At 39.7% G+C, this 57671-nt stretch carries 60 protein-coding genes, 1 pseudogene and 1 riboswitch (2 of these 62 running past the window's edge); of the genes and pseudogenes, 46 read left to right on the top strand and 15 right to left on the bottom strand.

The window, feature by feature from the left end; all coding sequences use genetic code 11:
- From AC2YHV_RS07760 to AC2YHV_RS07730, 7 genes are all read left to right on the top strand, one after another.
- Positions 1-207 carry the 3' portion of an immunity 22 family protein gene (locus AC2YHV_RS07760; RefSeq protein ID WP_487372963.1) on the top strand. The gene continues 168 nt to the left of window position 1, outside the view, so only the last 207 of its 375 coding nucleotides appear in the window; its start codon lies off the left edge, out of view; its stop codon occupies positions 205-207.
- 39 nt (positions 208-246) lie between these two features.
- Positions 247-723 carry a DUF4274 domain-containing protein gene (locus AC2YHV_RS07755; RefSeq protein WP_487372962.1) on the top strand — a complete coding sequence of 159 codons (477 nt, stop codon included), beginning with the start codon at positions 247-249 and terminating at the stop codon, positions 721-723.
- Between the two features lie 15 nt (positions 724-738).
- Positions 739-951 (top strand): bacteriocin immunity protein, encoded by a 213-nt coding sequence (locus AC2YHV_RS07750; protein WP_487372961.1) that lies wholly within the window; start codon positions 739-741, stop codon positions 949-951.
- A 124-nt stretch (positions 952-1075) separates the two neighbouring features.
- On the top strand, positions 1076-1531 hold the full coding sequence (locus AC2YHV_RS07745; RefSeq protein WP_487372960.1) for an SMI1/KNR4 family protein: 456 nt from the start codon (positions 1076-1078) through the stop codon (positions 1529-1531).
- A gap of 303 nt (positions 1532-1834) precedes the next feature.
- On the top strand, positions 1835-2284 hold the full coding sequence (locus tag AC2YHV_RS07740; RefSeq protein WP_487372959.1) for an SMI1/KNR4 family protein: 450 nt from the start codon (positions 1835-1837) through the stop codon (positions 2282-2284).
- Positions 2285-2434: 150 nt separating this feature from the next.
- Positions 2435-2989: a hypothetical protein gene (locus tag AC2YHV_RS07735; RefSeq protein WP_487372958.1), complete on the top strand. Its 555-nt coding sequence runs from the start codon at positions 2435-2437 to the stop codon at positions 2987-2989.
- 260 nt (positions 2990-3249) lie between these two features.
- Positions 3250-6060, top strand: coding sequence for a DEAD/DEAH box helicase (locus tag AC2YHV_RS07730; RefSeq protein WP_487372957.1), 2811 nt, complete (start codon positions 3250-3252; stop codon positions 6058-6060).
- Between the two features lie 5 nt (positions 6061-6065).
- On the opposite strand, the gene AC2YHV_RS07725 is transcribed toward AC2YHV_RS07730, so the two are convergent.
- On the bottom strand, positions 6066-6479 hold the full coding sequence (locus AC2YHV_RS07725) for a (deoxy)nucleoside triphosphate pyrophosphohydrolase (protein WP_487372956.1): 414 nt from the start codon (positions 6477-6479) through the stop codon (positions 6066-6068).
- 120 nt (positions 6480-6599) lie between these two features.
- Here AC2YHV_RS07725 and AC2YHV_RS07720 point away from each other — a divergent pair, with 120 nt between their 5' ends.
- On the top strand, positions 6600-6926 hold the full coding sequence (locus AC2YHV_RS07720; protein WP_098937319.1) for a nucleoside triphosphate pyrophosphohydrolase: 327 nt from the start codon (positions 6600-6602) through the stop codon (positions 6924-6926).
- Complete coding sequence (locus AC2YHV_RS07715; protein WP_487372955.1) at positions 6919-9336, top strand: DEAD/DEAH box helicase family protein; 2418 nt, start codon at positions 6919-6921, stop codon at positions 9334-9336. Before AC2YHV_RS07720 ends, AC2YHV_RS07715 begins: the two co-directional genes overlap by 8 nt.
- Before the next feature lie 49 nt (positions 9337-9385).
- On the opposite strand, the gene AC2YHV_RS07710 is transcribed toward AC2YHV_RS07715, so the two are convergent.
- Complete coding sequence (locus tag AC2YHV_RS07710) at positions 9386-11344, bottom strand: oxidoreductase (protein ID WP_487372954.1); 1959 nt, start codon at positions 11342-11344, stop codon at positions 9386-9388.
- Positions 11345-11683: 339 nt separating this feature from the next.
- On the opposite strand from AC2YHV_RS07710, the gene AC2YHV_RS07705 reads away from it, so the two are divergent.
- The 3 genes from AC2YHV_RS07705 (at position 11684) to AC2YHV_RS07695 (ending at position 15285) form a co-directional block, all read left to right on the top strand.
- Positions 11684-13441, top strand: a complete 1758-nt coding sequence (locus AC2YHV_RS07705; protein WP_487372953.1) for a sigma-54 interaction domain-containing protein — start codon at positions 11684-11686, stop codon at positions 13439-13441.
- Positions 13442-13542: 101 nt separating this feature from the next.
- Positions 13543-13683 (top strand): hypothetical protein, encoded by a 141-nt coding sequence (locus AC2YHV_RS07700; protein ID WP_153246165.1) that lies wholly within the window; start codon positions 13543-13545, stop codon positions 13681-13683.
- The gene (locus AC2YHV_RS07695; RefSeq protein ID WP_487372952.1) at positions 13684-15285 is read left to right on the top strand and encodes a sodium:solute symporter family protein; all 1602 of its coding nucleotides are present in this window, start codon (positions 13684-13686) and stop codon (positions 15283-15285) included. It abuts the gene before it with no gap.
- An 85-nt stretch (positions 15286-15370) separates the two neighbouring features.
- Here AC2YHV_RS07695 and AC2YHV_RS07690 read toward each other — a convergent pair whose 3' ends face one another.
- On the bottom strand, positions 15371-15865 hold the full coding sequence (locus AC2YHV_RS07690) for a L,D-transpeptidase family protein (protein ID WP_487372988.1): 495 nt from the start codon (positions 15863-15865) through the stop codon (positions 15371-15373).
- Between the two features lie 198 nt (positions 15866-16063).
- On the opposite strand from AC2YHV_RS07690, the gene AC2YHV_RS07685 reads away from it, so the two are divergent.
- The 3 genes from AC2YHV_RS07685 (at position 16064) to AC2YHV_RS07675 (ending at position 17830) form a co-directional block, all read left to right on the top strand.
- Positions 16064-16402, top strand: coding sequence for a hypothetical protein (locus AC2YHV_RS07685; RefSeq protein WP_057276953.1), 339 nt, complete (start codon positions 16064-16066; stop codon positions 16400-16402).
- Between the two features lie 164 nt (positions 16403-16566).
- Positions 16567-17292, top strand: coding sequence for a ZIP family metal transporter (locus AC2YHV_RS07680; protein WP_487372951.1), 726 nt, complete (start codon positions 16567-16569; stop codon positions 17290-17292).
- A 166-nt stretch (positions 17293-17458) separates the two neighbouring features.
- Positions 17459-17830 (top strand): hypothetical protein, encoded by a 372-nt coding sequence (locus tag AC2YHV_RS07675; RefSeq protein WP_487372950.1) that lies wholly within the window; start codon positions 17459-17461, stop codon positions 17828-17830.
- Between the two features lie 110 nt (positions 17831-17940).
- On the opposite strand, the gene AC2YHV_RS07670 is transcribed toward AC2YHV_RS07675, so the two are convergent.
- From AC2YHV_RS07670 to AC2YHV_RS07660, 3 genes are all read right to left on the bottom strand, one after another.
- Positions 17941-18810, bottom strand: coding sequence for a 5'-methylthioadenosine/S-adenosylhomocysteine nucleosidase (locus AC2YHV_RS07670; protein WP_487372949.1), 870 nt, complete (start codon positions 18808-18810; stop codon positions 17941-17943).
- Between the two features lie 177 nt (positions 18811-18987).
- A riboswitch (purine riboswitch) is annotated at positions 18988-19091 on the bottom strand.
- Between the two features lie 356 nt (positions 19092-19447).
- A complete protein-coding gene (locus tag AC2YHV_RS07665; RefSeq protein ID WP_487372948.1) occupies positions 19448-19663 on the bottom strand; it encodes a hypothetical protein in 216 nt (71 codons plus the stop codon).
- 723 nt (positions 19664-20386) lie between these two features.
- Positions 20387-21313, bottom strand: a complete 927-nt coding sequence (locus AC2YHV_RS07660) for an NAD(P)-dependent alcohol dehydrogenase (protein WP_487372947.1) — start codon at positions 21311-21313, stop codon at positions 20387-20389.
- Positions 21314-21503: 190 nt separating this feature from the next.
- Between AC2YHV_RS07660 and AC2YHV_RS07655 the strand changes: the two genes are divergently transcribed.
- The 4 genes from AC2YHV_RS07655 (at position 21504) to AC2YHV_RS07640 (ending at position 23439) form a co-directional block, all read left to right on the top strand.
- Positions 21504-22073: a dihydrofolate reductase family protein gene (locus AC2YHV_RS07655; protein ID WP_487372946.1), complete on the top strand. Its 570-nt coding sequence runs from the start codon at positions 21504-21506 to the stop codon at positions 22071-22073.
- A 286-nt stretch (positions 22074-22359) separates the two neighbouring features.
- Entirely contained in the window at positions 22360-22851 is a 492-nt protein-coding gene (locus AC2YHV_RS07650; protein WP_487372945.1) for a DUF6773 family protein, read from the top strand.
- 28 nt (positions 22852-22879) lie between these two features.
- Positions 22880-23077 carry a helix-turn-helix transcriptional regulator gene (locus tag AC2YHV_RS07645; RefSeq protein WP_034309784.1) on the top strand — a complete coding sequence of 66 codons (198 nt, stop codon included), beginning with the start codon at positions 22880-22882 and terminating at the stop codon, positions 23075-23077.
- A 107-nt stretch (positions 23078-23184) separates the two neighbouring features.
- Entirely contained in the window at positions 23185-23439 is a 255-nt protein-coding gene (locus AC2YHV_RS07640; RefSeq protein WP_034309781.1) for a sigma-G-dependent sporulation-specific acid-soluble spore protein CsgA, read from the top strand.
- A gap of 43 nt (positions 23440-23482) precedes the next feature.
- On the opposite strand, the gene AC2YHV_RS07635 is transcribed toward AC2YHV_RS07640, so the two are convergent.
- Complete coding sequence (locus tag AC2YHV_RS07635) at positions 23483-24142, bottom strand: hypothetical protein (RefSeq protein WP_328118343.1); 660 nt, start codon at positions 24140-24142, stop codon at positions 23483-23485.
- 146 nt (positions 24143-24288) lie between these two features.
- Positions 24289-25152 carry a LysR family transcriptional regulator gene (locus AC2YHV_RS07630; RefSeq protein WP_487372944.1) on the bottom strand — a complete coding sequence of 288 codons (864 nt, stop codon included), beginning with the start codon at positions 25150-25152 and terminating at the stop codon, positions 24289-24291.
- A 129-nt stretch (positions 25153-25281) separates the two neighbouring features.
- On the opposite strand from AC2YHV_RS07630, the gene AC2YHV_RS07625 reads away from it, so the two are divergent.
- From AC2YHV_RS07625 to AC2YHV_RS07595, 7 genes and pseudogenes are all read left to right on the top strand, one after another.
- Positions 25282-25563 (top strand): DUF2798 domain-containing protein, encoded by a 282-nt coding sequence (locus tag AC2YHV_RS07625; RefSeq protein WP_063575294.1) that lies wholly within the window; start codon positions 25282-25284, stop codon positions 25561-25563.
- Between the two features lie 145 nt (positions 25564-25708).
- Positions 25709-25927 (top strand): DUF1659 domain-containing protein, encoded by a 219-nt coding sequence (locus AC2YHV_RS07620; RefSeq protein ID WP_053536156.1) that lies wholly within the window; start codon positions 25709-25711, stop codon positions 25925-25927.
- Between the two features lie 43 nt (positions 25928-25970).
- Positions 25971-26189 (top strand): DUF2922 domain-containing protein, encoded by a 219-nt coding sequence (locus tag AC2YHV_RS07615; protein WP_053536155.1) that lies wholly within the window; start codon positions 25971-25973, stop codon positions 26187-26189.
- A gap of 40 nt (positions 26190-26229) precedes the next feature.
- Positions 26230-26385 carry a YvrJ family protein gene (locus AC2YHV_RS07610; RefSeq protein ID WP_034309764.1) on the top strand — a complete coding sequence of 52 codons (156 nt, stop codon included), beginning with the start codon at positions 26230-26232 and terminating at the stop codon, positions 26383-26385.
- Positions 26386-26541: 156 nt separating this feature from the next.
- Positions 26542-26745: pseudogene (locus AC2YHV_RS07605) on the top strand (KGG domain-containing protein); the annotation flags it as partial.
- Between the two features lie 170 nt (positions 26746-26915).
- Positions 26916-27362, top strand: coding sequence for a glucose starvation-inducible protein GsiB (gene gsiB / locus AC2YHV_RS07600; protein ID WP_063575296.1), 447 nt, complete (start codon positions 26916-26918; stop codon positions 27360-27362).
- Between the two features lie 135 nt (positions 27363-27497).
- The gene (locus AC2YHV_RS07595) at positions 27498-28844 is read left to right on the top strand and encodes a DUF3238 domain-containing protein (RefSeq protein ID WP_487372943.1); all 1347 of its coding nucleotides are present in this window, start codon (positions 27498-27500) and stop codon (positions 28842-28844) included.
- A gap of 75 nt (positions 28845-28919) precedes the next feature.
- Here AC2YHV_RS07595 and AC2YHV_RS07590 read toward each other — a convergent pair whose 3' ends face one another.
- On the bottom strand, positions 28920-29312 hold the full coding sequence (locus tag AC2YHV_RS07590) for a thiol-disulfide oxidoreductase DCC family protein (protein WP_487372942.1): 393 nt from the start codon (positions 29310-29312) through the stop codon (positions 28920-28922).
- 366 nt (positions 29313-29678) lie between these two features.
- Between AC2YHV_RS07590 and AC2YHV_RS07585 the strand changes: the two genes are divergently transcribed.
- From AC2YHV_RS07585 to AC2YHV_RS07575, 3 genes are all read left to right on the top strand, one after another.
- Complete coding sequence (locus AC2YHV_RS07585) at positions 29679-30650, top strand: acyltransferase family protein (RefSeq protein WP_487372941.1); 972 nt, start codon at positions 29679-29681, stop codon at positions 30648-30650.
- A 984-nt stretch (positions 30651-31634) separates the two neighbouring features.
- Positions 31635-32744 (top strand): D-alanyl-D-alanine carboxypeptidase family protein, encoded by a 1110-nt coding sequence (locus AC2YHV_RS07580; RefSeq protein ID WP_057276938.1) that lies wholly within the window; start codon positions 31635-31637, stop codon positions 32742-32744.
- A gap of 195 nt (positions 32745-32939) precedes the next feature.
- On the top strand, positions 32940-33452 hold the full coding sequence (locus AC2YHV_RS07575) for a DUF3189 family protein (RefSeq protein ID WP_063575302.1): 513 nt from the start codon (positions 32940-32942) through the stop codon (positions 33450-33452).
- A gap of 206 nt (positions 33453-33658) precedes the next feature.
- On the opposite strand, the gene AC2YHV_RS07570 is transcribed toward AC2YHV_RS07575, so the two are convergent.
- Entirely contained in the window at positions 33659-33838 is a 180-nt protein-coding gene (locus AC2YHV_RS07570) for a small acid-soluble spore protein H (protein WP_054399815.1), read from the bottom strand.
- 221 nt (positions 33839-34059) lie between these two features.
- Here AC2YHV_RS07570 and AC2YHV_RS07565 point away from each other — a divergent pair, with 221 nt between their 5' ends.
- From AC2YHV_RS07565 to AC2YHV_RS07555, 3 genes are all read left to right on the top strand, one after another.
- Complete coding sequence (locus AC2YHV_RS07565) at positions 34060-34512, top strand: GNAT family N-acetyltransferase (protein WP_063575303.1); 453 nt, start codon at positions 34060-34062, stop codon at positions 34510-34512.
- Between the two features lie 103 nt (positions 34513-34615).
- Positions 34616-35488 (top strand): AraC family transcriptional regulator, encoded by an 873-nt coding sequence (locus tag AC2YHV_RS07560; protein ID WP_487372940.1) that lies wholly within the window; start codon positions 34616-34618, stop codon positions 35486-35488.
- A gap of 154 nt (positions 35489-35642) precedes the next feature.
- Positions 35643-36095, top strand: coding sequence for an SRPBCC family protein (locus AC2YHV_RS07555; protein WP_336058219.1), 453 nt, complete (start codon positions 35643-35645; stop codon positions 36093-36095).
- 573 nt (positions 36096-36668) lie between these two features.
- Here AC2YHV_RS07555 and AC2YHV_RS07550 read toward each other — a convergent pair.
- Positions 36669-37415 (bottom strand): hypothetical protein, encoded by a 747-nt coding sequence (locus tag AC2YHV_RS07550; protein ID WP_487372939.1) that lies wholly within the window; start codon positions 37413-37415, stop codon positions 36669-36671.
- Between the two features lie 188 nt (positions 37416-37603).
- Complete coding sequence (locus AC2YHV_RS07545) at positions 37604-38368, bottom strand: hypothetical protein (protein ID WP_487372938.1); 765 nt, start codon at positions 38366-38368, stop codon at positions 37604-37606.
- An 807-nt stretch (positions 38369-39175) separates the two neighbouring features.
- On the opposite strand from AC2YHV_RS07545, the gene AC2YHV_RS07540 reads away from it, so the two are divergent.
- Positions 39176-39316: a DUF4083 family protein gene (locus AC2YHV_RS07540; RefSeq protein WP_487372937.1), complete on the top strand. Its 141-nt coding sequence runs from the start codon at positions 39176-39178 to the stop codon at positions 39314-39316.
- 569 nt (positions 39317-39885) lie between these two features.
- Positions 39886-40068, top strand: a complete 183-nt coding sequence (locus AC2YHV_RS07535; RefSeq protein ID WP_283929153.1) for a YjcZ family sporulation protein — start codon at positions 39886-39888, stop codon at positions 40066-40068.
- A gap of 61 nt (positions 40069-40129) precedes the next feature.
- Here the strand turns inward: AC2YHV_RS07535 and mleCBF are convergent, their stop codons facing one another.
- Together mleCBF and AC2YHV_RS07525 are read right to left on the bottom strand one after the other, a co-directional pair.
- Positions 40130-40972 (bottom strand): CBF family alpha/beta fold macrolide esterase, encoded by an 843-nt coding sequence (mleCBF, locus tag AC2YHV_RS07530; RefSeq protein ID WP_487372936.1) that lies wholly within the window; start codon positions 40970-40972, stop codon positions 40130-40132.
- Between the two features lie 289 nt (positions 40973-41261).
- Positions 41262-42038 carry a 3-hydroxybutyrate dehydrogenase gene (locus AC2YHV_RS07525; protein WP_487372935.1) on the bottom strand — a complete coding sequence of 259 codons (777 nt, stop codon included), beginning with the start codon at positions 42036-42038 and terminating at the stop codon, positions 41262-41264.
- A 247-nt stretch (positions 42039-42285) separates the two neighbouring features.
- On the opposite strand from AC2YHV_RS07525, the gene AC2YHV_RS07520 reads away from it, so the two are divergent.
- From AC2YHV_RS07520 to AC2YHV_RS07475, 10 genes are all read left to right on the top strand, one after another.
- Positions 42286-43233: a 3-hydroxyacyl-CoA dehydrogenase family protein gene (locus AC2YHV_RS07520; RefSeq protein WP_487372934.1), complete on the top strand. Its 948-nt coding sequence runs from the start codon at positions 42286-42288 to the stop codon at positions 43231-43233.
- Entirely contained in the window at positions 43230-44405 is a 1176-nt protein-coding gene (locus tag AC2YHV_RS07515; protein WP_487372933.1) for an acetyl-CoA C-acetyltransferase, read from the top strand. Before AC2YHV_RS07520 ends, AC2YHV_RS07515 begins: the two co-directional genes overlap by 4 nt.
- A gap of 64 nt (positions 44406-44469) precedes the next feature.
- Positions 44470-46140, top strand: a complete 1671-nt coding sequence (locus AC2YHV_RS07510; protein ID WP_487372932.1) for a sigma-54 interaction domain-containing protein — start codon at positions 44470-44472, stop codon at positions 46138-46140.
- A 619-nt stretch (positions 46141-46759) separates the two neighbouring features.
- Complete coding sequence (locus AC2YHV_RS07505) at positions 46760-48145, top strand: GntP family permease (RefSeq protein WP_063575314.1); 1386 nt, start codon at positions 46760-46762, stop codon at positions 48143-48145.
- Positions 48146-48177: 32 nt separating this feature from the next.
- The gene (locus AC2YHV_RS07500) at positions 48178-48873 is read left to right on the top strand and encodes a CoA transferase subunit A (protein WP_487372931.1); all 696 of its coding nucleotides are present in this window, start codon (positions 48178-48180) and stop codon (positions 48871-48873) included.
- A gap of 16 nt (positions 48874-48889) precedes the next feature.
- Positions 48890-49537 carry a 3-oxoacid CoA-transferase subunit B gene (locus AC2YHV_RS07495; protein ID WP_487372930.1) on the top strand — a complete coding sequence of 216 codons (648 nt, stop codon included), beginning with the start codon at positions 48890-48892 and terminating at the stop codon, positions 49535-49537.
- Between the two features lie 962 nt (positions 49538-50499).
- Positions 50500-51405, top strand: coding sequence for a M15 family metallopeptidase (locus AC2YHV_RS07490; RefSeq protein ID WP_487372929.1), 906 nt, complete (start codon positions 50500-50502; stop codon positions 51403-51405).
- 702 nt (positions 51406-52107) lie between these two features.
- On the top strand, positions 52108-53049 hold the full coding sequence (locus AC2YHV_RS07485; RefSeq protein WP_487372928.1) for a S8 family peptidase: 942 nt from the start codon (positions 52108-52110) through the stop codon (positions 53047-53049).
- Between the two features lie 11 nt (positions 53050-53060).
- Positions 53061-53927, top strand: a complete 867-nt coding sequence (locus AC2YHV_RS07480) for an SAR2788 family putative toxin (RefSeq protein WP_317778875.1) — start codon at positions 53061-53063, stop codon at positions 53925-53927.
- A gap of 16 nt (positions 53928-53943) precedes the next feature.
- Positions 53944-54501, top strand: coding sequence for a hypothetical protein (locus AC2YHV_RS07475; RefSeq protein ID WP_057276915.1), 558 nt, complete (start codon positions 53944-53946; stop codon positions 54499-54501).
- Positions 54502-54769: 268 nt separating this feature from the next.
- Here AC2YHV_RS07475 and AC2YHV_RS07470 read toward each other — a convergent pair whose 3' ends face one another.
- On the bottom strand, positions 54770-55237 hold the full coding sequence (locus tag AC2YHV_RS07470; protein ID WP_487372927.1) for a GNAT family N-acetyltransferase: 468 nt from the start codon (positions 55235-55237) through the stop codon (positions 54770-54772).
- Positions 55238-55424: 187 nt separating this feature from the next.
- Here AC2YHV_RS07470 and AC2YHV_RS07465 point away from each other — a divergent pair, with 187 nt between their 5' ends.
- Together AC2YHV_RS07465 and kamA are read left to right on the top strand one after the other, a co-directional pair.
- Positions 55425-56906, top strand: a complete 1482-nt coding sequence (locus AC2YHV_RS07465) for a sigma-54 interaction domain-containing protein (RefSeq protein WP_231892168.1) — start codon at positions 55425-55427, stop codon at positions 56904-56906.
- A gap of 491 nt (positions 56907-57397) precedes the next feature.
- Positions 57398-57671, top strand: the 5' portion of a protein-coding gene (gene kamA, locus AC2YHV_RS07460) for a lysine 2,3-aminomutase (protein WP_063577638.1). 1157 nt of this gene lie beyond the right edge of the window; 274 of the gene's 1431 nt are visible here — the first part of the coding sequence; the start codon lies at positions 57398-57400; its stop codon lies beyond the right edge, outside the window.

Here is a 57671-nt window from a genome sequence, read left to right as displayed (position 1 = left end):
AAAGCAGTATTAAAGGAGAATAGTAATAACATTTCAGTAATGTTAGAAGGCTGTTCATATGAAGAAATTATGATCCCTAAAATTAATAAACATTTTAATTTAACGAAGTCATATAATGCCGTAGTTCTAATATATAACTTTGAATATGATAATAAAATTAATTCAATAGGTGAGTTTGATTTTATCACTTCTATTAGTTATGTATAATAGATTTTGAAAATTATTGAAATAATGGGGAGTTATAATGTGGATAAGAAAGATATTAGTTTCCTTGAACAGCTACTTTATGATACAGATAAAGAAATAATAATCAATAAGATAACGAATATAGATAACCCTTTATTTCTTCATTTTTTTGCTGCAAATTATAATTGGAATAGTGGATTTGATGTACCAAGTGTTATCTTAGAAAACGAGGCTTGTGATTTAGGAACCGGTTTACTAATGTTTCATTATGCAGACGGCTATCGTATGTTAGAAGATTCATATGAAGTTTCAAGTTCTTCGTTAGAGGAATGGAAAGGTTTTTTGAATAAGATTCACAATAAACTTATAAACTTTGAATTTAAATCTCAGAATATTTCCTTTGACCCTGAATTAACTAAAATTCAAAAGTATAAGTTGAAAAAGAATAACCCAAACATTCCTGATATTCTTATTAATAAATCACCAGGCGAAGTGGTTGATATTCCGGTTTATCATTTTGGAAAGGGCTGTAATTAAGGAGAGGAGGAAAAAATGAGTAAATGGTTTTCTAAAGAGGAATTAGTTGAACTAGTAAATAAAATATGTAATCCTATGCTGTCTGATGAAGAAGTAAGTGAATATTTAGAAGTTTTAGAAGACAATGTTCCTCATCCTGCCCTTAGTGACTTAATTTTTTGGAATGATGAGGATTTAACACCAGAGGAAGTAGTAGAGATTTCCTTAGCATATGAGGAAGAAAAATAATGAATTTAGAACAGAACACGTATTAGTAAAACCTTGAATGCCATTTACCATTCAAGGTTTATTTTTTCGTGGGGCTACCCTTAATTAAAAGGAGTTTTTAAATCAAGATTAGTAGGTGATTTTGGTGAAATATTCAGCTTTACAGGAATTTATTAAGCAGTATGGCGAAGATGATGATTTTACAGGTGGAGTAAGTGAAGACAAAGTAAAAGAAACTGAACAAAAATTACAGGTTTCATTACCGGAAAGTTACAAGTGGTTTTTAAGAAATTATGGTTACGGTGGACTTTTTGGAGTGAGAATAATTGGATATGGTTTTACGGGTCCAGCAGTAGTAGATTCTACCAAAGATCATCAAAAGTATTATGGTTTAATCGATGGAATTGTGGTTATAGAAGATATTGATGAATTTGCCTATTGCCTCGATACTAATAAAATGATAAATGGAGAATGTCCAGTTATAATGTGGGATAATCAGGAAGGCTATGGTCGAACGCTTACCGATAATTTTTTAGACTATTTAATCGAACGTCTTGAATTGGCAAAAGAAGAATGGGGAGAAGGTGAAGAAGCTTGGTAAAAGCTGAGGGGAATAGTTATTTATCTTGTTTTGTTATAAAATAAGAATTGTTTTTATATAAGAAGAAGTGGATAGAGCCTTTCGAAAAAGGGGCTATCCATTTTTTTATTCAAAAAAGGAACAAAACTATTCATATAGGTAAGGAGTTTGTGGATTTTGGGACTCTGTCACAAACTCCTGTGGTAACCACTCTAAAAGCAGCTGTAGTAAAAGGCGTTATGAAGGCAAAAGAATTAGTCTCAACTCCTAAGCTATTGCCTTACAATCCTAAAAACAAACTATTGTTGGCAGGGGGAGTACTGAATGAATAAAGAGGAATTAACAAATTTTATTAATGAATATAAGGAGTCAGATGACTACACAGGTGGAGTAGATGAAAGTCAAATCAATATTGTCCAAAATGTGCTAGGGGTGGAATTACCAGAAAGCTATAAGTGGTTTTTAACTACCTATGGTTCTGGTGGGTCATTTGGTGTTGATATTTTAGGAGTGGCTAAGTCAAATAGAGCTCCTGTTGTTGTTAACACGAAGAGTTATAGAGATTTAGGGTTGGATAAGGATTTAGTAGTTATTGAAGATGCTGGAGAATATGTCTATTGTTTATATACAAGCAAAGTGGAGAATAATGAGTGCCCAGTAATAGCGTGGAATAGACAAGGGGGACTTGATAACTACAATACAGCAAAGAATTTTTATGAGTTTTTATCACAAAGGTTATTGGATGCAAAAGAAGCATGGGAAGAAGATTTTTAAAATTGATAACAAGAAGCAAAATATAAAAGGGATCTCGTTATCCAATGGGATAAGTTTTTTAGGTTTATATGAAACTTAATTGGGAAGATAAAATGTATTGGGAAACGTTGGTAGTTTACCTGAAATGTGCATAAAAGGATGTGGTTATAAATGAATAATGATAAACATCTTAAATCAGAAACTCCAATATTAGGAACAGACCATACTATTTTAGATTTCTGGAAATGGGGATTTTCAAATATTCTAACAAACAACCTAAGGGGAATTTTTGCTGAGTTTTTAATTGGAACTGCTCTTGGCTGTTTAAATCAATTACGAGTTGAATGGGATTCTTATGATTTAGTTTATAAAGGCATGAAAATTGAGGTCAAATCTTCTGCGTATATCCAAGCATGGCATAAGGAAAAATATTCAAACATCAGTTTTAGTATTGGGGCAAAAAAAGAATATGATTATTCTACAAATAAATATAACCCTACGGTAAAACGGAATGCTGATATATATGTATTTTGTTTACTAAAAGAAAAAAATCATGAAATAATTGAACCATTAAATGTGAAACAATGGGATTTTTACGTTGCATTAACTAAAGACTTAGATATATATTTTCCTAATCAAAAAACAATATCTTTAAATTCACTAAAAAAAATAGCTCAACCAAGTACATATGAAGAATTAAAACAGATAATAGATGGTCTATTGTAAGAGTTTTTTACGATTCTTGGTGTTTTGGAATAATAACAATTAAGAATAATTACGATAAATATTTAATAATATAAAAGCAAAAATGGTCTTTTAAGAAATATGCAATATAAAAAAGATAAAGACTTACTAAAACTACTTAATGAAGTCAGAATAGAATATATTTTCCTATAGAAACAGGCCAGAGTATGTATTATTGTTTTACGAGTTATTGAAATACATCTGATAATCCCTTATATATTAACCACAGTCAGGAGCAAATCATGGACATCGAGAAAAAACTAATTGTCAATTCAGACAAGGGTAATTTATTAAATGAATTAATTTCTTCTATAAATGAATGTGAAAAGTTTTATTTCAGCGTGGCCTTTATTAATTATAGTGGTCTTCAGCTGTTGTTGGATACTTTCAAGAACGCGGAAAAAAGGGGCGTAAAGGGGAAGATTATTACTTCTACTTATCTGAATTTTACTGAAGCGAAGGCTTTAAAGAAAATAAATGAGTTTAGTAATATTCATTTGAAGATTTTTGAGACAGATAAGGCGATTGGTTTTCATACGAAAGCGTATATTTTTGAATTTAAGGATAGTTATAAGGTGATTATTGGTTCTTCTAATATTACTCAAAGTGCCCTTAAGAGTAATATTGAGTGGAATGTTGAGATTATTGCTAAAGAGAATGCTCAATTTCTGAAAGATGTTTTAAAGGAATATGATGGCTTATGGAATAGTAGTGTCGTAGCAGATGACAATTTCATAAGTAAGTATGAAGAGTTTCTGAGTAAATTAAAGGGCTATACGAATACACAGCAATTTATTTATGAAAGCTCTGAATATATTATTCCCAATAACATGCAAAAACGTGCGGTAGAAAACCTTGAAAGAATTAGATCGTTTGGGGAAAAGAAGGCTTTGGTTATAGCAGCAACAGGGACGGGTAAAACGTATATGTCTGCTTTTGACGTAAAGGGATTCAAGCCTAAAAGATTACTGTTCATTGTACATAGAGAAGAAATATTAAAAAAAGCAAAAGAGACCTTTGAAAAGCTCCTTCCTAATGAAAAACTGACATTTGGATTACTGACTGGGAATCAAAAGCAAAAAAATGCCGATTATATTTTTTCTACCATACAAACTTTGTCTAAATGCTACGAGGAATTTAAACGAGACGAATTTGATTATATTATTTTTGACGAGGCTCATCATGCAACAAGCCCAAGCTATCAAGCAGTGCTAGAATATTTCGACCCACAGTTCACATTAGGGATGACAGCTACTCCAGAGAGAAGCGATCAACAAAATGTCTTTGACCTATTTGATAATAATGTTGCATTAGAAGTTCGTTTACATGAAGCTTTAGAGGATGAACTTGTTATTCCCTTTCATTATTTTGGTATTACCGATATTGAGGGAATTGATTTAAGTGATGTAGATATTGACGATGTAGCGGAGATAACGAAGAGATTAAAGGTTAATGAGAGAGTCGACTTTATTATTAAGAATATGAATTTCTATGGTCATGACGGTGAAAAAAGAAAAGGTCTAGGGTTTTGTGTAGCCGTTGAACATGCACAATATATGGCACAAGAATTCAATAGTAGGGGTATTCAAAGTATCTGTTTATCTGGAAATGACTCAGTCGAGCAGAGATCGTATTATATAAATAGATTAGAAGATGATCATGATGATTTAGAATTTATTTTCACCGTTGATATTTTTAATGAAGGTGTTGATATTCCTTCAGTAAATACCGTATTAATGTTAAGACCTACTAATTCTCCAATAGTTTTTATTCAACAGCTAGGACGAGGACTTCGCAAACATAAAGACAAGACTTTCCTAACAGTACTTGATTTTATCGGGAATCATAGTAAAACGTTCTTAATTGCCATCGCCTTAAATGGAAGCCGTTATTATGATAAAGAAAGCTTGAAGGTAGCTATTGCAACTGGCTTTGCAAATATTCCAGGGTGTACGCATATTCAAATGGATAAAATTTCTGAAGAACGGATATTAGCGCAGATTGATAAGGAAAACTTTAATTCTTTGAAGTATTTGAAGGAAGAGTACTTTGAATTTAAGAAAATGAATCAAGGTAAAATTCCATTATTATTAATGGATTATATGAAATTTGATGGAGCTCCAGATCCGATTAAGTTTATTAATCGCGAAAAAACATATTTGCAATTTGTAGCAAAAGTAGAAAAAGAAGATTCCTTGAAAAGGCTATTACTAGACGAAGCTTTTGAAGGAGTATTAAAGGAATTATCGAGCAAGTTACCTTTAAAGCGAGTGTATGAATTTGCTATTGCTAAATATCTATTGGACCATGATGATATTTCTTTAGAAACCGCGAAACATGAGATATTGAAGTTGATTAAAGAGGTAGATGAAGATAGCGTATTACATGCCTTGCAGTGTCTAAATCAGGATTTTTATGATCCTGGTCAGAAAAAGAGGAACTTTAAGTTATTTGCTCTTGAAAATGGTCATTTAACTAAGACAGCTTCTTATCAAAAGGTTTTACAGAATGAAGAATATAGAAGATATGTAGAAGATCTTATTATTTATGGAATCTTTAGATATGAAAAGGAATTTAAAGAAGACTACTATGGTGTTCCACATTTGAAGCTGTATGAACAATATCAAATGGGTGATGCTGCATTACTTTCAAATTATCGCAAAAGCCACAGTGCTTTTAGGGGTTCTGGTCTACTTTCAAATGGAAATGACTACTTCTTATTTATTGATTTGCACAAGGAAGAAGATATTAAAGAGAGCATTAATTACCACGATGAATTTATAAACGAACGCATTTTTCAATGGCAGACTCCAAATAGTACTGCCCCAAGTTCTGAGAGAGGAAAGAATATTGTTTTCAATCAGGATAGAGGGATACATTTACATTTATTTATTAGAAAGTATAAAGAAATAGACGGAAAGACAGAACCGTATATTTATATCGGGAAGGGTAACACCGTGGAATATGAAGGGGAAAAGCCAATTACTGTTACAATGGAATTAGAGAATGAAGTTCCTGCTAGTTTATATACGGAGTTCACTAAAAGAGTATAGTCTTCTCATTTGAGAAGACTATTTTTTTCATTTATCAATTGTTCCACAGCTGGAATGTCAGCAGGAGCCCATTTTAGAGAGCTCAGATTCTCGCGCTTTAACCATATCAGTTTAGAATGCTCATTGACTGTTGGGGTACCTCCAATGATTCTACATTTTATAGACAGTAGGTTAATGATGAAGGTTTCATATTCATGCGTATTATCATTAAAGATTGAAGCCTCTGTTTCAACCTGACATTGTAATTCCTCATCAATCTCTCTTTTTAAAGCAGTAAAAATATCTTCTCCCTTTTCTACTTTTCCACCTGGAAACTCCCACATGTTCGGGATGCTCATTTCTGGAGAGCGTAACGCACATAGTATTTCATCATTTTCATTTTCAATAATGGCTGCAACTACTTTAACTTGCTTTTTCATGTTATCCTCCTATAGGTTTTGCTATGATTAAATAATATCATGATTAAGTGAGGTTTGTGTTAAATACAAAATTTGGGTAAGTGATATAATTGTAAGATAAACTTTGAAGGAGGCTACTTTATGCCAGTCCACAATAAATTAGTCCGTGATCGGATTCCAGAAGTGATTGAAGCTACAGGTAAGAAGTTTACAACAAAAGTGTTAAATGAGAAGGAATACATAGAAGAATTGAAAAAGAAGAGCTTTGAAGAGTTACAGGAATATGTAGAGACAGAAAGTAAAGAGGAAGCGATTGAAGAGTTGGCGGATGTGTTAGAAATCCTTCATGCTTTGGCTGAGTATCATGGAGCTTCTATTGAGGAAGTGGAGAAAGTAAGGAAGAACAAAGCAGATAAACGCGGGGGGTTTAAGGAGAAGATTTATCTAATTGAGGTTGAAGATGAGTAAGGTCCAATTAATTGCCGGTCAATTAGGGTCACACTTATTGAAGCAGATTGATTCTGCTTCTTCTATTTGTATTTTGACCTCTTTTGTTATGAAATCTGGTGTTCAATATTTGAGAGAAGCATTAAGAGCGGCTGCTGAACGTGGAGCGGAAATTAAAGTGTGTACTGGCGATTATTTGTTTGTGACCCAGCCAGAAGCATTAAGGATATTGTTAGAGATTGATTCAAGGATTGAGGTCAGATTATGGAAGAGTAATGGAGTGTCCTTTCATCCTAAAGCTTATCTATTTCAAAAAGAAAACCAAGATAGCCTGTTTGTTGGATCGTCCAATCTTTCTCGTTCTGCTTTAAGTAATGGAGTGGAATGGAGTCTTTCTGTTAGTGATGATGAAGAAGTATTTTCTCAAGGTCTGCATCTATTTTTAGAAACGTTTTATAGTGACCATACGATTTCTTTAAATCAAGAAACGTTGAAGAATTATGAAGAAAGCTATGAGAAGTTTCATATAACTAATCCAAATCTTCTTCAAAAGTGGACAGAGACAGAGGAAATGGATTTAATGCTTCCAAGTGAAGTTGATGAGTCTATTCCAACAACGGAGATCATTCATGAATCATCTGCATCATATGGGGAAATTTATCCTCGCTTTGCACAAATTGAGGCATTAGAGGAATTAAATAAAACAATGGAAGAAGATTATGATAAGGCGTTAGTCGTGATGGCCACCGGATTAGGAAAGACATATTTAGCCGGGTTCTTTGCGCGCAATTTTAAACGGGTGCTGTTTATTGCACATCTTGAAGAAATTCTATATCAGGCTAAGAAGTCATTCCAAACGGTTATGCCGGAAGCGAGCTTTTCTATTTATAATGGCAAGGTGAAGGAAAGGCATGGACATAGCATTTTTGCTTCGATTTACACGTTAAGCATGCAGCGTCATCTTCAAGCTTTTGATCCCGAAGAATTTGACTTGATTATCGTCGATGAGTTTCATCATGCAGCGGCTGATTCTTATCAACGAGTACTAGATTACTTCAAACCGAAATTTTTGCTTGGAATCACGGCCACACCGGATCGGAATGATAACAAGGATGTATATGCTATCTGCGGTGGAAATGTAGCATTCCGGATGGATTTCCTTGAGGCAATTCGACGGAACTGGTTAGCGCCTTTTAAATATTTTGGTGTGTATGATGATACAGATTATAGTCAGATTACTTGGCTCGGAAATCGATATGATGAAAAGGAGTTACTACAGCTTCAATTACGGGATGAGATGGCTCAAAAAGTATTGAGCGCGTGGAAGGAAAAAAGAAAAACACGTACAATTGGTTTCTGTTCATCCATTAGGCAAGCAGATTTTCTTTCTGACTTTTTTAATCAAAAGGGCTATAGGGCAATTAGTCTACATTCAAGGCAAAAAGACATGAATAGAGATGATGCAATAAGTCAGCTTACAGCTGGAGCCCTCGATATTATCTTTACTGTCAATCTATTCAATGAGGGAGTCGATATCCCGGCTGTTGATACGCTTTTATTTGTTAGACCAACAGAATCTTTAACGGTCTTTACCCAGCAGATTGGCAGAGGGCTAAGACTACATGACTCCAAGGATCATTGCGTTATCATTGATTTAATCGGTAATTATCGAAATGCAGATGTTAAATTAAGTTTGTTTGATACAAATTTGAGCAAGCAGAAGACGAAAACCATTGAACCGGTTGTTCCTGAGTTATGCGATATAGAATTAGATATCCAGGTTATTAATCTCTTAAAGGAAATGGTGAAAAAGAAGCAGCCTAGACGAGATAAATTAGTAAATGATTATCACATATTAAAGCAGAAATTAGGAAGAAGGCCTTCCTATTTAGAATTACATCTAAAAGGGGCCTCTGACTCCCTGCAGTATCGTCAGGAATTCTCTTCATATTATGGATTCTTGGAATATGCTAAAGAGCTTTCAGAAAATGAATCAGAAATCTTTCATCGATATGAACAATGGCTAGTTGAAGTAGAGAAAACAGGTATGGCGAAGAGCTATAAAATGGTCGTTCTGCTAGCGATGCTAGAGCGTGGGGAGTATAGTTGGTTCAAGCCAATCACCTCTGAGGAAGCAGCACCATTCTTTCATAGCTACTTAACAGAAACAGAGTATCGAAAACAAATTGACTTTGCTGACAAATCATCTAAAAAGCTATGGAACTACGATAAAGAAGGGGTGAGCAAGTTGATTGCAACTATGCCTATGTCTAAGTGGAGTGGCAGCTCTAAAGGATTGATTTCTTACGATGAAGATATTTTCAGTCTGAATTTTGATGTCAGACCAGAAGACCAAAGGGTTTTGTTTGATATGACCAAGGATATTTGTGAATATCGACTTCATTATCACTTTGAGCGCAAGGCTAAGTAAAAGTACCCATCCTTAAAAAAGAGACATTCCAAAAGAATGTCTCTTCCCCCTATAAACTAATAACACTCATCATCCCCTCATGCGTAGCTTCCTCTATCGTCCGCGGACCAAGGCAATCCCCAATCTGCTTCACAATAGGTGCATGGCCTTTCATTTCTTCGAATAGTTCTGTGTTGGGTATGCGGCCAAGGGAGAGGACGATGGAGTCCCAGTTTGTTAGTTCTTGTTTTTGTTGGGTGAATAGGTTCCGGATGATGACGTGATTTTCTTTGATTGCCCCGATGTCGTAATGGGGTAGGAGTGTGACGTTTAGGTTGTATAGTTTTTTTAGGTATTCGTTCCTGAGATATTGATGGACGGTTTCGCCGATGTGCAGTCTTGATGATATGAGTGTGACTCCATGGCCTATTTCGGCTAGGTAGATGGCTGCTTCCATGCCGGGCCAGTCGCCGCCAAAGTCGAATACGAGTACGTTGTCCCCGACTTTTTTGGTTGAGCTGAAGAGGTCATCACTCATGATGATCCGTGGGTCATCGATTCCTTCGATGGCTGGTGTATAGGGCCGTGAGCCTGTTGCACAGATGATGGCGTCCGGATTCGATTCGGATATTTCCTGGGCGGTGGCTGTTTTGCCTAATTGCACATTTATATTGCTTCTCATTAGTTTCCTGGAGTAGTTATCGAGCATCGATTCTGCGAGTTCATGCCTCATCGGTGCTTTGCGCATGGTGCGAAGCAGGCCGCCGATTGATTTGCTTTGATCAATCAGTGTCACGGAATGACCTAGGTAGTCAGCAGTTATGGCTGCCTGTAATCCGCCGGGTCCGGCGCCGATGACGAGGACATTCTGTTTGTTTCTCGTTTTCTTTAATTCTGGTAAGATCCATGCTTCTTTACCTGTTGTCGGGTTTTGGACACAGCCAATCGGCAGTCCTTTATGATAGTGACCGATACAGGCTTGTAAACAGCCGATGCATGCATCGATTGCCTGCAGGTCGCCATCTTTTGCTTTGTTGGGCATGTCTGGGTCGACGATTAAGGCCCTGGTCATTCCGACGACATCGGCTTTTCCGGTGGATACGATCTGTTCCGCTTCAACGGGGTCGACGATTCGATTGCCGACAAAGACCGGGACGGCTCCTGCCATCCTGATTTTGAATCCATGTGGAGATAGGTAAGCGTGCTTTATCGGTGATGGCGGCACGATATGGGTTGATCCCTCAAAGGTACTTGAATCTCCGGCTGTGACATTGATGAAATCCAATCGGACTTTCTCAGCGAGATATTCGACGATTTGCACGGAATCCTTCATCGTTGTCCCGTCCATCGTCAGTTCATCTGAACTCATGCGAATGCCGACGGTAAAGTCTTCCCCGACTCTTTCCCATACCTTCTCCAATATTTCCACGATGAATCGCATCCGGTTTTCAAATGATCCTCCATAGTGATCGGTGCGTTTATTTGTATGCTGTGACCAAAACTGGGCAGGAAGATATCCGTGTGAACAGCAAATTTCCACTCCATCAAGTCCGCCTTCCTTTGCCAGCTGTGCTGAATGGGCGAACCCTTCAATCACTCCTTCAATATCCTCCAAACTCATTGGTTTTGGCATCACGCCAAAGCGCAGGCTGGGAACGGCTGAAGGCGCCCATGCCGCATTTCGATAGTCGCTCGATACGACTTCCCTTCCGCCATGAAATAGCTGCGAGAAAACCTTCGTTCCATACTTATGAAGCGTTTCGGAAAGCTCTTTGTAGGCATCGACGATTCTTTGGTCATAGCCTGCGATCGTTTTGGACGTAAGCATGCCGGATGGATGTACGGATGCCGCTTCAAGGATGATTAATCCGACGCCTCCTTTAGCACGGGCTTCATGATAGGCGACCATATCCGAAGTGGGGATTCCGTCCGTGACATGATTTGTTTGATGTGCTGTACTTAAGATCCGGTTTTTTAATTCAGTAGAACCGATCGTTAATTTGGTAAACAGATTCTTGAATTGTGCCATATACATGACCACTCCCTAATGTTAGATAGAATGAGAGTATAGAGGGCATCCATTCGCCCCCTACCTATCCCTATACAGGTTCAATATGCAATAACCATGCCGTTTGGGGAATGTGGTTTCATATTCGTTTTTTTACTTGGATAAAGAGGGTATGGCTCATGGATATAGTATTTTATATATAGATAACTGAACCTTTTTTGGAAAGTGGTGATTCATAAAAGGTTCAGCATTAGATTGGTTGATATAGAGACATTCGTCGCTTATGAATATGACACTTATCTCTTTTCGTATCAAAAAGTGTAACAAAATCGGTTCGAAATCAAAATATGGGGTGATGTGATGGAAGTAAAAAAGGAATCACTAATTGTATTTTCCGATATTTCTATTTTGGATGTGAAAGCATTATTGAAAATTAATTCTTCGCCTTTTATTGTCATGAAAAATCACTTGGAAATCCTCGGCATATTGGATGAAGGTTTCTTTTTGAAGAGATTGGATAGCGATGGTCAAAATCAGGAAATCATGGCTTATCTTAATTCATCGTTTGTCGTCGTTGATGATTTAGATAAGCTAAGTGAAGAGGATATGAGCATCTATGATTTTGTAATTCAACATAATGATAACGAATATAGCTGCCATCCGATCTCTGAAGTCAGGGAAATGCTGCTTAAAAAGAAGATGAAGAGCTTAATCAGTCTAAATGAATCACTGCAGAAAGAGCTGGAGGTGACAAGAAAGAAGGTAAAGGAGCTCACGCAAATTCTGCATTCCAGCTATGATGAAATTTTCGTGACGGATGCGAATGGGGACACGTTATTCGTGAGTGAAGCGTGCAAGAAGCTTACTGGGCTGCCGCCGGAGGCCTTTATTAATAAGAACATTAAAGAGCTGGTCGAAAAGGGACTGATCAATAATTCGGTTACATTAAAAACGATGAAAACGAAAGCGATCCATTCAGCTGAACAAACCTATCCGCATGGAGTGACTGTATTCTGCACAGCAAAGCCGATTTTTGATGAAGAGGGGAACTTATATAGAATCGTTTCGAACTCCAGGGATATCACGGAATTGGTTGAGATGAAAAGTCAATTGAACAGAGTGAAGCTTAGGAACCAGCGGGCCCAGCATGAAAATTCGAGAACCGTTTCATTCAATAACTTCATTACAAATTCGGATAAGATGATAAAGGTTTTGGAATTAGCTGAAAAAGTCGCCCCGATGGATTCCTCGATCTTCATCCATGGAGAAACAGGAGTCGGAAAAGGGGTTTTAGCAAGGGTCATTCATGATCTCAGCAGCAGAAAGGATAAGAATTTCATTCAAGTGAATTGCGGCGCGATTCCATCGGCTTTAATTGAGTCCGAGCTGTTTGGCTACGAAAGCGGTGCATTTACGGGAGCTAATAAGCATGGGAAAAAGGGGCTTGTTGAGAGTGCTGATGGAGGCACGTTGTTTCTTGATGAAATCGGGGAAATGCCGCTCGACATTCAAGTGAAAATCCTCCATTTGGTCCAGGATCGAACATTCATGAAGGTGGGAGGAACGAAGGAGAAAAAGGTGAATATCCGCATCATCTCCGCTACGAATAAAGACTTGAAGCAAATGTTCAAGATTAATCAATTTCGTGAAGATCTATACTATCGGCTGCATGTCGTTCCAATGGAAATACCGCAGCTGCGTGAGCGGAAGGAAGATATCTTATTATTAACCGATTATTTTCTGAAGAAATTCAATGAAAAATACGGTCAATCCATCACGATCGATGATCATTCCAAGTTAATTCTGCAGCTGCAGGATTACCCGGGCAATGTTCGGGAGTTGGAAAATGTAATTGAACAAATCGTCGTGACGGCTAGAAAGCCTATCGTAACGATAGAGGATTTGCCTTCCGATTTAACCTACAAAGATACGGCTCTGGTCAATTTAACAGGAATCATTCCCTTGAAAAAAGCATTAGAGGAAACGGAAAAGCAATTATTGTCACAGGCCCTTTCCACCTATAAATCAACCAGAAAAATGGCCAAGGCCCTGGGGGTCAGCCAAACGACGATCATGCGCAAACTGGGAAAATACCAATTTAGCTATCAGGACGATTAATAATAAATTAACCTCCGTTAAAATCTGAATATTCAAAAACTTGGTATGGATATTGCATATTTAATGATTGATTATTTCTATTTTGATAAGGGGGTCAAGAAATGGGTGAGCTGATTTTCTCTTTAAGCTATGGGGGTTCCTTAATTGTCATGGGGTGGATCACGAAGGTTTTCCTAGTAAGAATGAAAAGAAATCAAGAAGAAATAAAAGCAAAAGATCCGATTGAAAAGGTGGGGATGTAAGTGGCCTTTCTCCTTGGTATTATCATATCCTTTTGTGTGTATGTCTCGATTGGCATCTTTTTATTCAGGAAAGTGAAAAGCTCAGAGGAATACTATGTTTCTGGTCGAAGCGGAAACACATTGATGATAACGGGTACGCTTGTTGCCTCTTTCCTAAGTACGGTATCTTTCATGGGAGAAGCGGGATTTTCCTATGAAGGGTATCCGATCCTGCTGCTTATCCTCGTTATTTTTAATGCAAGCGGCTATATATTCGGAGTGTTCCTGTTTGGCAGGTATTTAAGAAGAAGCAAATCATTGACCGTTCCTGAATTTTTTGGTAACCGCTTTCATTCTAAGAAGGTAAGGCTGGCGGCTGCGATCACGACGATTCTCGGAATCGCTGCATACTTGGTTGCCGTTACTCAAGGGGCAGCCGTGTTATTGGCCGAGGTTTCGGGTGTTTCCTATCCAATGGCTCTGGTGATCATGTGGATCGTGTATTCATCCTTCACCATTCTTTCAGGTGCGAAGGGTGTTATGGTCAATGATACGGTGATGTTCTTTTTATTCTCGATCGCAACGTATCTTAGTTTTCCTTATATCATCAAATCCGCAGGCGGGTTCCCAGATGCCGTTATGAAAGCGGCAAACCTGGCTGAACGACCTGATTTATTAAGCTGGCATGGCATTACCGGACCTGCCGCAACGATGGGCACTCCTTGGGAAGCATTGGCCTGGGCCGTCATCATGGGCTTGGTCTGGGGCATTGTCATAGCAGTGAGTCCATGGCAAAGCAGCCGATATTTAATGGCCAGAAATGAACATGTTGCCATCCGGGCCGGCGTTTGGGCAACGATATCCATTTTGACCGTCTATTTGTTTCTCCATATCAGCATATCGACAGTCACCACCATTAAAGCGGATATTGCCCCGACGGAAAAGGTATTCATTTGGGCAGCGATGAATATTGTCCCGACATGGCTTGGAGTCATCATCGTCAGCGGCATCATGGCTGCGGCCTTATCATCCTGTTCGAGTTTCCTTCAGATTATAGGAAGCAGCATTACACGGGATATAATGGAACAATCGCGGAAAAAGGAATACACAGATCATCACTTATTACGGGCCAGCCGCATTTCCATGGTTGTGATCAGTTTAATCATCTTATTGATTGGATTGTTCCAGCCGCCTGCCGTCATGTGGATTGGCTACTTTGCGGCTACACTTTTTGCGGCATCATGGGGACCGATTGCCATATCAAGCGTATTCTCAAAGAAGGTAACGAAGGAAGGCGCATTTTGGAGTATCGTATTCGGCTTCGTTGGCGTGATACTCGGAGAAAGTCTCGGCATGTTCGGAATAAGCCTTCCCGTTTACTTCAATCCTGTCATCATAGGTTTAATCTTAAGCATAGGCGCACTTATCATTGGCTCCAAATATGGAACGATCACCATCGAAGAAAGGGAGTTTCAGGCAAATATCCTTCAAACCCCGATTGAAATAGACGAGCAGAAAGAAATGAACATCACCCGCAGATATCCAGCTTATTTAATGATCAGCGGCGTCATGATCATCATGGTTACACTGGTATTTTATTATTGGCCGATTAATATGAATTGATAGATTGAACGAAACTATTGTACGGGCAGGGGAAATCCCTGCCTTTTTTTGACTGAAAAAAAGTGTCCAGGTTTCCCTAGACACATTAAGGATGAATCGTAACCGGTGTCCCGATTGGAACGATTCTTGATAATTCCTCCACGTCCCGATTATGCATGCGAATACAGCCTTTTGAGACGGCTTTACCGATCGAGCTGGGATCATTCGTTCCATGAATGCCATAATGTTCTTTTGATAAACTCATCCACATTGTCCCGAATGGGCCTCCGGGGTTGGGGTCTTTATTAATGATGATGAATTGTCCTACTGGTGTACCGAAAAGCATTCTTCCAACAGCAATCGGGTATTGCTTTTGCAATACTCCATTTTTAAGCAGCCTTAGCTTACGATTGTTAACGGACACATCGATCTGAAATGGAATGGTATCAGCCGGAGGAAAACCAGGGATCATGATGGGTTGACCAATATTAATGACATTTGGATTTATGGTCGGGTTAGCAGCGATGATTTCAGATAGCGGTTTCCGGTAGTCCCTGGATATCTGTGTCAGTGTTTCACCTGGTTTAACTGTATGAATCAGTCTGAACACCTCCATAGGTTATAGTGGTCATGTTCCATTCTATGTAAATTTTTAAAAGTGTTTCGTAACTCGCTGTTATCTGTTTTTAATAAAACTTATATGTTAAGTAACTAAGCCGAAAAGAAACCGAAATGTTCTTTTGATAAAATAAGTTTTTAGCGAGATGGATTTTTTGTTAGTTAAAGAGGGGGAATAAGGGTGGAGGAACATGTGAAAAAGGCTTTAGTAGAATGGAATGAAGAAATCAGTGATGTATTAAATGGGATAGAAAAAGAGTATGAAGAAGTTAAGCGTGACCTTCAGGTTTATTCCTATAAATTCAATATTACTAAACAAGTTGTGCAATCCACTATAAATGATGAAATTATTCGAAACATCCGCGAGCTCTATCATAAACCTTTTGAACAAAAATTGAACGAATTGAAAGAGTCGATAAAAGAGCTGGAAGAAAAGAGAAAGGTTTTTCAAATGTTTGTCGATAAAATCGAAAAGGTTAGTGAAAGAGAAGAAGGAAAACCGCAAATATCAGTCATATAAGACAGCGAAGGGCAGGATACTCATAAGTACTCTACTATTCTATACCCAAAAACAAGGCAGCGAATATACCTGCTTTTTTTTGCTGGAATAGCAAAAAGCGTCCCTTGTTTACCCCAACATTAACCCGGGTACACTATCCTATAAAAAGGAAATGGGGGAATTCTATGTGGAATGCGGTCTTTTGGGGAGGGGTATCAGGTTCTGCCGTCCTGCTTGGCGCACTTGCCGCCATCCTCATCCCGATAAAGAAAAACATCATTGGCTATATTATGGCCTTTGGTACGGGTGTATTGATTGGTGCCGCGGCATATGAGCTGCTTGCTGATTCGGTGAGTGATGGAGGAATCTGGGCGACGGGTATCGGATTCATAGCAGGGGCCGCCGTGTTTACTGCCTTGGATTTTCTTATTTCCAAAAAAGGTGCGGATAAAAGGAAACGGTCCAATAATAGCTCTTCGAAGGAAGCGGGCATAGCCATTTTCATCGGGACGGTGATGGATGCCATACCGGAGTCGATCATGATTGGCGCAAGCTTAATAAGCGGCGGCTCGGTAAGCTGGCTATTGGTCATTGCCATCTTCATCAGTAATATTCCGGAGGGGCTCTCAAGTACGACAGGTCTGCTCAAAAGTGATTACTCCAAGAAGAAAATCATGCTGCTGTGGTTTTCCGTCCTGGTCATTTCGGCACTATCCTCGATGTCGGGCTATCTATTCCTCGATCATGCCCCGGACTATGTCCTGGCAGCGATGGCAGCATTTGCAGGCGGCGGAATCATCGCCATGATTGCCTCAACGATGATGCCTGAAGCATATGAAGACGGAGGACCGATCACGGGCATATTCACCGCAGCCGGTCTGCTTATCTCTTTGGTTCTGGATTCGATGTGAGATTGTCCCCTTGGAAGGAAGGGGGGCAATTTTTTTGTGTATAAATTCTATCATAGAAGGAAATGCACAAGGAAATCTATCTCGAAAAAAGAATTGCTGGTGTTAAAATATCATTTCAAAACATACACTCTTCATATAGATTTTAGACATTGAGGAGATGTTAGAAATGAACTTCGAGATGCAAATAGCGAATATGCTGGCTGATAATTTAAATGGTTTCATTACATTCGTCCGGGAAAATCATGAAAATGAAAATAATTGCTTTTGTTTAAATAGAGATAAATTGTATCAATTGAAGCTTCTTGTTGAGGAGTTTAAGTTTCAAGTATTGGCCGATGAACTTAAACGGATCAACCGGTTTACCTGGGATGAAAACTATACGCACTTATTAGTTGATAGATTCAGAAAAGGGATGGCAATCATTGAAGAGTACGTTGAAAATAACTACAGCGATTTATTCATTTTCACCGCTAGACTTTACACGTTGAATAGCCTCAGCTTAACCTTTTGCAAGGAGGAAGAATCAATAGTCAGCTAATTAGGGCACCCGCGAAAAAAAGAAGAGCACATATTATGTGCTCTTCTTTTTTTTCATTATAGGGATAGTTGACCAAAAAGATTCTAATTCTATATGCTCCGAGCCCTATCTTATTTGCTTGGCATCGTAGAGATATATTTTTTGACCACTTCATAAACATATTCTTGATTGGCTGCTGCTGTATTAGGGTTATATTTACCGCCATTCACTTTATTATTGGATAGCACCCGTATACCTAGGAAGGGCACATCGTAAGCTTTGGCGATTTGTGCTGCCGAAGCTCCTTCCATTTCTTCAACAGATGTACCATATTTCGTATGGAACCATTTAATCCGATCCACTTCATTATTCCAAACGTCTGCAGAACCGATAGTACCATCGACAACCTTACCTTTTGTGTAGGTATCTTTAACTGCATGAGCAGCTGCGAGTAAATCCTTATCTCCTTCGTAGAAGCGTGGTTTTTCAGCGTTAGGATCTTCTCCTGCACTTCCTTCAGAAGCCATTAGGTCCATTGGTTTCCAAACGGTTGGATCGATTCCTTCGTTTTCAGCTTTATCTGCCGTTTTTAATGAACCTAGGTTTACCGTCCTTTTTCCTAGAACAATATCAAAAACGTTTAAGCTTGGATCATGTCCGCCTGATGTCCCTTGATTGATGATGGCAATAGGGTTATATCTTTCAATGGCCAATGCTGTAGCGGCAGCCGTATTTTCCATCCCTTTACCTGTTTTTGCAACGATTACAGGATAATTGTCTAAAGTTCCTATGTAAAATACAAAATCTCCTGACTTTTCTTTTTTAACATTTTTTAACCTTTTCGCGAAATTTTCAGCTTCGATTGGCATTGGACCTTGAATCATGATCGGCCTTTGTGTCTTTTTCTCGACCGTTTCATTTTTGGAAGCAGAACTGCAAGCTGCAATCACCGACACGAAAAGTAAAGTAATGATTCCTAATAGAGTGTACTTTTTTAACATGTTTTTTCTCTCCTTAAAAACAAATTATCCAATTGTTTGAAACACTCGCAATTGTGGTCAAAGAAAAAGGTCCAGAACGGCAGAATGAATGCTGCCTTCTAGACCTACGATAGTCAAAGTATAGATAATCAAGCAAAAGTGAAGCGATTGCTAAATCATTAGCTGCCAAAAAGCGGGCGGCCGAATACTTTAACTCGTAGTCTAGTTCTTTAACTGGGAACCAGGTAGAAACGCTCAGACCATATTTCCGAGCATATACGAGTAATGATATGTATGATTATTACTTTGCTAATATAACAAACAAATGAAAGATAATCAACATAAAAGTGAACATTAAAATATAAATATAATTTAATGTTCGTGTTTAAGGGGGTCTGATTCGATAATAACGTTGATTTCCACTCCAGGCACTCGCTTTCCGCGGGCGATCGTGGAGCCTCCTCGGCTCGCGCCTGCGGGGTCCCCATTGGCCACGCTTTTCCCGCAGGAGTCTCGTATCTTACGTTCCAATCAACTTTGTTTTAAAAGATAGAAATCTTTTTTGTCTACAGTTTTTTGAGTCAGTGTATCCACTCCAGGCACTCGCTTTCCGCGGGCGGTCGTGGAGCCTCCTCGGCTTGCGCCTGCGGGGTCTCCCCTAGACGCGCTTTTCCCGCAGGAGTCTCGTACCTTCCGTTCCAATCAACTTTGTTTTAAAAGATAGAAATCTTTTTTGTCTACAGTTTTTTTGAGTTAGTGTATCCACTCCAGGCACTCGCTTTCCGCGGGCGATCGTGGAGCCTCCTCGGCTTGCGCCTGCGGGGTCCCCATTGGCCACGCTTTTCCCGCAGGAGTCTCGTATCTTACGTTCCAATCACTGGAACTTCTTTTTTAAGAAATATTGTAGGGTCTGGCGGTCCATCAACTTTCCGGTAAAAGGAGTTCCGAATTGCTCTCGCCCAGAGCCAAAATTTTAAAGGTAAACTAGTTTACTCTTCATAGTTTTTTTCAGTATTCCTTAAAGGGTTGAAGAGATTTGCGACACACCTGCCGAATAACGGTTAGCCAAGACCCCACAGGCGCATGCTTTGATGAGCTTGGCAGACAGTCGGTGGAAAGGGAACGGGTTTCTGCAATAATCTGAAATGTTTTCTTGGAAAAACTGTAGGCTAGTCTCACCCGAATTATGTTTATGACTAGATTATCCTTTAAGTTTTTTTCTGTAATCCCTTAAAGGATGGAAGAGATTTGCGACACTCCTGCCGAATAACTGGCTAGCCAAGACCCCACAGGCGCATGCGCCGAGGAGGCTTGGCAGACAGTCGGCGGAAAGGGAGCGGATCTCTGAAATCAATGGAATCTTTTCTTGAAAAAACTGTAGGCTAGTCTCAATTATGTTTAGACTAGTTTATCCTTTAAGTTTTTTTCAGTAATCCTTATTGGAATGAAGAAATTTGCGACACTCCTGCCGAAAAACTGGCTAGCCGAGACCCCACAGACGCTTGCGTCGAGGAGGCTTGGCAGACAGTCGGCGGAAAGGGAGCGGATTTCTGAAATCAACTGGAACGTTTTATTTATACAAAGACTATGGATTTTGTCAGGGGCTATCATGATCAACCAAAGTTATCACGACATTTCCTTTTTTATGTCCTAGCTCTACGTATTTATGAGCTTCGGGAATCTGTTCCAGCGGGTATCGCTTATCAATGACCGCTTTTATTTTTTCAGTTTCGATTAGCTCCTTGAGGAGTAGTAAGTCTTCCGTAAGTACCTTTGCTATTCCTTGCCCTTCGACGGACACGTAACGCCCGTTCAGGGTTAGTGCTTTTTTGCATGTGGCTTTCGAACTTTTCCCGACTGCATCAAAGATGATATCATATTGCTCTTGTCTTTCCGAAAAATCCTCTTCCGTATAATCGATTACTTTATCGGCTCCCAATGATTTTACCAATTCAAAATTAGCGGCACTGCATACTCCGGTAACCTCTGTTCCAAAGTATTTGGCCAGCTGTACCGCGGAAGTGCCCACCGAACCGGATGCGCCATAGATGAGGACTTTTTGTCCGTCCTGGATATTGGCTTTTCTGAAAAAATGCAGTGCTGTCGTTCCACCAAAAGAAACGGCGGCAGCTTCTTCATAGGTCATATTGGCAGGCTTCATTGCGATTGGGCCGTCTTCAGGTAAGCATGTGTATTCGGCATGGGCCCCGAAATTCATTCCAGTCATGGCAAAAATCTGGTCGCCTTTTTTGAATTTTGTTACATTCCTCCCCGTGTCTTCTATCTCCCCGGACAACTCCACTCCGAGTATCGGTTTTCGCGGTTTTCTAAGGCCCAGGAACATTCGCATCGGCAGCCATAATAAGAAAGGGCTATTGAAACTCCGGACTCTTACGTCCCCAGAAGCCACTGTTGCCGCGTGAACCTTTACCAGTATTTCGTTGTCCTTTGGGGTTGGCTTTACTACCTCTTTGAGTTCCAGTACATCGGGTGAACCGTATTTCGTGCATACCATTGCTTTCATCGCAAGTCTCCTTAGTTTTTGATACAATCTTTTAATACTATGATAGAAGCTGTAATATAAAACTACATGTAAGAGAAACGGAAAAAACTTTAGAATGAATGCTTAAAAGCAGCAGGTATTTGTCCAGTATCGGTCAGGGGCAGTAACGCTGATCAACAAGGGGAATTCTATAAAAGAAGGAGATTAAAGTATGGCCATTAACGAAAGACCAAGAAGAATTATTTTAGATTTAGCAGTTACATTAGATGGATTTATTGAAGGGCCGAAAGGAGAAATCGACTGGTGCATTATGGACTCTGAAATGGGGTTCATTGATTTCTTGAATCAAATTGATGCTATTTTTTATGGAAGAAAAAGCTATGATTTATGGGGACAATATACGCCAGAAAATGAGGTATCCGATACTGAAAAGGAAATGTGGAATATCGTTCATGGCAAACAAAAATTCATGTTTTCTAAAACGAAAAAAAGCACGGATAATAACGTAACGATCATAAATGATGATATTGTTGAAGAAGTAAATAAAATAAAGAATAAACCTGGTAAAGACATCTGGCTTTATGGAGGGTCAAGTCTTATTACATCTTTTATAAGATTGGGGCTGGTTGATGAATTCAGGTTATCTGTTCACCCTGTTATTTTAGGGGAAGGAAAACCTTTGTTTATTGACATAAAGGAGAGATTGAACCTAACACTGGTTAATACAAAAAGCTTTTCCTCTGGCGTTGTCCAACTTTGCTATCATCTTAATGAAGAGTAATTGTTAAGCATGATGAAATATACTTGTAAAATGATGAATTCACGAGTAAAACGTTGAAATTCACGAGTAAAACCCAAAAACTCACGAGTAAATGCTTAGAATTCACGAGTAAATCCCCAAAACTTACGAGTAAAGCCATAAATAGGTATCCATACTTGATGTGTGGGTACCTTTTTTTATACATAATGCAATTTATAAATTATAAAATGTAATATATATGTTGCAAAAAGTAAAATGAATCATATAATAAGGGGAAGCGATGGAATTAAATGGAGGTCGATTAAAGATGAATCTATTTAAACGAACGAAAAAGATCACGGATGAGCGGATTGAGAATGTAAGAAATAAAATTTATAAAGAAATGTATTATGTTATCTTGGTCATTTGCCTGGTGAGTGCACTTTTCAAATTATATAAATATGGTGCAGGCAGCGGGGAGTTATATCTGGAATTCGCGATCCTTGTTGGAGGGGGGCTGTATTACTTAGCTCGTTCGATTTTCTTAGGTGTATTCTGGGATGAGGTGGAGATGCATGACCGCAACAGCAAAACACCGATGAGCAAGAAGACGGTTCTTGGAGCGGTTGCTTTAGCACTTATCATCGCTATATTCATGGGCGTGAATAGTGCTGTATCCTATGCCGATGGCAGTTCCCAGGGCGTATGGTATTTTATATTGGTATCGTTTGTATCCGTCATGATCTATTTGCCGTTTTTACTTCTGTTTTTTGGCGGTATATACTTGCTGGCGAAGAAAATCGGAATGAAAAATAGCTAAGATAATAAGAAATAGTAGGTGCTGTCCCTTGAAAAATATAAAACTGAAGCTTGCGAGAGTAGAAAAGGACTTGTCACAAGAAGAACTGGCCAAGATTGTCGGCGTATCCAGGCAAACGATAGGATTGATTGAATCCGGAAAGTATAATCCCTCATTAAGTTTATGTGTCGGGATTTGTAAAGCATTATCCCGTACATTGGATGATTTGTTTTGGGAGGAAGACTAATTGGGTATCCATTGACTTGGATATCTTTTTTTCAGGAATTTATCATCAAAAAATGGGGGAAGGTATAGCATGTAAGCAAAAATCTAACATTCGAGAGGGATGGTTTGATGGATCGTACGATTGGTTACTTACGTGAGATATTGTCTAACTATACGGACCAATATCCTGAGGCGCAGGAAATATATAATAAAATCAAAAGCGGACACTTTCATTCGGAAGAAGAACTCGTCAATAAGCTATCCGGTAAAGAGGCCAGTCTCCTTAACCATATTCTTCCTCAGGAAATCAAGCATGCAAAGGAAGCGAGTGATTCGGAACGGGTCACGCAATTATCAGAGGTATATGAACTGATCATTATATGATGAAACCTTGTCCATGATGATCATGGACAAGGTTTTGTTGGTTTTATTCCATTTCACTAAGTGAATCCATATGACTGGCTATCATGGCGATGATTGTGCTTGCTTCTTCCTTGCTGAAAATGAAATTCGTTTCATCCTTTATCAGGTCATCATCCGCTGTCCGAATCCGATTGATCCGTTTCAGCACACCATCACCCGTCTCCTGAACGATACCGAACTGGTAGGTGACCTCCACTTCATTATCCTGGATATAGGCAGTCACTTCAGGCGTTTCCCAATCTACATCAATTTCGTATATATCGGAATTTTCGCCGTCAGGATCATACAAGTCATCATTATCATCTTCTATATCCATTTCATATGCATAATCGTAATCATCATCATCCTTATCTTCTTCCAAATAGTTATGGAAGCTCTCATGGACAGCATCGATGATATCTTCAATATCCGAAAGGATGACCTTGCTGATCTGCCCTAAATCCGGATCGAACGATTCCATATAAAATTCTTCATTATACGGATCAAAAAACAGCGAGGAAAAATAATCCCGTTCATCGTCTTCCAGCTCTGTATAAAACTCGATGCGTGGATGCTTAGACCCGCGCTCCACGATCATACTGCCATTGCGATCGTATTTCTCACAAATTGATTTAAGATGATCCTGCAATTCCCCGCTTACTCTGTCAAACCATTCTAATGACATCAACATCCACTTCCTTTCGAGATTATTATTTCCCAGAAAAGCCGAACATGACATGCCATTTAAAGGCAGCTGCAATTTAACAACGCATCAGGAATGTCCGTAATAAAAAAAGAATGTAAAGGGAAAATAAGATAAAAGCAAAAACGTTAGATTTCCCTATACCTTTCAATGATGAAGTCAATAAAATACCTGCTGGCGATTGGCAATACTCTTTTATCCTTATACGCCAAAGTAATGGTTCGGATAATAGAAGGAGAGATGCTTTTCGTTACAATATTATAGGGACATTTATGTAAGAGCAGTTTCGGTAAAATCGAAATGCCAAGCCCTTGTTCAATCATGGATATAATCGCATAAGGATCATATACCCGGTATTGTGTATCAGGTTCAAAATCGTACTGTTTAAAAATCGTTAATGGTTCATGTATCACTCCCTCATCCAACAGAATATAAGGATCTTTTAGCAATTCCTCCAAGGAGACTTCTGTGGATGATGTTAAAGGATGATCTACTGGCATCACAGCCACCATCTCATCTTCTTGCAAGGGAATCATAGTTAAATCCGAAACATTTGAATTCACAAAGCCGAAGTCTACGCTGCCTTCTTTAATCCAGTTCGAGATTTCCGTATAATTTCCTTGATGTAATTCGAAATGTACAGTTGGATAAAGTTCCTTAAAATCCTTGATCAATCCTGGTAACCAATGACATGTAACACTGGAAAAGGTGCCAATTCGAATAAGGCCGCTTTGCAGTCCCTCCATCTCTTTATGCTTTTCAGTCAGTTCCCTATGTGAATTGCAAATCTTCCTGATATATGGCAAAAATTCCTCGCCATCTGGTGTCAGTGTAATACCCTTTCGAGAACGTAAGATAAGAGTGGTGGAAAGCTCTTCCTCTAATGAATGGACCATCTGGCTAATGGCGGACTGCGTATAGCCAAGTTCTTCAGCCGCTTTTGTAAAACTGCCTGTTTCTATGGTTTTGATAAAAGCATAATACGAATTCAACCGATCTGACCCCTTTGCATTAGTAATTCTAATAGAACTATTATAAAAATTGGTTTTACTAATGTAAATGGAAGAAATAAAATATAGTTGGAATCTAAAATTAAATCATGGAGTTGAAGCAGAAAAATAATGAAGATTAACGTTAAATACAGAAATATTATTTATGCATGTTTAATGGCTTTTTGTATGTCCTTTTTTATTTCATTCATATTAGTCTCAATAAATAGGGGGTATGATCATCAATTCTTATCTGCATGGTTAAAAACTTGGTCACAGGCTTTTATTTGTGCTTTCTTTGGAGCTTACTTCTTTCCGAGAGTCATACAACAAATAATGAGAAGAATTAATTTTGTAGAAAAACCGCTCATGATTGAGAAGGATTTATTAGTGAGAGAAGAAGACAATGGATGATGCCAGTAGATAATTAAAAGGATTTCCTGATTTTAGTGCTGCCCAAATGATGGGGAGCCTTTTTTGCGTTTCCCTGCAAAATTTCAAGATCATGCTACTTTCATCCTGTAAAAGTTTATATAGAGTGTGAAAGGGGGTGAGTGGCATGGCAAAGCAGATTCCAGTTTCAAGTACGTTGCGGATCGACTTTGAGACGGGGTTAAATGAAAAAGGGGCTCTCGTTTTCAAGCGGAGGACCTTTTCGAACATCAAGGTCGAGGCGACGGCGGATCAATTGTTTTCGACGGCTGTTGCAATCACAAGTGTGCAGAATTATCCAATGGGTGAAGTGACAAGGGTCGATATGTATTCATTGATTGGCTAAACGGTATTTGGAAAGATGCCGAAAGCGGGGGAGGTGATTGGAAATGGCTAAAGTACTGGAATTGATTTTCGTTACGGAGGAAGGAAAGTCAGCGACGATTTCCGTTGATAATCCGAAGGAGCCGGTCGAAGTGAATACGGTTAAACTGGCAATGGAAAAAATCATTGCGGGGAACGTGTTCGTCACATCTTCAGGGGATTTCGTCGATTTGAAAGCGGCACGCCTTGTCGAGCGGAATGTCGAGGAAGTGGAACTCATCTAAGAACGGTTTTGTAGGTCACCCTGGAAGAGAGGTGGAAAAAGTGGATCAAATCCTGCCGTTTGTCAGTGATATTGGGTTCCCGATCATTGTTACCCTTTATTTGCTTCATAGGATTGAAACGAAATTGGATACTTTGAATGAAACCCTTGTGGAGCTGCCAGAACGCCTGCGAGAAGGGATTCCGAAGTCAGGTTAAGGATAATCGGGGAGCCTCGTGGGTGATAGCATCCATGAGGCTTTTCCTTTTAAAATGGAAAAGTTTTAATAGATTCTAGTTTTATATCAAAACTATCGGGTATACATAAAACTGTAGCTAGTTCATCAAAAATCCAAATAATAAGGAGGAGTTTTAATGGCTAACAACAATGAAAAAATGAGCAGGGAAGAAGCTGGCCGCAAAGGCGGGGAAGCTACAGCAAAAAATCATGATAAGGAATTTTTCCAAGAGATTGGTCAAAAAGGCGGAGAGGCCACTTCCGAAAATCATGATAAGGAATTCTATCAGGAAATCGGCAAAAAAGGCGGAGAGGCTAGAGCCGATCAACGTGATTCCGATGATTGAAAAATGAGCAGGAAAAAGCAGGACTTAATGGCGGGAAAAAAAAGCCGCCGCTAAAAAAAACGATCTGAAGTTTATAGCTGAATCTAGTTTTATGGCTGTTCAAGCGGGTACATGACATATGTAGCTAGTACATGGAAAATCCAAATAATAAGGAGGAATTTTTAATGGCTAACAACAATGAGAAAATGAGTCGTGAAGAAGCAGGACGTAAAGGTGGAGAAACAACAGCGAAAAATCATGATAAGGAATTCTATCAAGAGATTGGCCAAAAAGGCGGAGAAGCAACCTCCGAAAATCATGATAAGGAATTCTATCAAGAAATTGGCCAAAAAGGCGGAGAAGCAACCTCCGAAAATCATGATAAGGAATTCTATCAAGAGATTGGCCAAAAAGGCGGAGAAGCCACTTCCGAAAATCATGATAAGGAATTCTATCAAGAGATTGGTAAAAAAGGCGGAGAAGCCACTTCCGAAAGTCATGGCAAGGAATTCTATCAGGAAATCGGCGAAAAAGGCGGAGAGGCACGGGGCAATCAACGTGATGATTCCGATGATGGAAAAATGAGCCGTGAAGAAGCAGGACGCAAAGGCGGGGAAAAAAGCCGCCGTTAAAATATAATCCAGTGAAACTTATAAATGACCGAGGGAGTAAACATTCCCTCGGTATTTTTATGCCAGCACAGCACATCGCAAAGTGTGCTCAGGGATTAAAGTGGGTAAAGAATAACACCTAGAAAAGAAGAGGTGATGAAGAGGTTGATTGCCCATTATTCATTTCCCCGTTTAAAAGTAGGCGGAGTTACATTCACTGCACGGCATTCATTGCTTGCTCTTGGTCTTGCGGGAATTGCTTATCTGGTTTCCAATAAGAGTAAGCATCAAGCGGTATTCAAAACGGCTTCATTAATGTGCAAGATCGAACGGAAAGAGGATTCCATCAAGCTTATTTGGCCTGATGAAGGTGGTTACTATCGGGTATTCAGGGGGCGAGAGCTGATTTACAGCGGCTCTGAGCCGAAGATTGCAGATCGGGGTCTGGCTCCAGGAACCATCTATACGTACACGATAGATAGCTTGAATGAAAAAGAACAGGCAGTGAACAGGATGAAAATACAGACATCAACGACCGCCGAAAATAAAAAAGAGGATAATATCCTTTTGGATTTGGTATTCACCACAATTGTCGCAAAAGGCCAAGCCAGCCTGGAATGGGAGCCCATCAAGGGAATAAAAGAATATACGATTTATCGAAACGGCGTGGATATTGGGAAAGTGAGCGGATGTTCCTTCATTGATCGGAGTATTAGTGAAGATCAGGAATACACATATACCATTAAAGCGAAGCGGCCCCTCCCGCGCTCGGAGCAGGAGTCCTATGCCGTGAAATCCCTTGTAGCTAGTATTGTCGGAGCCGTAAAAAAAGGCTCATCCCAAGCAAAGGCGGCGATCGAGGAAATAACGAATACAAAAAAGATAGGACCTGTAAAACAGCTTTTGCAGTCAGTTGAAAGCGATGTGGATGGTAAAAGGAAAAGAAATTGGCAGCTGCGCTATTCCACTTTTTTACCGGAAGAGTGGCTGAAAAACCCCAATCTAGCCTCAAAGGTTCCCTATTTTAAAGGAGACAACCGCGGGTTTGATCCTGAATCATCCCGTTTCCGGACCAGGGTCGATGTGTACATTCACGAAAAGGAAAGGGAAGCCGAGATTGAATTTTCCAAAGCGGTCGGGAAAAGTGAGGCTTACAACCATGATGGGGATTTCCTTGAGGAGGGAGTGGCCTCGGATGAAGGTGTTATAGTGAAGCGCGTAGTATCCAATCATGAGAAAACGACAATCCAGCTGACACACTCTGTAGGCAATCCGATCATCATTTCACCTGCCGTGGATTATAAAGTGATCGGGACCTTTTACCGAAATGGTGAAATCAATATCGCTGGCTATCATGATCAGGCCCCGCATCACGAAGTCTACCTAAAGGAGGCAGATGACCAAAACTGGAAACCGCTGCACCTAGCGGAAAACAAAGGGCTCGAAATGATGGCGCACCCTACGGCCAATCATTTATGGAGATACTCCACATTCACACAATGAAAAGGACGAAAAGCCAAGAGCGCTTATCGTCCTTTTTTTGTTGAGGACCAATGCCAATCCAACCACTACATTTTCTTATAAAAACCGCTTTCGAACACTTGGCGACGGCAGCATACAGCTTTCTTCTCTCTTTCCGAACCATTTGTAACGGTTCCTGGCAATGAAATCATAAACGAAGTTCCGGATGAAGCTTGGGACGATGATGAAACCGTAAAGCAATTTCCATGCCCCTTGTAAGCCGCGGCAAATCCTCAAGGCTGCAGACGATTTATAGTAGGCCTTATCCTTTTCGATCAGCACCATGCTATCTATATCTACAGGAACATCATACTTCTTCAGCAACTCTTGTCCTGCCTCACTTTGAAGCGAAGCGTAATGAAAAAGCCCCTGCGGATCCCGCTTGATAATGAACTGGACACTCGAATCGCAAAAGTTGCATTCACCATCAAACAAAATGACCGGATTCATGAACATTCCTCCTATAGAGAGACGTTATCATACTCATGCTTATATAATACACTACCCGTTTTGAAAAGACGAAAACGTCTGGAACTGCCTGGAGTTTTGATGATGGAAGAGATTGTTCGTTCCGGCAAGTCACTAACGGGTACGTAAGCCACTAAGCGGGTGTACCCATATATAGGCAGTTTTTTGACTGTTATCAAACTGTTATTTTCCATTAACTAAACTGTAAACAAGCTGTGATATGGTAGATACTCCAATGAAGTTCCAGGCCGGCAATCCTATAGTAGAGGAACGCCGGCTTTTTCATTCAAACCATAAATGAGGGTTAGAAAATATAACTGGCAGTTTCTTTATAGGAGGTAAGATTTCATGAAACGTGATCCGTATTTTGACAATGCGAAAGCTGTCTTAATCGTACTAGTTGTTTTGGGGCACACATTAGCTAGAATGGTGGAAGAAAACCAATGGATTTTAACTATTTATCTGTTTGTTTTTTCATTCCATATGCCAGCTTTTATTTTAGTATCCGGTTATTTTTCCAGGAAGATAAAAAGCAAAAAGGACCTCTGGGGGCTCATTAAGAAAATATTAATTCCCTATGTAATATTCCAGGTGATATATACCTTCTATTATCGGAAGGTATTTGATGAACCAATAGACTTCACAATATTGACTCCAAGATGGGCTTTATGGTTCTTAATAAGCTTATTCTGCTGGAATATATTATTGTTTATATTTTCCTCCAGGAAATATGGAATCGCCCTTTCAATCATTGTCTCTCTAATAATCGGTTACTTTGGTGAAGTGAATGAATGGTTAAGTTTGTCGAGAACCTTCTTTTTCTTTCCTTTCTTTTTAATTGGACATTTTTTAGAAAAAAATCATTTTGAATGGGTTAAAAAGAAAAGTAATGCCCTGATCGGCTGGGCTTTACTAGGGTTAATCTTTATCGGTATTTATTTCTATGGGGAAATGACTTGGAGGGAATGGTTTTATGGCCGCTTAGGTTATCAGGAATTAATGGAAGGCTCCATTGCCCTCGGTTTTATATATAAGTTACTCGTATATTTAATTATGGGAGCAGCAACTTACTGTTTTTTATGTATAGTTCCTAAAAAACAAACGTTTTTTACTAAAATAGGATCCATTACATTAGGTATTTATCTTTTTCATATGTTTTTCCTGGAATATGTTTACAACTCATTTATTTATGATTGGATCAAAGAAAGTGGCCAATACTATGTTTTATTAGTCATACCTGTAACCATAATATTTATATTATCAAGAAAACCGATAGTGAAAGTGGAATGTGCGTTAATAGGAACGAAAATGAAAACATAACAGAAATCTAACACTGTAGACAAACTCGATGAAAACAAGTTTGCTCAATTTTCATTTAGGTTTGTAAAACATGGAACGTCCATTTCCACTCCAGGTACTCGCTTTCCGCGGGCGGTCAGGGAGCCTCCTCGTCGCTTTGCGCCTGTGGGGTCTCCCCTCGACGCGCTTTTCCCGCAGGAGTCTCGCACCTTCCGTTCCAATCAACTTTGTGTTTTAAAAGAAAAAACTGCTGGCTCGTCTTATTCCAAACCCTATTTAAGACAAGGTTATCCTTCATGTTTTTTTCCTGTAATCCTTAATGGATGGAAGAAGAAATATGCGACACTCCTGCCGAAAAACTGGCTAGCCGAGACCCCGGAGACGCTTGCGTCGAGGAGGCTTGGAGGCAGTCGGCGGAAAGGGAGCGGATTTCTGAAATCAACTGGAACTTTTGTTAAGAAGAAACTGTAGGCTGGACACATTCCAAACCCTATTTAAGACAAGGTTATCCTTCATGTTTTTTTCCTGTAATCCTTAATGGATGGAAGAAATATGCGACACTCCTGCCGAATAACTGGCTAGCCGAGACCCCACAGACGCTTGCGTCGAGGAGGCTTGGCAGACAGTCGGCGGAAAGGGAGCGGATTTCTGAAATCAACTGGAATTTTTAAAAGAAAAAACTGCAGTCAAACTCGCTTTTCTTAGAGTTTCTCTACAGCCAGAGCCCTTCCGTTTGAAGGGTTTTTTCATGAAAAGAAATTTCCAGGTATTTAGTGAGCTGCTAAAAAATCCGTTTAATGGAGATTAAATGGAGGCTCCACTAAAAGGGTTACAACCCTTTTAAAGTTATTTCAGGAAAGAAAATGAAGGTGATTACCCGAAATGTTTCCAAAATTATTAAGGGGTAATTACTTTTGTATTTCACTTTCAATAAAACAACTTTAAACATTCAGATTTATTTTATTATAACTATATAAGATTTAACTATCATCAAAGGAGCGGCATATGAAAAAGTTTTTCATCATCTTCATTTTGGCTTTAATCCCTTTCGCCTCTACGAAGGTAAGTGCAGAATCTGACTTACCTCTCAATAGTGAAGCCGGGATCATTATTGATGCGAAAAGTGGAAAAGTATTATACGGAAAAAACATGGATAAACGTATGTATCCAGCCAGTCTAACGAAAGTGGCCACGGCGATATATGCTATAGAACACGGGGATAAGAACGAACTGGTGACTGTTAGCAAAAAAGCGGCGAAGGCAGACGGGTCTTCCGTATTTATTGAACCTGGGGAGGAAATAGAGCTTTCCAAATTAATTGCAGGCATGCTAATCAACTCCGGAAATGATGCAGCCATCGCAATTGCCGAGCATATGTCTGGCAGTGAAAAATTGTTCATGGAAGATTTGAATGAGTTTTTAAGAAAAGAAGTAAACGTTACCGATACTCATTTTACGAACCCCCATGGATTGTTTGACAAAGACCATGTAACTACGGCCAGTGACCTTGCGAAAATTACCCAATATGCAATGAAAAATGAAACATTCCGTGAGTATTTTGGGAAGAAGGAGTTACCATGGGAAGTGGAAACATGGGACACAACTCTGATTACCCATCATAAAATGTTAAAAGGCGAACTCCCCTATAAGGGAATAACCGGCGGGAAAACCGGTTTCGTAAGTCAATCCGGCTACACCCTGATTTCTACTGCCACTAGAGGAGAACAGGAATTGATTGCTGTCACTCTAAAAGCTCCTTCAGACAAAGTTGCCTACTCTGATACCAGGCTTTTATTCAACTATGGCTTTGAAAACTTTAAATCAGGAAAAATTGATAAAAAAAGCAAACTTTATTCAGCGGATTACTCTAATTCCTACACGCTGAACGAAGACATATACTATACTCATTTAATCAGTGATCAACCTAGTCTAAAAACGAGTAATGATGGAATGCTTTCTATCATGAACCAAGAAGGGGAAGCAATCGACTCCTTTGACCTTAAAACGGTCGCTGATGTTAGGAACACAGTATTGCCTGCCCCGATTAAACAAGAAACAATCAATGATAAGCTAATTAAATTTTCTGTCCCATCTTTAGGGTTGGGAGGATTTTAAAACTTGTTCCTATACATACCCCAGTTTATAAAAAATAAAAGTGTGCCCTTATCATCCATGAATGATAGGTGTACTCTTTTATTTTTATTGATGATCCGAGGACAGGACTATACTAATCGGACAGCACAAAGGTACCTGAATTGGAAATGGAGTATATGACCATAATAGTATTAAAAAACTATTAGGGATGATTTCATGATGTATATCTATAATGATTATGGGGGTACACATACCACGTCTTTGGCTGCCGCCTATCATTTAAAACAATTACCTCAATCGGAAAGAAAACTAACTTCCGAAGAAATATTAAATGTGAAATATTTTAATAAATTAACGAAAAAGGAATTTGGAAAGCTGATTTTTCGCGGGATCGATGAAGATGGCAATTCCGTTTATACAATGGGACATAAAAGAGAGAAACTCGTTGTACCGGCATTAAAAGAATTGACTTTACTACTGGAGGAGAAATTTCACTTTAACGAAAAAATAGTATTCTCCAATACATCCCCTACTGTCCCTATTGCCATGTCTATAGGGGGATTTTTATCAAGAGCATTAAAAATTGATTTCATAGGTGTGCCATTATTAATTATAGGCACCAAACAATGCTGTGATAATATTTTTCGCTTGGTTGAAAACACGAAACAAATAGGAAAAGCAGCGAATGGGGAAAAAGTGATTATAATAGAAAATGAAAAATATAAGTAATCCTATTAAAAATTTACTTAGCCCATCAAAAATCGTTTTTGAAAGTGCAGGCTTTCAACTGTATAGGGATACAAGTCAACAATTGATGTTGGCTTTTTTTTGTTACGCTTCTGGATGGATACATGCTATACAAGAGGTGATGCTTGCACTTAATCGAACAATAAACCACCACCCGGAAGTGGAGGTTTATTAATGAATCGAGGAAATTACTGTTCTTGCAGGCTGGTAACAGAAACACTTTGTTTTTTATTTGGATCATCAAGGGGATGGATTGTAGCTGTTCCATTTTGTTCATCCACGTGCTCAATGTAGATACTTTCCTCATTATAGGTTACAGTAACCATATTTGGTGAAGAAGCAATTTCTTCTGCTCGTTGTGCGTTCATTTTAGCCACCTCCTTTGAATTTGCAACATGTTTAATATTTGTTCCGATTTACTTAGATATACTAGTTGTAATTAAAATTCTTCCAAGAATCCCTTACTTAACGAACTGGTGGGTGAGTTATTTGTATGGCAGTTTTTAAATATTTCGATAACGCACGATAGTTCAAGATAAAATCAGTTGATATAATTACAGAAAATTAAAAAAGTATAGGGGGATGTAAAATGAATAATGAAGGATTTTCGATTTCTACTAATAAAAAGTATTTAGATGTAGATGTAATACATGATTTTTTGAATCATGAAGCTTACTGGTCAAAGGGGATAACTAAGGAAACAGTAATAAAGTCAATTGAAAATACGACCTTATGTTTTGGGGTTTATAAGGGTGAAATAGGAAATGAAGATTGTGATCAAGTTGGATTTGCAAGGGTAATAACCGATTTAGCAACCCATGCGTATCTTTGCGATGTGTTTATATTACCTGACTATCGTAAATTAGGATTATCAAAATGGTTAATGGACGTTATCACCGACCATTCCGAACTAAAAAAGGTTCGCAGGTTTATGTTAGCAACGAATGATGCACATTCATTATATGAAAAATTTGGTTTTAATCAGATTGATAAACCAGAGCTATTTATGCAAAAAGTCGGTAAAACCCCATTTCAACAATAAGTACTTTTAACACAAAGGGATTAGACCCTGCATAATCGTGCACATAATGTCGGATGTTTCATTTCAACTCCTGCTATTCTGTTGATATAAGGGAGGTCATTGAATGGATTCGCTCAAAAATATGAATGGTGCCATTAAATTCATTGAAGAAAATCTTACGAACGAAATTGACTTTAAAGAAGTCGCAAGGCTCGCTTATTGCTCGGAATATCATTTTAAAAGGATGTTTTCCTTCCTTGCCGGTATTTCACTATCCGAGTATATCCGCCGAAGACGACTTACACTTGCAGCGTTTGAGCTTAAAAATAGCAACATAAAGGTCATTGATATTGCGATAAAGTACGGGTACAGTTCACCAGACTCGTTTGCAAGGGCGTTTCAGCATTTGCATGGTATCACGCCATCAGAAGCGAGAAGTAATGGCCATTCACTTAAAGCCTATCCACCGATGTCCTTCCAATTATCCATTAAAGGAGGCAGTGAAATGAACTATCGAATTGAAGAAAAAGAGGCATTTCACATAATTGGAATTAAAAAAAGGGTTCCAATCATTTTTAACGGGGTCAATCCAGAGATTGCATCTATGTGGAAAAGTATAGACGAGAAAACGATAAATGAACTTAAAAACCTATCGAATGTCGAGCCATTAGGGCTGCTTAGTGCATCCGCGAACTTTTCCGAAGGCCGGTTGGAGGAAAAAGGGGAGCTTGATCATTATATCGGCGCAGCAACAACGAGGGAATGTCCAGATAACTTAACACAGCTGAATGTTGATGCGTCTACATGGGCGGTATTCGAAGCAGTCGGCCCCTTTCCTGAAACACTGCAAAATATTTGGGGACGCATTTATTCCGAATGGTTTCCATCCTCTAACTATGAACAAAGAGAAGGGCCGGAAATCCTTTGGAATGAAAATAAAGACATAACCTCACCAACATTTAGAAGTGAAATATGGATCCCCGTTATGAAAAAGTAAGTTTACCAGGCGAAGAATTTATCGGAAAAGCTGTCTTCTGGCAGCTTTTTCTTATGGAGCAAACAGAGAAGGATAAGGGAATAAGAGCTGGGTATAATTTGCTTTAACGAGCTATAATGGTGGATAGAAAGTGCTAATATAAGGAGATTGGAAAATGCCTGTTATTGAGTATCAACAATTTATTAAAGCCCCAGTTGAATTATGTTTTGACCTAGCGAGGAGTGTGGATATCCATACCAAAACGACAGCGAACACAAAGGAAATGGCTGTTGATGGTGTGACAGAAGGGTTATTAGAGGAGGGAGATGCTGTTACTTGGGAAGCCATACACTTTGGTATTAAACAAAGGCTGGAAGCCAAAGTGACATTAATGGAAAAACCAAATAAGTTTGTAGATATTATGGTGAAGGGTGCCTTCCATTCCTTCGTACACACACATCATTTTAAAGAAGAACCAGGCGGAACTATTATGATGGATACATTTCAATATAAGTCACCGTTCGGTCCAATTGGAGTATTAGCTGATAAGTTGTTTTTAGAGAAGTATATGAGGGCATTTATCGTTTCTCGTGCAAAGGCACTGAAAAAGATTGCCGAGAATAGGTAATAACCTTGTTTAAGACTATACTCTGCTATCATGGGTTGCTGCGGCAGCCTTTTTATGTTCCCCTAGTACCAAGAATAACTAAAGAATGAAGGAGATGATGGATAATGAAATTTATCCCTAAAAAGTTTCCTAACGATGAAGATGGACAAGTGTTATAAATGCTTTATAGAACTAATGGGTGCTTAGCTGAAGTTCGGAGCTGTCTTTATAACCGGCACCCTAAAGATTAGCGAATGGCTCGGCTCAGCGGTACAACCGTGTTAGGCCCGCGGATACAACCGACCGTTAATTATAATTACGGATCAAATCGTTTGCTGCGATTAGATCTTTTCTTTTGTTTTTATAAGAATAACATAAACAGAACAAATGTTCCAGAGTTAATGTGTAAAATTATTACTTTTTTTCAAAAATAAATCTTTTAAAGGATTTAGTCGATTCTCTTGAAGATGAACGGACAGGATAGTTAAGCAGCAAGCGAATCATAAATCATATTTTCCAAAGTGGCGCAAAATGAGACTGACGATGGGTATGTATTTGTTTCGGAAATGTGATAAAGGGCAACCGAATGAGTACTCAAAACATGTGAGGTTGACATGACTCATCTTTTGGGAACAAAAAAAGTACTTTGATAATTAAGGTATCAAAGTACTTTTCATTTAACAAACTACCAATTCCATGACATATGACACCCAAAGTCAACATGGCATTTATTCTGCTTACAACAATGATCGTAATGCTCATTATCGCAGCGTTTTTTCTTCTTACAATCATGATGCTCATTATCGCAGCGCTTTTTCTTCTTACAATCATGATGCTCATTATCGCAGCGCTTTTTCTTCTTACAATCGCAATGCTCATTATCGTAGCGTTTTTTCTTCTTACAATCGCAATGCTCATTATCGCAGCGTTTTTTCTTCTTACAATCGCAATGCTCATTATCACAGCGTTTTTTCTTCTTACAATCGCAATGCTCATTATCGCAGCGTTTTTTCTTCTTACAATCGCAATGCTCATCATCGCAGCGTTTTTTCTTTTTACAATCGCAATGCTCATCATCGCAGCGTTTTTTCTTCTTACAATCGCAATGCTCATCATCACAGCGTTTTTTCTTCTTACAGCAATCGTGCTTCTCATTATTGCAGCATTTTTCCTGCTTCCAACAATGATCGTGATGCTCATTGTCGCAGCATTTTTCCTGCTTCCAACAATGATCGTGATGCTCATTGTCGCAGCATTGCTCCTGCTTCCAACAATGATCGTGATGCTCATTGTCGCAGCATTTCTCCTGCTTCCAACAATGATCGTGATGCTCATTATCACAGTATTTCTCCTGCTTCCAACAATGATCGTGTTGCTCATTATCGTAGTGTTTCTGCTTACAACAATCCTCGTAATAAGACATGGAAATGTCACTCCTTTCTATCTTTTAAAATATGAATAAAGGCAAAGCCTTCTCTATTTAGAGAGGGCTTTGCTAGTCAAGATTAAAAACTAATCAACACCGTCATTTACGGAGCAGGAAGAGTATTAGTTGTTGGAGTAGTTGTAGTTTCACAACGACGTTCATTTACGTCGCAAATACCACCTTGTGGATCTACAATAACTTGTCGAGTCACTGTAATTGTAGTGCGTAGTACAATCTTGACTAAAATAGCATTGGCAGTAACAAGTCCTGTAGGGCCGATGACTGGAACGCCTGGTTGAGCAAAGATCCCTTCTATTGTTAATGGGGGTTCTACTATCATATCCTCAGGGCAGGCACCTGGAAAATCTGTATGCTCCTGGAATGGTAAACTAGTTGCAAGTGTGGCTGTTAAAACAGGAGTGGTTGTTCCTGGTGCCGTAAACGTTACCGTAACAGTTACAGGAATAAGCCCGATGTTAACAACTTTGTCCCTAATAATTGTCGTGTTACGGGTAATACCAGCTAGATTCGGTACAACAGATACTGTTCTAATTGTGGATCCAGCTGGTATAACAGGAGCAAACGCGGTAAAAGGAAGTGTTGTTTCTGCAACCTTTTGTACCGCTTTTGAGCCTACAACTGAATTAACTAGGACACAGTCGCTGTTTAATGGTGCAGCGAGTTGGCGAGCTGGAGCTCTAAAATTGCAATTGCAAGCAGAAGCGTCTTGAGACTTACAAACGTTACATGATTTTTTGAATTTGGAATCATGACCAAATCTTGAATCATTGCCCATACCCCAGTCGCTGTCGGAACAGGCAGAGCCCCAGTTGCTGTGCATTGGATTTTGTTTACTGAAATTTCCCATAAAATCTCAATCCTTTCTTGTAACTATTTTTTTTTTCGAAAATGAAATGGAGTGTAGTATCGAACCGTACTAAAGCACTGCCAAAAGCATTTTCGTTGTAGTTACAAAATATAGTATTAATAAAATAAGGTAATTGCTTGGACAGGTTGCTTATATTTGCGGACAAGTCGTAAATATTTATCGGGCTTACACTTATATAATTTGGCATTAGAGGAAGTATGGAACGCGAGTAAAGAAATGGACGAATATAAAGGGAAGCAAAAAGCTAAGTGATGCCAGCGAAAATATAGATAAACCCAAAAAGGACTTCTTTGCTCGCTTTTTACAAAAAGTGAACAAAGAAGTCCTAGGCTCTTTTTAAGGCGTCTGAAATTTCGTTTTTAAATTCATGAGGTTTATAGAGGGGGAATTATTACTTTTATATATTGTTATTTCTTTTGAATACTAAAGTTCCAGGGAAGCAAGACAGCCGAGGTATTATGGACTGTGCGTGTATGCTATAATTATCCAAAAAAGGAGAAATCTTTATGTCGGCGTTAATTATATCAATATATATATAACTATTATGCTTGTATCGCTCTTTACCTTCGCTGGGCCTTATTCGCCATTGGTGGGACTTGCAGTCGGTATCCCTATACATATCCTAATAGTACTTACACAAATATATAAAGAAATAAAAGTGATATCTAAAAAACTATAGTAATAGTTTTTTGTCGACTCTATGTCCTGTTTATTAGATATAAGAAAAGAAGAAAGGAGTGGGGTTCTTTGGGTATCAATATAGGTGATTTAGTATATTAACTTATTATGTTTATTTTGTTGCTTGGTATGATCTTTGCGGTTTACTTTATTGTTCGTTCTCTTCTTGCAAGGTCAAACAAATCCAATAGTATAGAACAAAAACTTGATAGAGTCATTGAGCTGCTTGAAAAGGATAAAAGAGAGTAATTTCTTTTTATCCTTTTTTTCATTTTTTAGTTTTTGAATTTTCCATAATCGTTTCTGGCTATCTGGAGTGGAATTTTAATTATTATTGTCGCAGATATATTCCGATTTTCGCAGATATAACTGGAATTTCGGAGATATATTCCGATTTTCGCAGATATAACTGGAGTTTCGCAGATATATTCCGATTTTCGAAGATATAATTGGTTTTCCGGTGTAGTTGAAACAAGTATGATTGTCAACAGAACAGCCATGGAAAAAACAAGAATATAAGAATTTCCTTTCAACATGAATACCTCGGACCTTTTTACCTTCATTGTACAATAAGCTTGAATTAGTGGGAATTGGATGTCGCAAACAATCATTAATTTCAATGAGTAAATAAGGTGTCAGGCGGAGCTGTATGAAATTTCCAAACAGTGAAAATAGGCGCTGATAAACTGTTGATTTTAGGTAGTGCGGGTGGTTGAAAAAAGTTTTTGGTGATTTTTGTGTCATTATCCTATTTAGAACATAAGTTGAATTAACCCATTTAATTTTTTCCTCCTAAAACAAATAAGGAGATGTTTCTATTGTCAAATTGTGGTCATGATTCAAATTGCGGTTGCGGTAACGATGTTGGTGGATTTGGTGGCGGTTTCGCTTTTATAGTCGTATTGTTTATCCTCTTAATCATCGTTGGAGCTGCTTGTTTCGGCGGCGGCGATAGAGGAAACGATTGTTATCCCGTTCAAGGATATGGCGGTTTCTGCTAACAAATGCATAAAGAAAAGCCGACCTTTATTGGTCGGCTTCCTTTATGCAAACTTATTTTAATTATCGCGAAGTAAGCTTTATGACTGATTCGATAATCATATCCCAGTCGTCACTATGAATTTCATGCCCTGATCCATCAAGAGTCACTAATTCAGCTTGAGGGATGGCTTTCGCAAGAGCAAGTCCGTGCTCGTATGGCAAGGCTGGATCTTCTGTGCCGTGGATGATGAGGACAGGTATGGAAATCTCACCCATTCGATCGAAATATTCGTCTCCTCCAGCAAGCATGGCATGATTGAATCTGCTCGGTAGCTGCTTGGCACGGTCTGCTTCTCTTTTTGCCAGTTTATGCATTCTTTCCTGCTCATAGGGTTTGGAACCGGCTAAAGTTTTCCATCCATCCGCAAGATAAGCGATGACCGTCTCCCGATTTGACCAATCAATGGAAGCGCTTTTTGCATGATGATCCAATATGCTCTGGTCCATTGGAGGCAGTTTTTCCATTACAGTCCCGAACACGCTTGAAGTAATTAGCGTAAGCGTATTTACGCGTTCCGGATATCTTAAGGCAAGAATCTGTCCGATCATACCGCCTAGGGACATCCCAACGATAGAAGCACGTTCTATGGAATAAGCGTCCAGGACACCCGCGGCATCGTCAGCCAAATCCGTTATTGTATAGTTGGAGGTACCGGGTTCATAAACGGTAGACCGTCCCAGATCCCGATGGTCGTAGCGAATCACAAATCTCCCCGAATCGGCAAGGCGGAGACAGAAATCATCATCCCACCAATCTAATGAAGACATCGCTCCCATGATCAAAAGCACGGCAGGGTCCTTAGGGTTTCCAAAACTTTCAGTACATATATCGACTTTATTTATTTTCAGTATCTGTTCACTCATGTTTTTTACCTCCGTATTAAATATTATCCAATAGCCGTTACGATGGCGCAGATCAATATATACTTTCCGGAGCATGATGATTGGCCTGCGCTTTTCATTATCGCAGTCTAACCCACTTAATAATCATGACGCGGCCTCCTTTTAATAGTTGTAAAATGGGAGGTATCCCTATATTACTTTAACATGGGGGATATCTTTTCGTCACCAAATTTTCCCACATTTCCATACAGAAAACCCCGAATACAGAGCACTTTTTGGTGCCATTTATTCGGGGTTTTTAAGATGCATTTTATTGAGCAGTATATCCGCCATCTAATACGACTGCCTGGCCTGTGATGCCCCGAGCTTTGTCGCTTGCAAGGAAAATGGCGTAGTCGGCAATTTCACTTACATCGAGTAAGCGGTTTTGTGGGACAAGTGGATAGATGACCTCTTCCAAAACGCTTTCTAACGGTACCTGTCTTGTTTTTGCCAGGTCCTCCAATTGACCGCGGACGAGAGGCGTGTCTACGTATCCTGGGCAAAGGGCATTGACGGTTATGCCAAAAGAGGCGCTTTCCAGGGCAGCGACTTTCGTCAAGCCGATTACACCGTGTTTGGCACTATTGTATGCGGCTTTGTTGGCGAATCCAATCAGGCCGTTAATGGAAGAGATGTTGATGATTCTGCCGAAGCCTTGTTCTTTCATGATTGGCAAAACGTTCTTAATTGAAATGAATGGCGCGGTCAGCATGATTTTGATCATCAGTTCGAATTTTTCAGTTGGAAACTCTTCAATTGGTGCAACATGCTGAAGGCCGGCGTTATTGATGAAAATATCGATTCGTCCATATTTGTCTTTAGCTTTTTTGATTAGTTGGATAATATCCTCTTCACTTGTTACGTCAGCTTTTAAGCCGATAACCTCCAAGCCGTTGTTCCTTAGGTCCAGAGCAGCTTTTTCAACTGTGTTTTGATCAAGGTCGGACAAAACGACCTTTGCTCCATTTTCAGCAAATATCTTTCCAATCTCAAAGCCGATTCCTCTAGCAGATCCGGTAATTATCGCCACTTTATCTTTAACCATATTACATTCCTCCAATAAAAAATGTAATGGTCCAAGTCTGTCATTTTATGTCGTGAACAGGGAAGTATTCCGTAGAGTAAGTATATAAAGGGAAGGGTATAAAAATATGGTTTAGGTTAATGAGTAAGAGTCTATCATGATTTTCAAAATAAAAAAAGAATTTTATTTCCCCTTATCATTGGCATGGATATTGCATATATAAAAAGGTGAGTAAATAAAGGTAATTGAAACGGAAAGGGGAAGCTGGATGATTAAAAAAATAGCCATTATCGGTTCAGGTGTAATGGGTAGTGGGATCGCTCAGTCTTTTGCAGTTAGCGGGTATTTCGTCACCATTAACGATATAAAGGAAGAGCTGCTATACCATGCCCAAAATCGAATTTCTGAGAATCTATCACTGCTCATGGAAGAAGGGGCTTTGACTGATCGGGAAAAGCAAGGTGCTTTAGCGAATATTACATACAGCGTGGACTTGGAAGGGGCAGTAAGGGATGCTGATTTTATTATTGAGGCGATTCCGGAAGTCATCGAGCTGAAATTAAATCTATATCAGCAACTGGAGGAAATAATCAAACCGGATGCAATTGTTGCTTCAAATACATCGACCTTTCCGATTTCCCAATTGATGGAGAAGGCCTCGTTTGCGGAGCGAATGGTCATCACGCATTTCTTTAATCCTGGCCATTTGGTTCCATTGGTTGAAATTGTTCAGCATGACGAAACGAAGCCGGAAATCGTCAAGACAACCATGGATTTAATGCGTAAAATCGGCAAGTCTCCGATTCTCTTGAAAAAAGAAATAGCAGGGTTCATTGCCAATCGTCTCCAGACTGCCTTGATGCGTGAAGCCTTTTATCTATTAAAAGAGGGCGTTGCCGATGCCGAGGATATCGATACGGCGATAACGGCTGGACCAGGTTTTCGCTGGGCATTTACCGGGCCGATCGAGATTGCCGATTTTGGCGGACTTGATACATGGCAGCGTGTTTTCGATAATGTTTCACCGGTATTGGACCAGAGTAAGGAAGCTCCTGAATTGATTCGTGATTTGGTGGCTGAGGGAAAGCTTGGGACGAAGTCGGGAGAAGGCATTTTTACGTATGAAGAATCTACCGTTTCTCAAAAAATCAATGAGAGGGACCGTAATTTTATTAAACTGGGAAAATTAAAAATGGAGAAGGAGGAAGTATTATGAGAGAAGTGGTGATTGTAGGGGCAGCAAGAACACCGGTTGGTGCGTTTGGAGGCAGTCTTGCCAATGTTTCGGCGGTTGACTTGGGAGTCGTGGCAGCTAAGGAAGCGATTAAGCGGGCAAATATTTCGGCTGACATGATCGATGAGGTATTGGTTGGGAATATTCTATCTGCTGGATTAGGGCAAAATGTGGCACGTCAGGTTGCGATTCATGCAGGGATTCCGGAAACAACGCCGGCCATGGCCATTAATAAACTTTGCGGATCTGGCCTCCGTACGGTCATAATGGGAGCGCAATTCATTGCCCTTGGTGATGCGGATGTGATTCTTGCCGGGGGGATTGAAAGCATGAGCAATGCTCCATATTTACTTCCGAATTATCGTTTTGGACAGAAAATGGGTAATGCCGAAGCGATCGATTCAATGACTTATGACGCCTTAACGGATGTATTTAATCAATATCATATGGGCGTGACTGCGGAGAATATCGCCGAGCAGTGGGGAATCAGTCGTGAAAAGCAGGATGAATTTGCTTTAGATAGCCAACTGAAGGCTGAAAAGGCGCAGCTTGAAGGACGATTTGCAGAGGAAATCGCACCTGTTGAATATAAACGCAGAGGAAAGACGATTTTGGTGGAACAAGATGAACACCCGCGTCATGGGCTGACGATAGACCAGCTAACGAAGCTGCGTCCTGCATTTAAGGAAAATGGAACGGTTACGGCAGGTAATGCCTCCGGAATCAATGATGGGGGTGCGATGTTAGTCCTGATGTCTAAAGAAAAAGCGGACGAGCTGGGACTGGAAGCATTAGCGACAATCAAGTCATATGCAAACGCTGCGCTTGATCCGAAAATCATGGGATATGGTCCGGTTCCTGCGACAAGGAAAGCTTTGGCAAAAGCGGGATTGACAATAGATGATATTGAATTGTTGGAAGTGAATGAAGCCTTTGCGGCACAGTCACTCGCCGTGCTTAAGGACCTTGAACTGAAGCCGGAGAAAGTGAATGTGAATGGCGGGGCGATTGCCCTGGGTCATCCGGTAGGTGCTTCCGGTGCCCGCATCTTAGTGACTTTATTGTATGAAATGAAGCGCCGGGATGCAAAAACAGGCCTTGCCACCTTATGTATCGGCGGCGGACAGGGAACTGCGCTGATTGTGGAACGGTAATGACTTGGCCTCATTTTCCTATGATATAATGGAGGAAACTTCAGACGGGTTAAGGAGAAGAGGAATGGCCAGCGATATTGAAACGATTCAATTGGAATTAGTGAATGCGATATTGGAAGAATTGCCTTTTGGTGTTTTGGTAACGAAAAACGAAAAAGAAATCGTTCTATGCAATCGCGTATTATCCGAGGCTTTTGCTGGGAATCAATTTGATCGGCAAATACATTTGATTTTAGAAAAAAACCTTGTACCAGCTGTAAATACTCCGATCCGTTTGAATGAGAATAATGGGATTGTCAGAAAGGCCATCATTCAAATGGGGGATGAGGAGTATCAGATTTATCTCCTGTTATTTACAAATAATAAAAGTGATTTTCTTAATATCGATAATCATGAAGAACTTCTGTTTAAGGATATTATCGAATTTGCCTATGACGGCTTGGTGATGGTCGATACGGAAGGGTATGTCCAAATGCTGAGCCATGCTTATGCGGATTTTCTTGGGGTCGATCAGGAAAGCTCCATAGGGAAACATGTAACGGAGGTCATTGAAAACACCCGTATGCATGTGGTCGCCAAAACTGGCAAGCAAGAGGTCGCTGAATTACAAAAAATTAAAGATAATTATATAATTGCGACCCGTTCCCCGATAAGGAAACAAGGCAAGTTAATAGGGGCGGTCGGGAAGATTCTTTTTAAGAATGTCGGGCAATTCACCGCTCTTTCCAAGCGGATAAATTCTCTTGAAGTAGAGCTGAAAAAGTACAAAGGCGATTTTCGCGAGAGAAATAAGGCCTCATATACGTTTGATCATTTGATGGGAAGAAGCCCAGCTTTCATGGAAGTGAAAGGTCAGGCCAAAATTGCCGCTAAAAGCGACTCGAATGTATTGATTTTGGGTGAAAGCGGAACAGGTAAGGAGCTGTTTGCCCATTCCATTCATAATGACAGCAGACGGGCCATGGGTGTGTTTGTCAAAGTGAACTGTGCCGCCATCCCGGCGGAACTGCTGGAGTCAGAGCTATTTGGCTATGAAGAGGGATCCTTCACTGGTGCAAAAAAAGGCGGAAAAGCGGGTAAGTTCGAAGCGGCTGAAGGTGGTACGATTTTTCTGGATGAAATCGGTGAGCTGCCACTGCATATGCAGGTGAAGCTGCTCCGTGTTTTACAAGAGAAAGAGATTGAGAGGGTCGGTTCGACGGGAAGTATTCCGATTGATGTACGGGTAATCGCTGCAACGAACCGTAATCTGGAGGAAATGGTCTCGAAAGGGGAGTTCCGGCTTGATATGTATTACCGATTGAAGGTCCTGCAAATCCATGTTCCTTCCTTAAGGGAGCGACCGGAGGACATTGAAATACTGGTAAATCATCTTGTTGAAAAGTACCAGAATCTCATGAAGAAACGCGTAAGAGGGATGAGCGATCAAGCATTGCGCCTGCTTCGCCTTTATAAATGGCCGGGGAATATTCGTGAGTTGGAGAATATCATTGAACGCGCAATGAATATAGTTGAAGAAGGGGAAATGATACGTTCCAAGCATCTCCCTAAAGAAATAACGGGTCATAAAGAAGCCGTCTCGATCCGCACCTTGGCTGAAGTAATGGATGAAACCGAACGGGCGGCGATCGTTTCCTGTTTGGAAATGACTTCTGGCAATAAATCAGAAACGGCAAAGAGACTCGGAGTGAGCCGAACAACACTGTATGAAAAAATGAATAAATATGGTTTATGATTGAAGAAAGGGCCCTTTTGCCAAAGGGTTCAGACTGCAGGCAAATTCGAAATAAATCGAGTTTGCCTGCAGTTTTTTTATTTTTAAAACGTGCAAGATGCTTTCAGAAGTCCGCTCCCTTTCCGCCGAATGTAAGCGAATGCCTGAATCCCCCTCCCCAAGCTTTTACTAGCAAATATTTGCGTGTGTTAGGAAATCCGTACATAAAACGAAAGGGAATTTAAGAGTTGTAAGAAAAGTCTTACACTTTTTTGGGGTTTATCTTTGTATGTACTGAAACCTTTACAGTTTTAAGTGATTTTAGGGAAGGAAATGTTTGAAAAAGCTTTAAAAGATGAGATTTTTCCTTGTATTTAAGTTGGCACAATAATTGCATAATTACTTTAGTGAATGGCCCATCTGTCATTTTATATGGTGTTTCCACGTAAAATGAAAAGGGATTATTGAAAGCGTTCTCAATGTTTAGGAGATATTTAGGGGGATCATTCAGCTTGACTTGGGGAAGGCAGGCTTGAATGGTAAAAGCGGAAAAATTAAAAATATGGAATTTAGGAGATTACTAGTTCTATTTAAGGGCTTCCGAATTATTTGGGGGCAAGGGAGAAAAGGGGGAATTGAATTGGTGATTCAAATTTTAGCCATTGTGGTGGCGTTGGGACTTTTAATCTTTTTAGCCTACCGGGGCTATCCGGTCATTATCATAGCGCCGGTTGTTACTTTACTGGCGGTCATTTTATCCGGCGGACATTTGCTGCCGAGTTATACAGAGACATATATGACGTTTGCGGCTAACTATATAAAAGCGTTCTTTCCGATATTTTTATTAGGGGCCGTATTTGGAAAAGTCATGGAGATGAGCGGTGCAGCTGCATCCATCGCCAAGACCATCGTAAAATCACTAGGCTCCAAGCAGGCCATTCTTGCTGTAGTGCTGGCGTGCTCGGCGCTGACATATGGCGGGGTTTCATTGTTTGTAGTGGCATTCGCCGTTTATCCATTTGCAGCGGCAATTTTTAAAGAAGCAGACATTCCCAAAAGATTATTGCCGGGAACGATAGCATTGGGCGCCTTCACATATACGATGGATGCCCTTCCTGGAACACCTCAGATTCAAAATATCATTCCAACGAATTATTTCGGAACAGATACGTATGCAGCTCCAATCATGGGGATTATTGGCGCGATCATGGTATTCACTGGAGGAATGATCTGGTTAGAGCGTCGCCGTAAACAAGCGGTGGCAAATGGTGAAGGCTATGGGGAAGGACATATCAATGAGCCAGAAAGTGCAGAACAACAAAACCTGCCTAACTTTTGGCTGTCCATCGTACCGCTCATCCTTGTCGTAGCGTTTAATTTTGCTTTCAGCCGCAGTGCCATTTCGGTTAAGCATTGGTATGATGCTTCGATGTTGAAGGAAACTTTCAACATTGCCGATGTAAGCACAGTCACTTCATCCTGGTCTTTGATTGTGGCATTGACAATCGGCATCATTGCAGCGATGCTTCTGAATGTTGGACGCATCAAAGTCAAATTGGCAAGTGGATTAACAGCTGCGGCAATGGGATCATTGCTTGCCATATTCAATACTGCATCTGAAGTTGGCTTTGGGAATGTGGTGAAAACACTTCCTGGATTCTCGGTCATTCAAAACTGGGTGTTCAATGCAAGCGGTAATCCGCTCGTATCCGAAGCTATTGCCGTCAATGTGCTGGCAGGGATTACCGGATCCGCATCAGGTGGACTTTCGATTGCCCTAGAAGTGATGGGAAGTCACTATTTGCAGGTGGCCCAAAGTGTCGGAATCACCCCGGAAATGCTTCATCGGATAGCATCCATGGCATCTGGCGGAATGGATACGCTGCCGCATAATGGTGCCGTCATTACCTTGCTTGCCATTACTGGACTGACACATCGTCAATCTTACAAGGATATTTTTGCGATTACGATTTTGAAAACAGTGACCGTGTTCATCATAGCTTTTGCAACATCACTGTTTATTTAATAGAATAGTATTAAGAATGGAGATGATGGAAAATGAGTAAATTATTAACATCTTTTGATAGCGCTATTCAACAAATCGAGGATGGAGCAACCATTATCGTAGGCGGGTTCGGATTAAGCGGAATACCAGAGAAACTAATCATTGCTTTGCGTAACAAAGGTATAAAGGATTTGACGATTGTCAGCAACAATTGCGGTGTCGATGACTGGGGTCTGGGTCTATTGCTTGAAAATAAACAAATCAAAAAAATGATCGCTTCTTATGTTGGGGAAAATAAGTTATTTGAACAGCAATTTTTAAGTGGCGAGCTGGAGGTCGAACTAGTTCCCCAAGGAACGCTGGCCGAGCGTTTAAGAGCGGGCGGAGCGGGAATTCCTGCCTTTTATACAGCTACAGGAGTAGGGACGGAAGTCGCAAAAGGTAAAGAACATAAAGAGTTTGATGGCCGCACATACATTATGGAAAAAGGAATAGTCGGGGATTTTGCCTTTGTAAAAGCCTGGAAAGCAGATCATTTCGGTAATCTTGTATATCGGAAAACGGCAAGGAATTTTAACCCTGTCGTTGCCACCGCAGGGAAAGTCACACTTGTCGAAGTGGAGGAGCTTGTGGGCACAGGGGAGCTCGATCCAGATGAAATTCATACTTCAGGGGTTTATGTACAAAAAGTGCTTGTAGGAAATGACTATGAAAAACGAATTGAAAGACTTACAACTGCTAACGCATAAAAAGGAGGAGTATCGAATGACTAGACAACTAATTTTAGAACGGGCCGTTAAAGAAATCAAAGATGGGATGTGTGTGAATTTAGGGATTGGAATGCCGACCTTGATTGCCAACATGATTCCAAATGACTTTAATGTCATGCTTCAATCGGAAAATGGCTTACTCGGAATCGGGACTTATCCCCATAAGGATGAAGTTGATCCGGATTTGATCAATGCAGGAAAAGAAACGGTAACGGCAAAAGCGGGGGCATCATTTTTTGATAGCGCTGAATCATTCGCAATGATTCGCGGCGGCCACATCGACCTAGCCATTTTAGGCGGGATGGAAGTTTCCGAGAATGGGGACTTGGCAAACTGGATGATTCCAGGGAAGATGGTAAAAGGGATGGGAGGAGCGATGGACCTCGTCCAAGGCGCAAAACGAATTGTCGTCATCATGGACCATGTGAACAAGCATGGGGAATCCAAAGTGAAAAAAAGCTGTACATTGCCATTGACGGGAGAAAAAGTCGTCCATTGCCTGATTACCGAACTGGCCGTTTTTCAATTTACAGACGCTGGCATGGAATTGATTGAATTGCAAAATGGGGTAACACTTGATGAAGTGAAAAGTAAAACAGAGGCTGACTTTACAATAAGCCCCTCTATTGAAATCAAAGCGTAAGGTTAAGAGATTAATAAAATAATACATGATTAGACGGCTTTCATTCGCAAACGGGCGAACGGAAGCCGTCTTTTTTTGGGGGATTCCCTATCTATTTGAAGAACGAAAAGCCTTTTCACCACAGTTATCAATACTTGGCAGACAGTCGGCGGAAAGGGAGAGGATTTCTAAAGGTGGGTATGTGTAATGGATTTCCACTCCAGGCACTCGCTTTCCGCGGGCGGTCGGGGAGCCTCCTCGGCTTTCGCCTGCGGGGTCTCCCCTAGACGCGCTTTTCCGGCAGGAGTCTCGTACCTTCCGTTCCAATCAACTGGACTTCTTTTTTGTGAAATATTGTAGGAAAACTGGCACTTCTCTCCATTCGTCTACAGTCTGGCGGTTCCATTAATTTTTCGGTAAAAGGAGTATCGGATTGCTCACCCCGAACAAGATTTTAAAAAGTAAATCATCAACTTTCAATGCTAGCCTTTAGAAAAAACCGCAGTGGCTCATCTTGAAACATGTTGAAGACTAGATTATTCTTCATGTTTTTATACTGTAACCCTTAATGGATGGAAGAAATATGCGACACTCCTGCCGAAAAACTGGCTAGCCGAGACCCCGGAGACGTTTACGTCGAGGAGGCTTGGCAGACAGTCGGCGGAAAGGGAGCGGATTTCTGAAATCAGCTGGAAGTTTATTAAGAAAAAACTGTAGGCTACTCTGAACTGCCCCGTAAATGTTAGACACCAAACTAACATTTACGGGGTTTTTTTATGGCTAATTTTTCTGCCGAAAAACTGGCTAGCCGGAGACCCCACAGACGCTTGCATCGAGGAGGCTTAGCAGGCAGTCGGCGGAAAGGGAGCGGATAAATAACATATCACTTCTATTCTCTATTAAATGAGAACAAACTTTACCAACTCTGCTACTTTTCCGTTAAAAAGTCTTATATAAACTTTGATGGGAACTTAAAAGGAGGGATGAAAGTGAAAGTAGCATTACGGACATTATTGGAGCGGTCAGTGAAAAAGATGGGCAAAGGGATGAATCCTATTGTGAAGGCAGCAGCCTTGGAAATGATTGAACTTGCTTATAATGAAGGGATTTATGTACAGATTAGTGCGGGTTATCGTTCTTTGGAAGAACAAGCCAACCTTTTTGGCCAAGGACGAGTTTACAGCTACAAAGGAAAAAACTATAGTAATCTAGCTAAACCGATCGTGACGAACGCTAAGCCTGGGCAATCTTATCATAATTTTGGACTGGCTATTGATTTCTTCATTGTGAGTGATGATGGCAAGAAAGCGATATGGACAGTGAACTCAAAATGGCAGCGTGTGGCTGCCATAGGTAAAGAATTAGGATTTATCTGGGGCGGGGATTGGAGTTCATTCAAGGATTACCCCCACTTGGAGATGACAGGCGGGTTATCCTATAAACAGTTACAAGCAGGAAAAAAACCTCATATTACTTCTCCAAAGACCAGCAAAGGAGATGGGCATATAATTTCCATACAAAAAACGATAAATAGCCGATATAAAACGTCTATTGCCGTAGATGGCGTTTATGGTCCCAAAACCCGATCGGCCCTTATAAAAGGTTTACAAGCGGAACTGAATAAGCAATTCAATAAAAAGCTTGTTGTCGATGGAAAATGGGGGCCTAAAACGAAGAATACTACCGTCACAGTAAAAAAAGGGGCTAGCTGCAATATCACATGGATCTTGCAGGCAGCACTTTATATGGAAGGGTTTGACCCCGGTCCCCTTGATGCAATATTCGGGGAAAATACCGAGATGGCATTATATAAATACCAAAAGGCAAAAAAGATTACTGCAGATAAGCAAGCAGGTAAAGAAACATGGAATGGATTGTTTGGTAGATAGAGAATGAGAACAGTATTGTGTAAATTTTGTATGAATGAAAAGATGGTAGAAGTCTTTTGTTTATTCGAGAGATTTTTTTGGTTTTCCTTTAAATATTAATTTAATTTTTGAGCAAATAAAAGAGACTACTTATTATGGCCCAAACCGTAAATAACATGGTCTGAACCTTAGAGTGGGTTCTGAACTTTTTCTTAATAAAGTTGATTCTCAATTTTTTTCGATGGGACATGGGGTTTGCCCAGTTTTCTACTTTCTTGTGATTACTGACAACTAAAGCCTGCAGGGACAATTTGTTTATCCCCGAAGGGTCATCCCAGAGCAGTAAGCCGCATTATATGAAAAGCAATGAATTTCTTTCGCTCATATTTAGAACTATAATTTACGCCAATATACATTAACTCATCACTTTTCCTTTTCGACGGTGTAATTCATATCAAAAAGACCATGTATCCACTAAATAATAATTAGAGAAAAAAATAATATCGATATATAAGTTATAAATTTTTCTATTTGAATGTAGACAACCATTAATATGAGTTAATTTGGCTTTGACTTCAAATACTTCTCAAAGTAATTGCCTATATTATTAATTTTTTTGAAAATTAAAATGTTAATTTTTTCATCAAAAGGTATTTACATCCCATTATATTAGGTCTATTGTATTATTTATTAGATGATTAAAAGGACTAAAGGAGCTGTTTAATGAAAAAAGTTATTCTAATCTTTATTTCATTTGGTATTTTGGTAGGAGTTTTCTATTTTAGTATTTCAAGATATTCCAAGGAAGAACTTGTTCTGCATAAGGTTCAAAAGGATCAGTGGGACAAAAAACAACATATCCCATGGGGGATAAATATAGTAGGTAATTCTAGAAGTGGCGATGTAGATAAAAAAATAAAAGTTGCTATTTTAGATAGTGGGATTAATAAGAATCATAAAGATTTGGAAGGAAAGGTAGTAAAAGAATTTAGTTCTATAGGACCATCTTTCTCCTATGAAGATAATTTAGGGCACGGTACAGCAATTGCAGGTATTATAACAGCGAATGACAACAAATTTGGTGTCATTGGAGTTACACAAAGTGTTGAGGTTTATTCAGCTAAGGTAATTAAAGATGATGGGAAAATTGATAAAAAAGACTTCATTAATGGCCTTGAATGGGCGATCACTCAGAATGTGGACGTAATTAATTTGAGCCTTGGATTTCAATCTGACTTTCCAGAATTAAGAAGCTTAATAGCTGATGCCTTAAATAAGGGAGTTATCCTCATCGCTGCAAGTGGAAACACTTATGGTTTAAATGCTCAATTCCCTGCTAGATATGATGATGTCATCTCTGTAGGAATGATTAACGAAGAAAAAAAATCTACAAAGTTTTCAGCTATCGGTAAAATTGATTTCGTTGGTCCCGGAGAAAATATTTTGTCTCTTAATAATATTGGTGGATACTCATATAACGAAGGTTCGTCTTATTCAACTGCTTATGTAACAGGAGTAGTTGCGGAATATCTTTCGAGACAAAATCTTACTAAGGATAAGAGTATCCACTTAAAAGTGTATGAATATTTAAAAAAGGCATCCCTAAAGGTGAATGGTGATAAAAATACTGTGGGATATGGTTTGCCCACTATACAAAACATGTAAGGAGATTTTATATGAATAAGAAGAGTTTAAATAAAATTATCATCTTATTAGTATTTTCAATGATTGTTAGCCTACTTCCGGTTAATCACCCAAAAGCAGAAGAGCACTTACTGAAAACTTCTGTAAAAGAGAATGTAATTGGAGAGGCACTAGAAGATGAGTTATCCGAAGAGAACATTTCAGTGGAAAACTTTGAAATAACTACTGATGGACTTGTTTTGGAAACTTCATTAGAAAATGCAGAAGGGCAAACTTCTAAAGTAACTGTCGAAGTAGAACCAGGTGCAGACCATATATCATTATTTACGGAAGAATTAAATGAAACTGGTGATAAGGTCTTAAAGGAATATACAGCAAATATTGAGGATATTAAATACGAAGAGGAAAGTGAAGAATTGGAAGCAATTATTGAAGATGTTGAAACTGGAAAACTTTTCAACTATAATTCTGAAGAAGGCGTACCGTCATTGGTTTTCTTAATACCAATTGGACTCGCTATGTCACCTGCTGTTCTAACTGCTTTGTTTCATACAGGTGCTATGATAATTGTTGGTGGAACAGCCTTTGTAATTGCTACTCAAGCCAAAAAATCCAAGAGTTATTATCATTTTGCTGCAAGTGTTAAAAAGGGTGGAGTATATATTGGTAAGGGCTTATCAAAGTCTCAGGCAGTTGCTAGAATAAAGTCGAAGAATGATACGTGGTCTACTTCTAGTAATCAAGCAAAAGGTGTTGCGTCTTCGGCTAATAAGAATGGAAAACCAATAAATGAGGTTGACAAACTTAATGGTAAGCCTAAAAAAGGTTATTACTGGCATTGGCACCCTTATAAGCGTGCTCCGAAAGCTCATGCATTTTACGGTGGACCCGTCAAATAAACGCAGGGGGTAAACAATGAACAATTACGAAAAGTTATATAAACAATACCTATATAGGCAAGATGAATTATCGTTAACTAAGGAACAGGTCGTTGACCGTATTTTATCTAAATTTAAAGCTAGAGAATTTTCAAAAAAAGAAGTGCTAGATTTAGTCAATGATGACCAATTAGAATACTCTAAGATTTTCACGTGTCTTGTAATAGATGATCCATCGGTGTTAAATAAACTGTTTTCAAACGAAGAAAGACGATACCACAAGGAACAAGTGCTGGATAATCACGAAAATCCGCTTAATGAGAAAAAAATAAAAAAAGTCGAATGGAATTACAACCATTTACTATTAGATGAACAAGAAGGTAGAAGAATCGATATTTTCTTCGAAAGCAAAGATGGCAAATACATTTCGGAGTTTATTGTAAGAGACCAGTGTGAGAAATTGAATGGTTATTTAAATGCGTTGATTGTAGGTTCACTTATTCAAAGGGGCGTCGCAGAGTATCCAACTGACATTTCAGATGAGTATTTTCAATATTACTTAAAAAATTTAGAACAATTTGGATTCTTGAATTAATAAATATCGGGTTTACTTACTTAATTAATAACTCAAGCGTTTTCCAAGAAATCAAACAAAAAAGAGCTATAAAGATATTTAAAAGCCCAGTCTCCCTTGTTTATAGGGAGAGTGGGCTTTTGTCACTCTATTGAATGGACTTTTATGTTTGTAATTAAAAATTGTGACAAACTTTTAACTGGTTGAGTTTAATTCAATACAATCCAAATCTCTTTTATTTACTATTATCCTAAGGGTAATGGGGCCATTGTCAGATAAGTTCCAAGCATCAATCATTGCATTGCATAAAGCTCCCTGGCGGGTATTCGAATTCACATTCGGAGATGAGATTGAAGCCGAGCTTGCGGCAAATTGCGTTTGATGCAGGATTAGTGATCGAAGGGAATGCGTGAATGTATTTGTAATTTCGTTCGGCTTTGATTTTCTCCATCATTGCCTTCACGGCATGAGATGCGATTCCTTTTCCTTGAAAGGAAGGGAGGACGCTCCAACCTATTTCGTACACAAATTCATCGTTCCGCACTTTTTGCCAGTAGCCAACGGAACCGGCTGCCTTTGCCTCTGGAAACGGGATGATGCTAAACATGCATCCCTTATCACCAATCTGTAGATACCGCTGATGACGCTTCAGGATTTGTTCAATACTTTCTGGTCCGCCAAGATGTTCCATCATTTCTGGGACATTTAGTTGAAATAGTAATGGAAGGTCTTTATCTTCCCACGGTTTAATTTCCAATCTAGTTTCCGAAATCCGACTCACCCCTAAATATTATATTTTCTCTTAATAATCTTCTTGGCTTAATGCGAGATTCCTTTATTTGACCTTATTATTCTATTGCCTTTGTGCTGAAGTTTGATTTTAATAAGAATAAAGAGATGAATGTTTCCCATTAAATGCTATAATTTACAGGTGATTCTATCAAATGGCAGAGAACGGAGATGAAGAAATGAAATCTTCAGTAAATCAGTTTTCCACTCAATTTGAATGGATATTGAATGTGATCAATGTGGGTGTCCATATTGTGAATAAAGATGGGGATACGGTCTTTTACAATGAAATGATGGCGCATATCGACGGGCTGGATCGGGAGCAGGTGCTGGGGGAGAATATTTTTCAGCTTTATCCTTCATTGACAGATGAATCCAGTACGCTGCATGTGGCCTTGGAAAAAGGCAATGAAACGATTGAGTCCATTCAAACATATGTCAATTTAAAGGAGAAAAAAATAACGTCGATCAATAGTACGTATCCTTTGTATGAGGATGGTGAAATTATTGGGGCAGTGGAAATCGCAAAGGATATTACGAAGGTCATGAATATGTATGACCAAATTGTCGATTTGCGTTCCCAGCTGGCCGAGACGCATAGGAAAAATAAGTTTTCTGAAGGGACGGCGACCTATCATTTTAGTGATTTGATTGGCAATAGTCCTGCTTTTAAGCAAGCGATTTCCTTGGCGAAAAAAGCGGCCCGTACACATTCCCCAGTCATGATTTATGGACCAACAGGGACAGGGAAGGAACTGGTCGCGCAAAGTATACATAATGTAAGTGCTCAGCGAAATCAGCCTTTCATCGCGCAAAACTGTGCGGCCGTTCCAAAGGAATTGATGGAGGGGCTGCTGTTCGGCACGACGAAAGGGGCTTTTACCGGAGCGATGGATCGCATGGGCATTTTTGAGCAGGCAAATGGCGGTACTCTTTTCCTTGATGAGCTGAATAGCCTCGACCTCGGTCTGCAGGCAAAATTGCTGCGGGTGCTTCAGGAAGGTGAAGTGCGCCGTGTTGGAGGTTCGAAGGAGCAAAAGATTAATGTTAAAATCATAGCTGCGATGAACATTTCTCCGGAAGAGGCGTTGGAGCGGGGAATCATTCGTTCGGATTTGTTTTTTCGCCTCAATGTCGTAACGGTCCAGATGCCCTCTCTTTCCGAGCGTAAAACGGATATTCCGGAAATCGTCAATCACTTTATTCAAAAATTCAACAAATCATTTTTTACGGAAGTGCGCGGGATCAGTCAAAAGGCGATGCAGCGGCTTCTTCAATATCCATGGCCCGGGAACATTCGTGAACTGGGACATGCCATCGAGTTAACCTTTAACGTCATGGACGCTGGGGAAGATATGATTGATGAACATCATCTTCCTGCTTATCTTTTCCCTTCAGGAAATTATGCTGCAGCAAATGCGCAGAGCCAGCCTTCCCCATTGAAAAACAGGATTGATTTACCTGTCGTTCTTGAAGAAATGGAAAGGGAAATGATCATCAATATGTTCGAGAAATATAACGGGAATATCAGCAAAACGGCAGAAGCCCTCAATATTAAAAGGCAGGGACTGCAATATAAGCTAAACAAGTACGGCATTGAAAAAGTTTATACGGCAGGGTCGAAGGAAACCAAGTGAATTCAGTTTTTTGGAAACGCTGTCACTGTCATACCATGATGTAATCTAAAGAGACTTTCAGAATGTAGACAAGCTCGATGAAAATCGAGTTCGTCTACATTTTTTTGCTTTTACAAATTTGGACGTTGATTGGAACGTAGGGCACTCGCTTTCCGCGGGCGGTCCGCCCTTGGCTGGGGTATCCCTTGGACTCGCTATTCCCGCAGGATTCTCGCACACCCGCTCTCCAATCAACTATGTTTTAAAATTTGGATAGAACTCCTTTTGTCAACAAACTGGAGGGCTCTTGTGTAAAGAGACCCTCTTTTTTTGCTAGACGCAAAGAATCTGGCTGCAAAAAATTATGCGTTATGAAAAATATCTTGCGATTTTAAGCTCGGTTTGCCCCCTTTTGCTTATGATTTCCTTGTTATCAATGTTGGCATCATTCTTGCGAGAGTATATATATAAGTTCTTACAATAAGGGGGCATTTTAAATGAATTTGATGGGAATGGATGTAAAACATAAAGAATACCTAGGTGGACGCAGGCATTATAATGATATCGAATTGTGGAAGGATGTAACGGAAGAGCAGTGGAATGATTGGATCTGGCAATTGACCAATACAATTAAAACACTGGATGATCTGAAAAAGGTCGTCAACTTGACACCGGATGAAGAGGAAGGAGTCCGGATTTCGACTCAAACGATTCCGTTGAACATTACGCCTTATTATGCTTCATTGATGAATCCCGATGATCCTCGCTGTCCGATTCGTTTACAAT

It is taken from the genome of Peribacillus sp. SRI_006, from assembly GCF_057586375.1.
The sequence above is the reverse complement of the archived record's forward strand: the minus strand, read 5'-3'. Positions and strand labels throughout refer to the sequence as shown.

Coding starts and splice junctions, on each gene's coding strand:
- AC2YHV_RS07750 (WP_487372961.1), top strand. CDS start 739: ATGAGTAAATGGTTTTCTAAAGAGGAATTAGTTGAACTAGTAAATAAA.
- AC2YHV_RS07740 (WP_487372959.1), top strand. CDS start 1,835: ATGAATAAAGAGGAATTAACAAATTTTATTAATGAATATAAGGAGTCA.
- AC2YHV_RS07735 (WP_487372958.1), top strand. CDS start 2,435: ATGAATAATGATAAACATCTTAAATCAGAAACTCCAATATTAGGAACA.
- AC2YHV_RS07730 (WP_487372957.1), top strand. CDS start 3,250: ATGGACATCGAGAAAAAACTAATTGTCAATTCAGACAAGGGTAATTTA.
- AC2YHV_RS07725 (WP_487372956.1), bottom strand. CDS start 6,479: ATGAAAAAGCAAGTTAAAGTAGTTGCAGCCATTATTGAAAATGAAAAT.
- AC2YHV_RS07720 (WP_098937319.1), top strand. CDS start 6,600: ATGCCAGTCCACAATAAATTAGTCCGTGATCGGATTCCAGAAGTGATT.
- AC2YHV_RS07715 (WP_487372955.1), top strand. CDS start 6,919: ATGAGTAAGGTCCAATTAATTGCCGGTCAATTAGGGTCACACTTATTG.
- AC2YHV_RS07710 (WP_487372954.1), bottom strand. CDS start 11,344: ATGGCACAATTCAAGAATCTGTTTACCAAATTAACGATCGGTTCTACT.
- AC2YHV_RS07705 (WP_487372953.1), top strand. CDS start 11,684: ATGGAAGTAAAAAAGGAATCACTAATTGTATTTTCCGATATTTCTATT.
- AC2YHV_RS07700 (WP_153246165.1), top strand. CDS start 13,543: ATGGGTGAGCTGATTTTCTCTTTAAGCTATGGGGGTTCCTTAATTGTC.
- AC2YHV_RS07680 (WP_487372951.1), top strand. CDS start 16,567: ATGTGGAATGCGGTCTTTTGGGGAGGGGTATCAGGTTCTGCCGTCCTG.
- AC2YHV_RS07675 (WP_487372950.1), top strand. CDS start 17,459: ATGAACTTCGAGATGCAAATAGCGAATATGCTGGCTGATAATTTAAAT.
- AC2YHV_RS07670 (WP_487372949.1), bottom strand. CDS start 18,810: ATGTTAAAAAAGTACACTCTATTAGGAATCATTACTTTACTTTTCGTG.
- AC2YHV_RS07660 (WP_487372947.1), bottom strand. CDS start 21,313: ATGAAAGCAATGGTATGCACGAAATACGGTTCACCCGATGTACTGGAA.
- AC2YHV_RS07655 (WP_487372946.1), top strand. CDS start 21,504: ATGGCCATTAACGAAAGACCAAGAAGAATTATTTTAGATTTAGCAGTT.
- AC2YHV_RS07650 (WP_487372945.1), top strand. CDS start 22,360: ATGAATCTATTTAAACGAACGAAAAAGATCACGGATGAGCGGATTGAG.
- AC2YHV_RS07640 (WP_034309781.1), top strand. CDS start 23,185: ATGGATCGTACGATTGGTTACTTACGTGAGATATTGTCTAACTATACG.
- AC2YHV_RS07635 (WP_328118343.1), bottom strand. CDS start 24,142: ATGTCATTAGAATGGTTTGACAGAGTAAGCGGGGAATTGCAGGATCAT.
- AC2YHV_RS07625 (WP_063575294.1), top strand. CDS start 25,282: ATGAAGATTAACGTTAAATACAGAAATATTATTTATGCATGTTTAATG.
- AC2YHV_RS07620 (WP_053536156.1), top strand. CDS start 25,709: ATGGCAAAGCAGATTCCAGTTTCAAGTACGTTGCGGATCGACTTTGAG.
- AC2YHV_RS07615 (WP_053536155.1), top strand. CDS start 25,971: ATGGCTAAAGTACTGGAATTGATTTTCGTTACGGAGGAAGGAAAGTCA.
- gsiB (WP_063575296.1), top strand. CDS start 26,916: ATGGCTAACAACAATGAGAAAATGAGTCGTGAAGAAGCAGGACGTAAA.
- AC2YHV_RS07595 (WP_487372943.1), top strand. CDS start 27,498: ATGAAGAGGTTGATTGCCCATTATTCATTTCCCCGTTTAAAAGTAGGC.
- AC2YHV_RS07590 (WP_487372942.1), bottom strand. CDS start 29,312: ATGAATCCGGTCATTTTGTTTGATGGTGAATGCAACTTTTGCGATTCG.
- AC2YHV_RS07585 (WP_487372941.1), top strand. CDS start 29,679: ATGAAACGTGATCCGTATTTTGACAATGCGAAAGCTGTCTTAATCGTA.
- AC2YHV_RS07580 (WP_057276938.1), top strand. CDS start 31,635: ATGAAAAAGTTTTTCATCATCTTCATTTTGGCTTTAATCCCTTTCGCC.
- AC2YHV_RS07575 (WP_063575302.1), top strand. CDS start 32,940: ATGATGTATATCTATAATGATTATGGGGGTACACATACCACGTCTTTG.
- AC2YHV_RS07570 (WP_054399815.1), bottom strand. CDS start 33,838: ATGAACGCACAACGAGCAGAAGAAATTGCTTCTTCACCAAATATGGTT.
- AC2YHV_RS07565 (WP_063575303.1), top strand. CDS start 34,060: ATGAATAATGAAGGATTTTCGATTTCTACTAATAAAAAGTATTTAGAT.
- AC2YHV_RS07560 (WP_487372940.1), top strand. CDS start 34,616: ATGGATTCGCTCAAAAATATGAATGGTGCCATTAAATTCATTGAAGAA.
- AC2YHV_RS07555 (WP_336058219.1), top strand. CDS start 35,643: ATGCCTGTTATTGAGTATCAACAATTTATTAAAGCCCCAGTTGAATTA.
- AC2YHV_RS07545 (WP_487372938.1), bottom strand. CDS start 38,368: ATGGGAAATTTCAGTAAACAAAATCCAATGCACAGCAACTGGGGCTCT.
- AC2YHV_RS07540 (WP_487372937.1), top strand. CDS start 39,176: ATGTTTATTTTGTTGCTTGGTATGATCTTTGCGGTTTACTTTATTGTT.
- mleCBF (WP_487372936.1), bottom strand. CDS start 40,972: ATGAGTGAACAGATACTGAAAATAAATAAAGTCGATATATGTACTGAA.
- AC2YHV_RS07525 (WP_487372935.1), bottom strand. CDS start 42,038: ATGGTTAAAGATAAAGTGGCGATAATTACCGGATCTGCTAGAGGAATC.
- AC2YHV_RS07520 (WP_487372934.1), top strand. CDS start 42,286: ATGATTAAAAAAATAGCCATTATCGGTTCAGGTGTAATGGGTAGTGGG.
- AC2YHV_RS07515 (WP_487372933.1), top strand. CDS start 43,230: ATGAGAGAAGTGGTGATTGTAGGGGCAGCAAGAACACCGGTTGGTGCG.
- AC2YHV_RS07510 (WP_487372932.1), top strand. CDS start 44,470: ATGGCCAGCGATATTGAAACGATTCAATTGGAATTAGTGAATGCGATA.
- AC2YHV_RS07500 (WP_487372931.1), top strand. CDS start 48,178: ATGAGTAAATTATTAACATCTTTTGATAGCGCTATTCAACAAATCGAG.
- AC2YHV_RS07495 (WP_487372930.1), top strand. CDS start 48,890: ATGACTAGACAACTAATTTTAGAACGGGCCGTTAAAGAAATCAAAGAT.
- AC2YHV_RS07490 (WP_487372929.1), top strand. CDS start 50,500: ATGAAAGTGAAAGTAGCATTACGGACATTATTGGAGCGGTCAGTGAAA.
- AC2YHV_RS07485 (WP_487372928.1), top strand. CDS start 52,108: ATGAAAAAAGTTATTCTAATCTTTATTTCATTTGGTATTTTGGTAGGA.
- AC2YHV_RS07480 (WP_317778875.1), top strand. CDS start 53,061: ATGAATAAGAAGAGTTTAAATAAAATTATCATCTTATTAGTATTTTCA.
- AC2YHV_RS07475 (WP_057276915.1), top strand. CDS start 53,944: ATGAACAATTACGAAAAGTTATATAAACAATACCTATATAGGCAAGAT.
- AC2YHV_RS07465 (WP_231892168.1), top strand. CDS start 55,425: ATGGCAGAGAACGGAGATGAAGAAATGAAATCTTCAGTAAATCAGTTT.